Raw genomic sequence first — 57,671 nt, forward strand, 5'->3', positions numbered from 1 at the left:
AAAATGATCTTTTGCACAGTGTGGATAGATTCGCCGTCCCGACTGCCTCGGTCGTATAATCCGAGATGACATAGCACGCCCGCGAGAGCGTCCCGCGGGGTGCCGCGCTCTCGCGACGTGGTGGTCCGGATCGCGCGGCATCCCGCGGGACGGGATCGGACCACCACCATGCGCGCAAGGAAGAAGATGCCCTCGGCGTCCGCGACGCCGTGGGACGGCGTCCCCGAATCGGACGTCACGCCCGCCCAGGCGCTCGTCGCCCGGGCCCACCGCGAGGCCTACGCCGCCAGGCACGCCCCGACCGCCGGGGACGCGGAGTTCCTCAACGGGTACGAGCGGGCATCCTGCCCGCGGTGCGCGTCGCCCGACATCGTGCGCGACGGTTTCGACTCGCGCGGCGTCAGGCGCTGGGCCTGCCGGTCCTGCGGCAGGACGTTCACGCCCGCCACGGGGACCATCTTCGAGGGGCGCAAGGTGCCGGTCTCGGATTGGTGCGAGTTCGTCATCCAGCTGCTCTCCTTCGACAGCGTCCGCGAGATAGCCCGCTCGAACCGCAGGTCGCCGACCACCCCGCCCTGGTGGCTCGCCAAGCTCTTCCTCGTGCTCGACGGGATCCAGGACGGCACCGTCCTCTCCGGGCGCGTCCAGATTGACGAGACGTACTACCCGGTCCCCGCGGCGGAGGCCGAGCGCAACGCCGACGGCTCCCTCAAGCGGGGCCTGTCGCGCAACAAGCTGTGCATCGCGGTCGCGACCGACGGCCGGGGCCGGTCCGCCTTCGAGCCGTGCGGACGGGGCAAGCCGAGCGCGCGGAGGGCGCTCGCGGCCTACTCGGGCCACGTCGCGCGGGGCTCGACGCTCCTGCACGACAAGGAGAAGTCCCACCGCGCCCTGGTCCGCGAGCTCGGGCTCGCCAGCGTCGAGTACGACTCGAGGCGGCTGAAGAGCCTGCCCGACCGGGAGAACCCGCTGGCGGACGTGAACCGGCTGCACTTCCTGCTGAAGTCGTTCCTGGACGCCCACAAGGGCTTCGACCGCGCCGACCTGAAGGGATGGCTCGACCTGTTCAGCGTCATCGCCAACCCGCCGTCAGGCGCCATGGAGAAGGCCGCGATGGTGCTCGGTCGCGCCATGGAGTGCCCCGGTACGCTGAGGTACCGGGACTTCTATGGAGGAGGCCGCAGCTAGGCGGCATATATGGAGTCAAATCTATCCACACTGTGCAAAAGAGCATTGATTGAATAAACCCGGCCTTAAGAAGCCCTTACGTTCTTGTCATGGTTTATTGCCCTGAGATTGCGCGTACCCCCCCCCTGCTAGACTTTCCGAGACTTACGGAGGACCGATTTTGCTGAGGAGAGGTATGGAACGTCAGCTTGCGAGCAAGCGCGACACCAGGCGCACCCTATGCGCATGCCTGCTCGGTCTACTCTGCGCCCTGCTCGTCTCCGTCGACCTCGCCCCGGTGCCCACGAAGGCGGTCGAGGCGCTGTGGCCCCATGCCACGGGCGCCGTCTATATCGCACTCGAGGTGCTCTGCTCGCTTCCCGGACGCGAGGACAGCCTGCTTGTCGTGGCGTTCGGCCTGCTGCTCGCCCGGCCGGCGGCGACCGTCTATCTCGATCGCGACGCGGACCGTCCCCGCATGCGGGGCGCGTCCACCTGGGTCGTGCCCGCCCTGTTCGCGCTCGCCATGGTGTTCGGGCGCAGCTTCGATGTCGCCGGTTCAGCCGAGCTCGTCTGCGGCGGCATATCCGAGGGGATCAAGGCCGCGCTCAGCTTCATCGGATGGCTGCTGCTCGCCCGCATCGGCATCGTCCACCTCTTCCGGCTGCTCGACCGCGCCCGAGCGGCAGCCGATGCCGAGCCGACCGGGTGCGGCACGAGACCCAGCTCCGCATCCCGCGCCGGCCGCGCCGCCGCGTTCGTCTTCGACAGCCACCCCTTCGCGCTTCCCGCCGCCCTGCTCGCCCTCGCCTGGCTGCCCTGCCTGATCGGCTACGCCCCGGGCCTTTTCATGTGGGACACGGGAACGCAGATCCTCCAGTGGTTCGGCTACCCCAACAACGCAAGCTCCTACCTCAACCTGATCGACCCGGGTACGACCATCCTCACGCAGCACCACCCACCGCTCACCACGGCGCTCATCGGCTTATGCGTCCAGCTCGGCATGGCGCTTTGGGGCAGCGAGAACGCCGGCGCGTTCCTGTTCAACTGCCTGCAGTTCACCGCCGTCATCTGCTCGTATGCCCACGCCCATGCCGCGCTCGCACGGATCGGCTGCCCGCGGGCGGCGCGCATGGCGGCCTTCGCCTTCGTGCTCGTCGTGCCGGTCTATTCGAACTACGCCGTCCTCATCACCAAAGACGTCCTGTTCGCGGCGGCGCTGCTCCTGTTCGTCACGCAGCTCGTCCTGCTCGTTCGCGCCCAGTGCACCGAGGGCGCGGCGTTCGGCGGCCGCGACATCGCCCTGCTCGCCGCAAGCGCCCTCGGCATCACCCTCACGCGCAACGGCGCGCTCGCCATCGCCGCCGCGGGAATCGTCCCCGCGGCGATCGCCTGCCTGCACGGCCGCCGGCGCGGCGAATCCTGCGCCGGTGCGCGTCGTGGGCTTCGCATCGCGCTCGGGACGCTCGGCGCGGTCGTCGCCGTCAACGTCGCGCTCACCGGCATCGTCTACCCCGCCCTCGGCATCACGCCCGGCAGCCGTCGCGAGGTCCTGTCCATCCCCTTCCAGCAGACGGCGCGCTACGCGCGGGAGCACGAAGGGGAGCTGAGCCAGGAGGAACGCGACGCCATCGGGGCCGTGCTCGACATCGATGCCATCGGAGATGCGTACAACCCGAACAAGTCGGATGCCGTGAAGAACACCTTCAACGAGGACGCGACCGCCGAGGACCTTGCGGCCTACTTCCGCGTCTGGGCGAGCGAGTTTGCGCGCGACCCCGTCTGCTATCTCGAGGCGACCGCCGCCAACTACTATGCCTACTTCTATGCGGGCCATGCATCCGGCTGGTCGTACACCTCGGATTTCAGCCGCGAGGTCATGAACTGGGAGATGCTCACGCCCTATTTCTCGTTCTCCGCACCGGACCATCCGGTCGTGCGCGCGTTGGACGGCCTGTGCACGCTTTGGCGCACCGCGTTCCAAAAGCTGCCGCTCACCACGCTGACCATGCAGGCGGCCCTGTACTGCTGGAGCCTGATCGCGCTGACCGCCTACGCCGCGCGCACGCGACAGGGCCGGATGGCCGTGGTGCTCGCCCCCATGTGGGCGGTCCTCCTCATCACCCTCATCGGCCCCTGCAACGCCGCCACGTACTTCCGCTACGCCTACCCGCTCGCCGTCCTCGCGCCCTTCGCGTTCGCGTATGCCGTGAGCGGCGCGTGCGCGCCGGGGATGGCACCGACCGATCGCCTGTGCACGCAGGGCCCGCAGGTTCCCGGCGCGACGGCGCCGGGTTCGGCGTGAATCGGCGATGCTTCTTAAGAGAGGTGACCCGCAATGAACCGTCTTGACCGTCCATCCAATGCGCCGCAGCCGCCTGAGGCCAGCGCGGTCGCCCCGCGCATCGCCGTGCTGATTCCCTGCTACAACGAGGAGCTGACGATCGGCACCGTCGTCGATGATTTCAGGCGCGCCCTGCCCGAGGCCGACATCTTCGTCTACGACAACAATTCGTCCGACCGCACCTCCGAGATCGCGCAGGAGCACGGCGCTATCGTCCGCTTCGAGCCGCGCCAGGGCAAGGGCGTGACCGTCCGGCAGATGTTTCGCGATATCGAGGCCGACTGCTACGTGCTCGTCGACGGCGACGACACCTATCCCGCCGAGGCCGCCCGCGCCCTGATCGAACCGATACTCAGCGGCGAGGCGGACATGACGGTGGGAGACCGCCTGACGAACGGCACCTACGAGCACGAGAACACGCGTGCCTTCCACGCCTTCGGCAACAACCTCGTGCGCTGGCTCATCCACTGGATCTACGGATACAGCTTCCACGACGTCATGACCGGGTACCGCGCGTTTTCCCGCCTGTTCGTCAAGACGATGCCCGTGCTCTCGGTCGGGTTCCAGATCGAATGCGAGATGTCGATCCAGGCCGTCGACAAGCACTGGCGCATCCTCGAGATCCCCATCGTCTATCGCGACCGTCCGGCCGGCAGTTTCTCGAAGCTCTCGACGGTCTCGGACGGCATACGCGTGCTCGTGGCCATCGGTTCGCTCTTCAAGGATTACCGGCCGCTGAAGTTCTTCACGCTCGCAGCCCTGCTCTTCGCCGTATGCGGCCTGGTGGCGGGCGTGCCGGTCATCCTCGAATACCTTGCGACGGCCTATGTGAGCCGCGTGCCCTCGGCCATACTCGCCACCGCGCTCATGTTCTGCGCCGCCCTGTCGCTCAGCACGGGCGCCATCTTGGACACCGTCGCCAAGGGCGAGCGCAAGCGCTGGGAGCTTGCCGTCTACGAGGTGCAGGAGCGCGCGAAGCGGCGCGAGAACGGGCGAGCGCGGTAGGCCCCAACGCTGCGCACGATCACGGGAAGACAGCCCGGGCGCACGCCGAAGGTGTGTCCCCGATTTGCAAAAGTGCAAATTTCAGGTACGTCCCCGATTTGAATGACCCCCTGCTCGGGCGGCGCTGTGAAAAAGTGGGCCGCCCCGTGGGGAGCGGCCCTTATGCAAGCTGTCGTGTCGGATAGGTCGTTACTTGCCGAGGCCCTTGCCCAGGCGGTCGGCCACGGCGGCCACGGCATCCTCGGATACCGCACCGCACGCGCGGCAGGAGTCGCCGCGATCGTCGAGCGGGTTGCGCGTGTCGTCGTCCTCGGCGTGGTGCGGGCGGAACTTGGAGTCGACGGCGTCCATCTCCAGCGGCTTGATGTGCTCGAGTGTGAAGCCCTTGCCGGCGCGCATGTTCTCCTTGGCGACCGAGATCATGAGCTTGATGCGGTTGAGCTGGTTGACCTCGGAAGCGCCCGGATCGTAGTCCACGGCGACGATGTTGCTCTCGGGATGGCGGCGGCGCAGCTCCTTGATGACCGACTTGCCCACGACGTGGTTCGGCAGGCAAGCGAACGGCTGGGTGCAGATGATGTTCGGCGCGCCGTGATCGATCAGGTCGAGCATCTCCGCCGTGAGCAGCCAGCCCTCGCCCATCGTGTTGCACAGGGAGAGCACCTGGCTCGCCTTGGCGGCAAGCGCGCTGATGGGCTCGGGGCGCTCGAAGCGCTGCGACTTCTCGAGGATCTCGTCGGCGGGCCCGCGCATCCAGTCGATCAACTTGATGAGGGCGGCCATGGCCGTGCGCTGCGTACCGGAGCTGCCGAGCTCGCCCTTATCGTTCTCGGCGCCGCTCATCGCGAACAGGAAGAAGTCGAGCAGGCCCGGGACCACGGCCTCGCAGCCCTCGTGCTCGATGACGTCGACCACGTGGTTGTTGGCGGTGGGATGGAACTTCACGAGGATCTCGCCCACCACGCCCACGCGCGGCTTGGTTCCCTCGCCCTTGAGCGGCATGGTGTCGAACGCCCGCACGCTCTCGCGCACGAGCTTGGTGTAGCTGTGGCGCGTGAAGGTCGGCGCCATCTCGCGCGCCTTGGCCATGTACTTCTCGTACAGCGCGTTGGCCGCGCCCGGCTCGACCTCGTAGGGGCGGCAGCGGTAGAGCATCTGCATCATGACGTCGCCGTAGAGCACCGCGTAGACAGCGGCCTTCAGGATCTGCGGCGTCACCTTGAAGCCGGGGTTGTCCTCGTCGAGCTTCACGGCGGAGATGGAGATGACCGGGATCTCGGGGTGGCCGGAATCCTTCAGCGCCTTGCGGATGAGCGCGATGTAGTTCGTCGCACGGCAGCCGCCGCCGGTCTGCGAGATAATGACGGCGGTGCGCGACAGGTCGTAGCGGCCGGACTCGATGGCCTCCATGATCTGGCCCGTGACGAGAATCGACGGGTAGCAGATGTCGTTGTTCACGTACTTCAGGCCCGCCTCGACCGCGCCGCGGTCGGTGGAGGGCAGAAGCTCCAGGTTGTAGCCGTTCTTGCGGAAGACCTCCTTCACCAGGTCGAAGTGGATCGGCGCCATCTGCGGGCACAGGATCGTGTAGCCGTCACGGCGCATCTGCTCGGTGAACTTGACCTTGGGAAACGCTGCGGAGGCGGCGCGGCGCTGCGCGGACAGGGCGTACTTGTGCGTGGCGAACACCGGAGCCTCGTCGCTCGGGGCGACCGGCGCAGCATCGCCCTGCTCGTAGGCCTCGCCGGCGGCAGCGGCCTCGGCCGCGCGCTCGGCCTCCTGGTCCTTCAAGGCGGCCATGAGCGAGCGGATGCGGATGCGCGCCGCGCCGAGGTTCGACACCTCGTCGATCTTGAGCACGGTGTAGATCTTGCCGGAGCCCTCGAGGATCTCCTGCACCTGGTCGGTGGTCAGCGCGTCCAGGCCGCAGCCGAAGGAGTTCAGCTGGATGAGATCGAGGTCGTTGCGCAGCGTCACGAGCTTGGCCGCGCGATACAGGCGGCTGTGGTACATCCACTGGTCCACGACACGGATGGGACGGTCGGGCTTGACGAGGTGCGCCACGGAGTCTTCCGTGAGCACGGCGAAGCCGAAGCTCGCGATGAGCTCGGGCAGCGCGTGGTTGATCTCGGGGTCGTTGTGGTAGGGGCGACCGGCCAGCACGATGCCGTGGCCGCCGTGCTCCTCGATCCAGTGGATGGCCTCCTCGCCCATCGTCTGGATCTGCTCATGGAAGGCGGTGTCCACCTCGTAGGCGTAGTTGACGGCGTCGTCGACCTCGCGGCGCGTCAGCTTGGGCCCGCGCACGCGGCCGCGGCCGGCCTCGGCGTCGGACACGCGCTGCTCGGCGAGCACCTCGTACAGGCGGCGCTTGAGCGCCACGCGGTCGTTATACGGCACGAACGGGTACATGAACTCGATGTTCTTCTCGGCGAGCTCGTCGATGTTCAAGCCGAGCGCCGTGGGGTAGCTCATGACGATCGGGCAGTTGTAGCAGTTGCCCGCGGCCTCGTCCTCCTTGCGCTCCTTGCGGATGCAGGGCATCCAGATGAAGTCCGGATCCTTGTCGATGAGGTTCATGATGTGGCCGTGGGAGAGCTTGGCCGGATAGCACACGGACTCCGACGGCATGGACTCGATGCCCGCCTCGTAGGTCTTCTTGGTAGAGTCGTCCGACAGCACGACCGAGAAGCCGAGCTTGGTGAAGAACGCGTGCCAGAACGGGTAGTCCTCGTACATGTTGAGCGCGCGCGGGATGCCCACCGTGCCGCGCGGGGCCTCGTCGGCGTCCAGGCACTCACGGTCGAACAGCAGCTCGTTTTTCTTCTTGAACAGGTTCGGGGCCTCGGTCTTGCTCTTCTTGTGCCCCGCGCCCTTCTCGCAGCGGTTGCCCGTGATGAAGCGGCGACCGCCGCCGAAGTCGTTGATGGTGAGCTGGCAGTTGTTGGAGCAGCGGCCGCAGCGCGCGTGCTTCTGCGTGACGGTGAGGTCGGCGATCTCGCCGGCGGTCAGGATGGTCGAGACGCCGGCGGCGCCGGCGCGGTCGCGCGCGAGCAGGGCGGCGCCGTAGGCTCCCATGCAGCCGGCGATGTCGGGACGCACAGCGTCAAGGCCGGTGAGCAGCTCGAAGGCGCGCAGGGTCGCGTCGGACATGAAGGTGCCGCCCTGGACGATGACCTGGTCGCCGATCTCGGACGGGTCGCGCAGCTTGATGACCTTGAACAGGGCGTTTTTGATGACGGAGTAGGACAGGCCCGCGGCGATGTCGCCCACCGTGGCGCCCTCCTTCTGCGCCTGCTTGACGCGGGAGTTCATGAAGACGGTGCAGCGGCTGCCCAGGTCGACCGGGTTCTTGGCGCCGATGGCCTCCTTCGCGAACTGCACGACGTCCATGTTCATGGACACCGCGAAGCTCTCGATGAAGCTGCCGCAACCCGACGAGCAGGCCTCGTTCAGCATGATGTGCTCGATGACGCCGTCGCGCACGCGCAGGCACTTCATGTCCTGGCCGCCGATGTCCAGGATGAACTGGACGCCGGGGAGGAACGCGCGGGCGCCGCGCAGGTGGGCCACGGTCTCGATCTCACCGGAGTCGGCCTTGAGCGCCTCGATGAGCAGCGCCTCGCCGTAGCCGGTCGTGGTCACGTGCCCGATGGTGCAGCCGGCAGGGATATGCGCGTAGAAGTCGGCCATGATGGTCTTGGCCGTGCCGAGGATGTCGCCGTTGTTGTTGCCGTACCACGTGTGCAGCAGCTGGCCGTCCTCGCCCACCATGGCGGCCTTCATCGTGGTGGAGCCGGCGTCGATGCCGATGAACACGCGGGCGCCCGTATAGGTCGCTAGGTCGCCCTTGGGCACGACCTCGCGGTCGTGGCGCTCCTTGAACGCGCGGTACGCCTCCTCGTCGGCGAACAGCGCGTCGAGGCGCGCGACCTCGGAGCCCTGCGTGTCGCCGAGCGCGTCGATGGCCTCGATGAGCTCGGGGAACGTTGCGAGCTTGTTGGACTCGTGCGCCATGGCGGCGCCGCTCGCCACGAACAGGTGCGCGTTCTCGGGCACGATGCGGTGCTCCTCATCGAGCTCGAGCGTGATGTAGAACCGCTTACGCAGCTCGGAGAGGTACTGCAGCGGGCCGCCGAGGAACGCGACGTTGCCGCGGATGGGGCGGCCGCACGCGAGGCCCGAGATGGTCTGCGTGACGACGGCCTGGAAGATGGAGGCGGCGACGTCTGCGGGCGCCGCGCCCTCGTTCAGCAGGGGCTGAACGTCGGTCTTGGCGAACACGCCGCAGCGGGAGGCGATCGGGTAGATGGTCGTCGCCTCGCGGGCGAGCTCGTTCAGGCCGGACGCGTCGGTGTGCAGCAGCGTGGCCATCTGGTCGATGAACGCGCCCGTGCCGCCGGCGCAGGTGCCGTTCATGCGCTGCTCGATGCCCTGGTCGAAGTAGATGATCTTGGCGTCCTCGCCGCCGAGCTCGATGGCGACATCGGTCGCGGGGATCAGGGTCTCCACGGCGCGCTTGCTCGCGATGACCTCTTGCACGAACTCCAGGCCGAGCCACTGGCTGAGCAGAAGACCGCCCGAGCCGGTGATGGCGCAGGTCATGGGCGTGCGCTCGAGCAGGCCGGCCGCGCCCACGAACAGGTCGCGCGCGCAGGCGCGCACGTCGGTGTGGTGGCGCTGGTACTTGGCGTAGACGATCTGGTTGTCGTCGTTCAGGACCGCGAGCTTGACCGTGGTGGAGCCCACATCGATACCCAGGTGGAGCGTACCGTAGGCGGCCTCGGGATTCCAGATGCTGCCCTCGGGGACAACACCGATCTTGATCTCGTCGCTCATTTAGTTCCCCTCGTTCTCGAGTTGCAGGTTGAGAAGCTTCATGCCGTATTCCGGCACGTTGATGTCGATGGGCATGCCGTACAGGTCGCCGGGGCGCACGAAGGCGATGACCGTCATGATGCGCGCCATGGTCTCGGGGCTCTCCTTGAGGCCGGTCTCGAACCAGCGCTGGATCACGCCGACCTCGGCGGTGACGACATAGCTGAGGTAGTAGTCGAAAAAGGCGCCCAGCGCACCGGGGAAGATGCCGGTCTGCATGCGGTCGGCGACCGCCGCGCGCGCCAGGTCGATGAGCTTCTTGATGAACGCCGGGTCTCCGCCGGGGCCAAGAAGCGATCCGATGAGCTCGCAGTGCTTGCGCAGGTAGTCGAGCAGCTCGACGGAGCCGGGGGCGGGAGCCAGCTCATCGATGTTGCGATAGAGCTCCGGCAGCGTCGAGGCGCCGATGCGCGCCACGAGCTCTCCGATGTCTTCGAGTAGGACGGACTCCACCTGCTCGACGAAATCGGGAATGTCCTTGTAATGGGAGTAGAACGTGCGCCGCGTCAGGCCCGCGCACTCGGTGAGCGACGCCACCGTGATGCGCGACAGGTCCTCGCCCGCGCTGAGCTGCCGGACGAGCGCGCCGAGCAGCGCGTGCTGCGAACGCAGCGACCGGCGGTCGCACTTGAAATCGGTTTGTGGCATGCAGTCCTTTCGGTTGCAATTTCACTCCGTGTGCATTATTGCACAGCGTGTGCACGAATATACCTGCCTGGCCGCGCCGCACGGTCTCTGCACAAGTGTCAAGGCACGGTTAAGGAAAACACCAATCGACTAAGTTTGCACCAGCCGCTACCGGGGCATGCCCCATCTACCGCGCGCTCCGGGCAACGCTCGAATCGACGGTACGTATAGGTAACACCGCCCCATCGACGGTACGGTATGGGAACGTTTTTGGGTGAAAAACGTTCCCATACCGTACACTCGATTGCCCGACCGCGTCCCCGATTTGTGCCGGTTGGATCAGCGTTTTCCTTGATCTGCGGCTCCTCACATGCGACCAGTGAAATCGCGGCATCAAAAGATGCCCTCACAAAAATGGGCACACTAGAAGGTAGTCACCTAGCGAGGAGATGGTCTTATGTCGATATGCGCCGCATTCGCCGTTCCGCATCCACCGCTGATCGTTCCCGGAGTCGGGCATGGGCGCGAGGCGGGCATCCAGGCCACCGTCGACGCCTATCGCGAGGTGGCGCGGCGCGTCGCCGAGATCGCGCCCGACACCATCGTGCTCTCGAGCCCGCACTCGACGTCGTACCTCGACTACCTGCACATCTCGGGTGGCAGCGGTGCGGCCGGAACGTTCGCCCAGTTCGGGGATCGCGCCGACGGGAGCCGGGTCGCCTACGACCGGGAACTCGTCGACGCGCTGTGCGAGGCGGCAGACGCCTGCGGCCTTGCCGCCGGCACCGCCGGCGAGCGGGACCCCGAGCTCGACTGGGGCGTGCTCGTGCCGCTCCACTTCATCCAAGAGGAGTGCGCGCGCCGCCGCGATGCGGGCGACGACCTGCCGACGTACCGGCTGGTCCGCATCGGGCTGTCCGGGCTCTCGCCGCTCGACCACTACCGCTTGGGCCAGCTCGTCCAGCGCGTGTCCGATACGCTGGGGCGGTGCTGCGTCTACGTCGCGTCGGGCGACCTGTCGCACAAGCTTTCCGAGGACGGGCCCTACGGATACGCCCCCGACGGCCCCGCCTTCGACGAGCTCGTCTGCCATGCGTTCGAGGAGGGCGACTTCCTGGCGCTGATGACCGCGGACCGCGGCATGTGCGAACGCGCCGCCGAATGCGGGCTGCGCTCGTTCCAGATCATGGCGGGCGCGCTCGACCGCACGCCCATCCGATCCGAGCTGCTTTCCTATGAGGGGCCCTTCGGCGTGGGATACGGCATCGCCGCGTTCACCCCCACTGGGGCGGACGGCTCGGATGTCTCGCGCGCCATCGGCGACCGGTACGAGGCGTGGCATGCGGCGGACATGGACCGGCGCCGCCGCGCCGAGAGCCCGTGGGTGCGGCTCGCGCGCTACTCGCTCGAATCCTACGTCCGCGACGGGCGGCGCATCGATCCCAACCGGGACCTGCCGGCAGATCTCGCCGGGGCGCTTCCCGGCGAGCTGTTCTCGACGCGCGCCGGCGCCTTCGTCTCGCTCAAGATGAACGGGCAACTGCGCGGCTGCATCGGGACCATCCTGCCCGTGCGCGACAGCCTTGCCGAGGAGATCTGCGCGAACGCGATCTCGGCCGGATGCCGCGACCCGCGCTTCTCCCCCGTAGAAGAAGACGAGCTCGCGGAGCTGGTCTACGATGTCGACGTGCTATCGGAACCCGAGGCTATCGCAGGGCCCGACGAGCTCGACCCCGCCCGCTACGGCGTCATCGTGAGCGCGAGCCGAGGGCGGCGCGGACTGCTGCTGCCGGACCTCGACGGCATCGACACGGTCGCGAAGCAGATCGGCATCGCCGCGCGCAAGGGCGGCATCGACCCGGACGACCCGAGCATCACGCTCGAGCGGTTCACCGTCACGCGCCACGTATAGGGGGCGCGGGCGCGCCTCGAGGCGCCCGTCGAAGGAGGAGACCATGGAAGCAGCCGCGTACGCAACCTGCGGCACCTGCCCGCGCCGCTGCCGCTTGGCGCTGGGACGCCTTGGGGCGTGCCGAGCCCGACGCAACGTCGGCGGCGCGGTGGTGCCCGCAAACTACGGGCGCGTCACCTCGCTGGCGCTCGACCCCATCGAGAAGAAGCCGCTCGCGCGCTATAGGCCCGGCACCTTCGTGGTCTCGGCCGGAAGCTTTGGCTGCAACCTGCGATGCCCGTTTTGCCAAAACGCGGAGATCTCGCAAGCTGACGATGTGGGCGTCCCCTGGCGCGAAATCGCTCCCGAAGAGCTCGTCGCCATCACCCGCGACGCACGCGACCGCGATGGCCGCGTGATCGGAATCGCCTACACCTACAACGAGCCGCTCGTGGGATGGGAGTACATGCGCGACTGCGCGCGACTGGCACACGAGGCGGGGCTTGTGAACGTCTTGGTGTCGAACGGATGCGTCGAGCCGAGCGTGCTCGACGAACTCGCGGGGCTCATCGACGCGGCGAATATCGATCTCAAGGGGTTTACCGACGGGTTCTACGACGCCTGCGGCGCGCCCGCACACGCGCTCTCCCGCGTGAAGGGCACCATCGCGCGCCTCGCGGCCGATCCCGCCTGCCATCTCGAGGTCACGACGCTCGTCGTCCCCGACATGAACGACACCGAGGAGGAGATCGATGCGATGGCCCGCTGGCTCGCATCGCTTGATGAGGGACGCGGGCGTAACACCGTCACCTACCACGTCACGCGCTTCTTCCCGCGCTGGCGCCTCACCGATCGCGGGCCGACGCCCGTGGATGCGGTCTACCGTCTCGCCGACGTGGCGCGCCGGCACCTCGAGCACGTCTACACCGGCAACTGCTAGAAACGCTGACTAAAGCATTCCGCTCACAGCAGCGGTGACGGGCAATCGTCTGAATCGACAGTACGCTATGGGAACGCGGGCCTGCCGAGAGTACGGTATAGGAACGTTTTCGGGCAAAAAACGTTCCTATACCGTACTCTCGGCAAGGCGATGTTCCCATAGCGTACCGTCGATTGCTCGCTCACACCGCCCGACCGCGGCCGGCTACAGCCTGTCGAAACCGTTCCAGCCCGCCGGCGGCGTCCAGCGGCTCTCGCCCGGATGCACGTTGTCGCGGAACTTGCCCACCATGGACTCGACCTTGAGGCGCCACACGGTCGTAGCCGGCACGAGCTTCGTGCTCCACGGGAAATCCTCCGCATGGTAATGGCGCATGAGGATCTTGAGGCCGTCGACCTTGCGCTCGTCGGACAGGATCTCCACGGTGCCCCGTCCAATGACGCTGCGGTACCCCATGGTGCGGGTCATGCGCTCATCGTAGAAGATGAAATTGTGGTCACAATCCATCTCGAACGCCGCGCGCGCATCGCGAGCCATAAGGTCGAGCTTATGGCCTCGGTTCGCACTATGGAAATACAGATATACCTGACCGTCCTCGATATCGACACCGAAATTGAGCGGAACGATGTACGGATAGCCGTCATCCCCGTTGAGCGCCACACGGCACACGTCGCAGGCGTCGATGATGGCGAGCTGCTCGGCGCGGTCGGTGATCTCGCGGTCTGTGCGGATCATGCTGTCTCCATCTTGTTCGCACAAGTATGCCACCGTCAAGTATAGCAGAGCGGAGGCGATGGCCGGCACGTCCGCCACATGTACTCGTCCCCCATGGCGGGAGAAAGCGCCAGACCTATTCGATACGCGTGTAGCCGCTGCGGAGCTGCTGCGCCCGCACCGTGTCGACCATGTGGCGCGGCACCGCGTGGAAGGCGCAGCGACCGATCACGTTGCCCGCGGCACGCTTGGCGGCATCGCTGCCGTTGGCGGTCGCGTATGCGTGCTCGAAGCGCGAGAGCATGGCGATGTCGTTGCCGCCGTCGCCGTACACCGCGACCTCGTCATCCGTGTAGCCGAAGTGGTTCGCGAGCCACGCGACCGCAGCCCCCTTGTTGACCGCGGGGTCGGTCAACTCGAACATCACGGGCGAAAACGGCGCGTTGACCACCAAGTCGGAATGCTCGGCGATGAACGCCTTGAGCTCATCGGAGCGCGCAGGGTCGCCGACACGGCAGTTGACCTTGCAGATCTCATGCTTGAGGATCTCCGAGAGCGGGGTCATGAAGTGGATGCTTCTCTGCATCGCCTGGCGCATGCCGCGCATGGCGATACGGCGCCACCACGGGTCGGTCGCGAACCCCGCATCGCGCACCTCGGCGGATGCGGTCGCGAACGTGCCGCCAAGCGAGATGCAGTCGAAGCAGATGTCAGGAAACGCGGGGATGAGCAGCTCGAGCAGCTCGGGATTGACCGGGAACGTCTTGAGCACGCCCTCGCGGCCCACGACGATCGAGCCGTTGGCGCCGCACATCTCGACGGGAAGGCCGTCGAAGCCGTGGTCGCGGTTGGACAGCATGGTGCGGCCGGTGGCGATGACGACGTGCGCGCCGGCATCGGTCACCGTGCGGATCGCGTCGGCGATAGTCCGGTCAACGTTATGGAACGCATTCAGCAGCGTCCCGTCCAAGTCAGTCGCAAACAGCTTGATCATACGCTCGTCCTCACATCTCTCGGTGCCCGCACGTAATGGTACCCCACTGCCCGGGAAACGCAGGCCGATTCATGTCGCGCAAGGCACCCGGCGCGGAATGAATCGACCGGCGCTTCCCCTGAGGAACCGCCGATCAAAGGGCTTCGAGCCCCGCGGCGCGGGCGTTCGAACGTACGCTATAGGCACGCTCTCCCATCGGCGGTACGCTATGGTCACGCTTTCGGGCGAAAAACGTGCCTATAGCGTACTCTCGCCCGGGCGACGTGCCTATAGCGTACTCTCGATTCGGACGGCTCCGCAGAGCACGTGGAAAGCGCCCGGGACCGGGCCGGTACCGGCCATCAATCAGCGCCCTCTAGCCCAGCGCCACGTCGAGCACCATCATCACCACGAAGCCCACGATGACGCCGAAGGTTCCCACGTTGGAGTGCTCTCCCAGATGGGCCTCGGGGATGAGCTCCTCGACCACGACGTACACCATGGCGCCCGCGGCAAACGAGAGCAGCCAGGGCATGAACGGCTGGATCCATCCGGACACCAGCACCACGAGGATGCCGAAGATGGGCTCGACGATGCCCGACAGGCTGCCCATGGCAAAGGCGCGCCGCCGCGATAACCCCTCGCGCACCAGGGGCAGCGAGATCGCCGCGCCCTCGGGGAAGTTCTGCAGGCCGATACCCGCGGCCAGCGCAAGCGCCATGCCCAGATACGCCTCGCCGGCGGCACCCGCCTGCTGGGCCGCCATGGCGAACAGCAGGCCGACGCTCATGCCCTCGGGAATGTTGTGCAAGGTCACCGCCGACACGAGCAGGGTCGTGCGCTTCCAGCTGCTCTTAATGCCCTCGGGCTCGTCTGCACTCATATGCAGGTGGGGCAGCAGGGAGTCCAGCGCGACCAGGAACGCCACGCCGAGCAAGAAGCCGCCCGCCGCGGGAATCCAGCCGATCTGCCCGAGCTCCTCCGCCTGCTCGATGGCGGGGTTGAGCAGCGACCAGACGCTCGCCGCGATCATCACCCCCGCCGCGAAACCCAGGAAGATGTGGTGCATGAGCTTGCGCTCGCTGCGAAAGAAGAAGACGACCGCCGAGCCCGCCGTCGTCATCAGCCAGGTGAATCCGCATCCCAAAGCCGCCCACGTGAGCGCCTGCACCAAATTCGCCGGAATCATGAGGCCACCTTTCCGCATTTCGTCTTGTTCGTTACGTACCCGCAACCTGCTCGGAGCAGGGGCGGGGACACGGTGATTAACCTAGGCTAACCAATGTGTCCCCGCATCATACCCGCTTTTTACCGGCGGCGCACGTGCGAAAACGCCCTCAACGTCCCTCTACAATTAGTTTAGGGAGGCCTGAATGGCTAGCCGTCCACCCACATTTCAGCATATTGTTAGCCCGTACGAGAGCATTGTCAAAGGCGACTTTGACCCGTTGTATGAAACAAGGGCTATGGACATCAGGCAAATCAGGTATTTCGTTCACGCCGTGGAAGGCAAGTCCCTTTCCGCTGCAGCGAAGCGCCAGTTTGTCACCGTCCAGGCTGTTTCCAAAGCCATCTCGGAGCTGGAGCATGAGCTCGGCATCCAGCTGCTCACCCGCGGCAACCACGGCGTCAAGCCCACTGCCGTAGGCGTCGCGTTCTACGAACGCGCGCGCAAGACGCTGGCGAACTTCGACGAACTCGACGACTTCACCAAGCACTTCCCCACCTCGCGGGACAACGAGCACATGTCGATCGCGCTGTGCTCGCCCTCGTTCGCCAACGCGGAAGGGGTCATGGCGAGCCTCTCGAAATTCATCGGCAAGCGCCTCGGGCTCGACCTCGAGATCTTCATCGCCCCCGGCAGGGAATCCATCGAGGCGCTGCACGCCGGCGTCATCGACGCGGCCTGCACGCTCGGCGAGTACGCGAGCCCCGGTACCGACTGCGTCTCGGTCGGCAGCCTCCCGACCGGCGTAGCGCTCGCGCGCACCCATCCGCTCGCGCACAACCGAACCATCACGCTGAGCGAGATGGCGCCCTACCCTGTCGTCTGGTCCGAAACGTTCGACGACTTCAACCACTCGATCCACGCCATGTATCGCGAGCGCGGGCTCGCCTCGGAAGCGGTCCGTTTCCCCTCCAACGCGACCGATGAGCAGGTCAGCGCGTTTTTCAGCGAGCAAAACGGCATGGCGTTCGGCGCCGTGCTGCCGTTCAACCAGACGAGTGGGAACCTGCTGACGCTCCTTCCCGTCGACCAGTGCGATCAGGTGCGCGTGCCGCTCTGCCTCATCTCACTCAAGTCGCAAAAGACCGACGCCTACCGCGCCTTCGAGCACTCGGCGGCGACCATCTTCCGCGGCGGCCAGATTCTGGGGGACTCGTGATTGGGCGCTTTCGCGCCGCCCGCCACAGAGGCGCCGGGCGCGGAATGAATTGATCGGCGTTTCCTTAAGCGTTCTCCATCTGCTCAAGGCTTCCCGGGGCGCGGAGCAACATGGACCAAAGATAGGCCGTCATGGCCTCCGGTTCCCTTGAGTCCTTCTGGGCGCGACGCGTATTGGCGGTCGTCGATGTGCCCGTCGACGCGGCGGGACGCTGGACGTAGGGTGCGTGTGATGCTGCAGACTTCATCGTTCACTCGATTCTTCCGACGGGACATCTTGGGCAGCGCTGACCGATCGCTTTCGCGGGGCCTGGCACGGGGTCGACCGGCGCGGGATGAATTGGTCGGCGTTTTCCTCACAATCGTCTGCGAACTGTTCGCACGCTCAGGATAAAACGTTACATCACGGGAAACACCTGAGGAACACTGTTCGTTTCGAAATCGAGACACGCCCGAAACCATTCCGAAACGTACGGACAGGAGGACGCCCGCGACTCCAGCGCCCCTCGCGACGCCCCCGCCGCCCAGGCCGCGATTCGCGCCGCTCATGCATTTCCACTTTGGCGCACCATGTCTTTTCAAGACAGCGATTGCACCGTTCACCTGCTGTCTTGTTGCTAATCAACCCCGCGCTCGAACAACGCTCGCACTCCCGCCACACATTGCGCGGGGATTTGTGAGATAGTGGATAAGTTACTGCGGTGCCTGAGGGGGCACGCCGCTCGATGCATGCGGAGGGAGGGTCGCGCGGCATGATCATTTCGCATATCGCGTCGCCTGCTGACGTGAAGGCACTCGATCGCAGCGAGCTTCCGACCCTTTGCCAGGAGATTCGCCAGGCGATACTCGCGAGCTCTGCGGCGGTGGGCGGCCATGTGGCCCCCAACCTCGGCGCCATCGAGCTTGAATGCGCACTGCACCGCGTGTTCTCGTCCCCGCACGACAAGATCATCTTCGACGTCTCGCATCAGACCTATGCGCACAAGATGCTCACGGGGCGCGCCGACGCGTTTTGCGACCCCGCGCACTACCTCGAAGTGTCCGGGTTCTCGAACCCGCTCGAGTCGGAGCACGACCTGTTCGCCATGGGTCACACCTCGACCTCTATCGGGCTGGCGCTCGGCATGGCCTATGCGCGCGATTTGGCGCACGAGACCCACGACGTCATCGCGGTCATCGGAGACGGCTCGCTATCGGGCGGCCTTGCGTTCGAGGGCCTCGACAACGCGGCCGACCTCGCGAGCGGCCTGATCATCATCGTGAACGACAACGATCATTCCATCGCGGAGAACCACGGCGGACTCTACCGCAACCTGGCGCTGCTTCGCGAGAGCAAGGGGCGGGCGCAGGACAACTATTTCCGCACGCTCGGCCTGGACTACCGCTACCTCGACGACGGAAACGACGTGCTGGCGCTCGTCGACGCGCTGGAGGAGCTTCGCGGCATCGACCACCCCGTCGTGCTGCACGTTCGCACGGTCAAGGGCATGGGCTATGCCCCCGCCGAGGCCGATCCAGAAGGCTGGCACCATGTCGGCCCGTTCGACCTTGCGACCGGCGCGCGCGAGCCGCGCAAACCGGCGGCTCCCCATGCGAATTACGCCGAGCTCACGGCATCATGCCTCGTCTCCGCCATGGAGCGCGATCCGCGCGTGGTCGCCGTCTCCGCCGCGACCCCCTACATCATGGGCTTCACGCCCGAGCGCCGCGCGCAGGCGGGACGGCAGTTCCTCGACGTCGGCATCGCCGAAGAGCACGCCGTGACACTCGTCACCGCGCTCGCCGCAGGCGGGGCGAAGCCGGTGCTCGGCATCTACGGCACCTTCCTGCAGCGCGCCTACGACGAGCTGTGGCACGACCTGTGCCTGAACGCCGCCCCTGCGACCATCTTGGTCTACGGCTCGTCGGTGTTCGGAACGACCGACCAGACCCATCTCGGCTACTTCGATATCGCCATGCTGGGCGATATGCCCGGCCTGCGCTACCTCGCCCCGACCAATCCCGAGGAATACGCCGCCATGCTGTCCTGGTCGCTCGAGCAGCGCGAGATGCCGGTGGCCATCCGGGTGCCCGTCGTCAGCGCGCCGGCGCCGGCAGACGGCCCGGCGTGCGATGATGCAGCCTTCGACACCCCTGCCTACCAGGTCGTGCGCTCGGGCTCGAAGGTCGCCGTGCTTGCGCTGGGCGACTTCTTCGACCTCGGCGCGCAGGTCGCCGACGAGATCGAGCGCCGCAGCGGCGAGCGCGCGACGCTCGTGAACCCGCGCTTCATCACCGGGCTCGACCATGCCTGCCTGCAGCGCCTGTCGCGCACGCACGACCTGATCGTGACCATCGAGGACGGTGTGCTCGAGGGCGGCTGGGGCGAGAAGGTCGCGCGCTATCTGGGCCCGCTCGGCACCCGCGTGCGCTGCTTCGGCGTGCACGCCGGCTTCCCCGACCGCTATGACCCCCAAGAGCTGCTGGCGCACGCCGGCATGACCGTCGACGCCATGGCGACCGAAGCGCTCCGCCTGTGCGAGGGCAGTGCTTCGTAGCAGGGGTTGTTTGGGGACAGGTTCGTTCCAACCCATGCTTGGCGAAGTGACGGTTTCTGCGGGAAGTTCGAACGAAATATGCATATCGATTCGAGCTTGATATAGGACCACAAGGTAAACAGGCATATCGTTTTGGCCGTTATGCAAAACATCCCTGCTGTTCCCGCAGAAACCGTCACTTCGTTTTCTGCGGGAAGGCGCCGCGGCGGCCCGTGCCGGCGGGATGGGTTGAACCGAACCCGTCCCCAACCAACCCACTGCAGCCCCGCTTCTGCGCGCACTCTACGGTGCGTAGGTGGTCTGTGCGCGCCCGCTTTTCCATAATGGGTGGGCGCGCAGAAGAATCCACCGAACGAGAAGGAGTTTTCTCCATGGGAAGATATGTGACCGCAGAAATCATCAAGAGCCTGCGTGAGGGCAAGCGCCTCACGCAGCGTGAGCTCGCCTCGGCCGTCGGCGTGACGGACAAGGCCGTATCCAAATGGGAGTCCGGACGCGGCCTGCCCGACATCTCGCTCATCGACGCGTTGGCCCAGGCGCTGGGCGTGTCGGTGGCGGAGCTCCTGACCGGCGACGTGCGCGAGAACGCCAACCGCGCCGGCAACATGATGCGCTCGAAGTTCTACGTCTGCCCCATCTGCGGCAACGTGGTGCACGCCATGGGCGAGGGGTCGTTCTCGTGCTGCGGAGTGCAGCTGATGCCGCAGGAGGCCGAGGACGCCGACGAAGACGACGCCCACCGCGTGCGCGTCGAGCGCATCGAGAACGACTGGTACCTCACGCTCGACCACCCCATGACCAAGCAGCACTACCTGAGCTTTGCCGCCTATGTGACCAGCGACACGGTCAGCCTGAAAAAGCTCTATCCCGAACAGAGCCCCGAGGTGCGCTTCCCCATGCGCGGCAGCGGCCTGCTGTACGTGTTCTGCAACCAGCACGGCCTGTTCCGGCTGAAGACACCGCGCATCCAGCGCACGCGATAGCGCGGGAACGGAGCGGGACGAGGGCGGGCACGCGGACACGCAGACGCACGGGCGCGGCAGGCGCTTTGGTACGCAGCCCATGCGCCGGGACAACCCATGGCGATATACTGGGGGCACGTGAATCGACGCCACCTCCCCGAACCAAAAGGAGTGCCCATGAACGTCCTCGTCCTGCTCCCCTTCAACGATGCGCAGCGCGCCGTCCTCGAGGCGGGCGCCCCCGACGCCGACTTCCGATACACCACCAAGGCCGCGGTCACCGATGAGGAGATCGAGGCTGCCGACGCCATCATCGGCAGCCTCGCCGTCGACCGCCTGCCGGCCGCGCGCAACCTGCGGATGCTGCAGCTCAACTCGGCGGGCTACGACAACTACGTAAACCCCGCGGGCACCGTGCCCGCATCGGTCAAGCTCGCCTGCGCGGTCGGCGCCTACGGGCAGGCGGTGTCCGAGCACATGTTCGCCATGGTGCTCGCCCTCATGAAGCACCTCGACACCTACCGCGACGACCAGCGCTCCCATGCGTGGACCGACCGGGGCGCGGTCACCACGCTCGCCGGGGCGCAGGTGCTCGTGATGGGCGCCGGCGACATCGGCACGCATTTCGCCCAGCTCTGCCGTGCCATGGGCGCGCGCGTGACCGGCGTGCGCCGGCGCGTGGGCGTGGTGCCGGAGGGCTTCGACGCCGTGTGCGCCATGGACGATATCGAGACCGTCCTGCCCGACGCCGACGTCATCGTCTCGTTCTTGCCGAGCTCCGGCAAGACGCGTGGCCTGGTGGACGCGCGATTCCTGTCGAGGTGCAAGCGCGGCGCCTACTTTGCCAACGGAGGCCGCGGCGACCTCGTGGTGCAGCCCGACCTGATCGCGGCGCTCGAATCGGGGCAGCTTGCCGGCGCCGCGCTCGACGTGACCACGCCTGAGCCCCTGCCCGCCGACGATCCGCTCTGGGATGCGCCCAACCTGTTCATCACCCCGCACGTCGCGGGACAGTTCCACCTGTACACCGTGCTCGACAACATCGCGCGCATCGCCGCGGAGAACCTGCAGCATCTCGCGGCGGGCGAGCCGCTGCGCAATGAAGTCGAGCACTAGGGACCGCCGGTCGTTCCATACCGTGCTGCTTTTGGGGACAGTCCCTTTTGGACCGCGATGGCGCATGTGCGCCATCGCGGTCCAAAAGGGACTGTCCCCAAAAGCAGCACAAAAGCAGCAGAGCCGATATGCAAAAATGCATGAGAAAGGTACGTCCCCCATTTGCATGAGGAGGAGTTGGCATGAAGGTCATGTTGGTCAACGGCAGTCCGCACAAGACGGGCTGCACCAATCGCGCCCTCGAGGAGATCGCGCGCACGCTCGAAGACGCCGGCGTCGAGGCCGAGATCTTCTGGATCGGGGCGAAGCCCGTGGGCGGGTGCGTCTCCTGCGGCGGCTGCAACACGCGCGGCGCCTGCGTTTTCAACGACACGGTGAACGAGTTTCGCGCCAAGGCCGCCGAGGCAGACGGCTTCGTGTTCGGCGCGCCCGTGCACTACGCGCATGCGGCGGGCTCTCTGCTCGGGTTCATGGACAGGCTCTTCTACGCCAACGGGCGTGCCGGGCAGCCGAACGTCTTCGCCCACAAGCCTGCGGCAGCCGTGGCGAGCGCGCGCCGCGCGGGCACCACGGCGGCACTCGACGACATCCAGAAGTTCTTCACCATCTCGCAGATGCCCATCGTGAGCTCGCGGTACTGGAACAACGTGCACGGTAACTCCGTCGAGGAGGTCGAGCAGGACAAAGAGGGCCTGTGGACCATGCGCCAGCTCGGCCGCAACATGGCCTGGATGCTCAAATGCATCGAGGCGGGCCGCGCTGCAGGCATCGAGCCGCCCGCCCAGGAAGCCGGCACCTGGACCAACTTCATCCGCTAGCTCGGCAGCACCATTGGAATGCAAATAGGGGGACGTACCTTGTTCGTGCAAAAATGCACGAATAAGGTACGTCCCCCTATTTGCACGTCCCCCTATTTGCACAGGGGCGGGGTCGCTCAGGCAACAGTCGCTGCGTCCGCTCCCTCGATGCGGATGTCGGCGTCATAAAACGCCGTCAGCGCGTCGATGACATGCACCACGTCGCGCGCACCCGCCGTCTCGTAGCTCGAGTGCATGGCGAGCTGCGGACATCCCACATCGATGGCGTGCATGCTCACGTGCGCGTTCGAGATGTTGCCGAGCGTGGAGCCGCCGGCCATGTCGCTGCGGTTCGCGAACGTCTGGTACGGGATTCCCGCGTCGTCCATGATCGCGGAGAACACGGCGCGCGAGAACGCGTCGGTGCAGTAGTGCTGGTTCGCCGCCTCCTTGATCACGATGCCGCGGTTCAGGCGCGGATCGTTCGCCTCGTCGGCCTTCTCGGGATGATTGGGGTGGACGGCATGCGCGTTATCGCAGCTCACCAGCATGGAGCCGGCCAGCGCACGCACGAGGCTCTCCGGCGTGCGACCGATACGGGCATTCACGCGCTCGAGCGTGTCGCGCAGAAGCGTCGACGCCGCGCCCTGCTTGGTGTGCGAGCCGACCTCCTCGTTATCGAAGCACACGTACACCGACACGTCGCGCTCGTTCTTGGAGGCCAAAAACGCCTCGAGCGCGGTGTAGGCGCACATGAGGTCGTCGAGCTTGGGCGCCGAGACGAACTCGTCGACAGCTCCCCATACGCGCGGCGCCTGGCGGTTCACCAGGAACAGATCGCGCGCCAAGATCCGATCGGGCGTGATGCCGAGCTCCTCGGCCACCAGCGCATCGACCGCCCCGCTCGTCAGCTCGCCGGCGGAGAACAGCGGATACAGGTCGACGGCCCGGTTGGGCGAGAAGCTGCTGTTGACGCTGCGGTCCAGGTGGATGGCGAGGCTCGGGATGAGCGCCACGTCGCGATCGAGCGAAAACAGGCGGCTCACCACGCGCGCCCCGTCGCGCACGAGCACGCGACCGGCGAGCGACAACGGACGATCGAACCAGGTGTAGTCGATCGTGCCTCCGTACGGCTCGATATCGAGACGCAGGTAGTTCGCCGGGCCGTCGAGCTCGGACACCGCCTTGAGCTTGAAGGTGGGCGAGTCCGCGTGCGATGCGGCGATCTGGAAGTGAAACCCGTCCTGCGGCAGGTCGCGGCCGACATGCCAGGCGATGATGCTCGAGCCGTTGCGTATCGTGTAGTAGCTTCCGCCCGGCTCCATGAACCACGGCGCCCCCTCGGGCAGATAGGTGAAGCCCGCGGCGTCCAGGCGCGCCCGGATGGTCGCCGCCGTATGAAACATGCTGGGACTCTTTGAAATGAAATCACAAAGGTCGAGCGCCGCATTGAGATCGCAGCGAATCTCCTGTGCCGAGGTTTCAGCCATGGCCGTACCTTCCTTGTCGGAAATCTATCGGCCCACAGTCTAGCGCTCCGATGGGCAACAGAGATGAGCTTCACGAGCTTTCAAGAACCACAGGGCGCGGCCGGCTCCTTTGAACCCTACCGTTATGCGGATCTGACCGCTATCTCCAGCTCTTCAAACAGCGCGCGTCTTGTGTCAACATATCGTCGCTCCGCTCGCTCGTCTGCCACGATGTGCGCAAGCCCTGCAGCCTCCTCGACGGTGACGAAATCCGTCCGCGATTGGAGCACGGCGACAGGCAACCCGTCCGAAACGGGCAGGCGCGCATACGGGCTGCGCACAAGCACATAGCGTGCATCTCGAACCGATTCGCCCGTCACATCGTCATGCCCTTCCTGCTCGTTCAAGAACAGCACGTATTCACAACCGTCCAAGAAAGGAACCATGCCATCGCGAAACGGCGTCTCAGATGGCTCGACTACAAGAGGGGCACCATCCGAATCGCCGCATCCCAGATATTCGAGAAACGCAGCGTATCCTTCCGGATCGTATATCTCCCACGACTCCGCACCTTTCATAGGACCTACCGACATCTGCTCGTACACCGCTACGCGCTCCCCCTCTGCGATGTCGATACCCTTGATCACATCCGTCACGGTCAATTCGACCGCGCAGGTCTCGTATCCAAACGATCGATTCCCATCGAACCGACCGATGACGATGGCATCGCTTGTGTCCACTAACGTCGATGGAGGCACCAGACCGGCGCTCTCCACCTCGTGTTCCTGGTCGGACAGCGTTTCCTGAGAGGCTGCGCTGTACAGATAGGGCATGGTTTTGATGCGATCGGGATTCTCGCCGTAGTCGCTCAGCCCCCGTTCGGTCCAAACCCCGAACACGGCGGATCCGCCAACAAGTAGTGCACAAAAAAGGCAACTTAACAGAGCCCATCGACGTGCGAAGCGCATTCGAGACATCATTCGGTCACCTCCGCAAGCGCCCCGTGGTCCATGCTGAACCGTCTGTCGCACAGCGCCCCGATTTCCGGCACGTTATGAGCGCACACCACGATGGTGCCACCACGTGCCTTGTGCTCCTGCATGATCTCGACAACCATCCGCAAGCCCGATGCATCGAGCGCATTGGTCGGCTCATCCAGCACAAGAAGCCGCGGGTACTCCATGATCGCCTGGGCGAGCTCCAGACGCTGCCTCATACCCAGGCTGTAGGTGCGAACAGGGGCGTCGCTTCCGGGATCAAGCCCCACGCGATCGAGTGCCTCCCGCACGCCCTCGTCACCCACGCGCCCGCGGATCGATGCCAAGGCACGTAGATTGTCGAATCCTGACCAATCATCCCAAAAGCCCGACCCTATCACCGCACCCGTATCCCGAGGAAACGACTGGGTGTCGCCGAGCTCGTCGCCGAACACGCGAACCGATCCTGCTGAGAGGCGGATCAATCCCAAAACCGCCCTGAGCAGCATTGTTTTCCCCGATCCGTTCGGACCGAACAAACCGTATATTCTTCCCTCCGGCAAGGAAACGCTGATATCCGAGAGAATCGTTCGTCCCTTGATAACTTTCGTCGCGTTGCTCACTTCCACGCACATCGGAGTGCTCGACATGGAATCATCCCCTTTCGTTCACGGGATCGGAGTTCCCTAAGCTCCCCGGTCGCCCTCGGAGAAGCGCACGAGGTCCGTCCGGCGCACAAGCAGGATAAAGACCGCCAGCAACGCGCACAGAGCAGCCAGAAACACCATGAGTTGCATGGCGGCGCTGGTCGGTACCACGGGATACGCGATCTCCGTGAGACCCCACCCCGTCGAAGGGGCGCTACCCGCCAAACCCGGCACCATGCGCACGATGAAATCGATGAGCGCACAGAGGCACGCAAGGGCAAAGGCGAGCTGCACCCTCTTGAACATAAGGTACGCGCAGGCCATGAGCAGGGACACCGCACAACCGTAGCAGGCAACAAGCACCGTGTGCACGCATGCAAATGCAGCCAAGGACAGCATGCGAACGTCCAGCCCCTCCGCCGCGCACAGGCATACCATCGCGCTGGATGTGAAGACAGCAGCAAGGAGCGCGGAACGCACAAGCATGAGACCGAATACCGAGGCCGCCGCCCGGTCCCGGCTGCCCATGCGCATACAATACGTCTCGATCTCTAGCACCTTGAGCGCGCAGGCGGCATTCAGCAGAATCAAGGGAGTGAGCACGAATACACCGTACCCTATGCCGGTCATATCCGAATACTGCGCAAAGGGCTCCCAGCCGCCAGGCCCTCCCCCATGGGAACCATGGACGGCGAGCTGCATGCACCGCACAAAGATTAGGGCGAAGGCACCGAGGGCGAGCGTCTTGTCGAACAGCCGAAGGCGCATATCGGCGCGTCTCATATCGCCACATCCTCACATCGAGCACAGCGTACGAGAAACACGATGCACGCACCCAGCACGAAGAGCGGCGCGATGACGAAGAACAGGACTGAAAGCCCCGAAACCAAAACGCATGGGTAAAGATAAAACGACAGGTTCAGCTGGCGCGGCAGCAAGAAGAGCGAGATCAGGTAGAAAAGGGTCGAGAACCCCAGAACGGCAAGTCGATTCCGCCTGATGATAAACGAGGCCGAAAACGACACCAGCGCCATGATGCCGCCCCAAAGAGAGGCGTACACGATAAACATCATGTTGTACAGATACGGATAATCGACCATCATCTCGGGAATCAGTGCATTCGCAACCTGCGCGCGAGCGTCGGCAAGATTCGAAGCGGGAGTCCCAAACCAACTGGAAAACGCATAGGGACCGCTCTCTATCGGAAACAAGGTGAACGCCAGAAGCTGCGACAGCAGCAGAGGGACGAGCAGCACAAGCATCCCGCCGATACCGGTGCACACCGCACACGATGCGATATAGGGGCCCTGCCCGCACCGCGCGATGAGATGGCTCGATATGCCCGATTTGCGCGCCACGTAATGGCAATCCGCGAACACAGAGCTCGATATAAGGAAAAAGAGCAGGTAGATCCCCACACCGAACGACCTGATCTGTAGCGGTTCAAAATGCCCGATCCAACCCCGCGCAGCCGACGGCAAAGCCGCGCGATCAAAACCTGGAAAGTGGAGGCAACCTTCAACGAACGAAACACATACGAGCGCCGTCATGCACACAAGGCAGATCCACGGTTCCTTCCTGCCCACGAGGCGCCGAGCCTGAAGCCGCATCATTGTCCAAAACATGTCCGCCCCCTCCCGCGCGCCTAGCGGGGGCGCAACCATCCGCGCCCCCGCCGCACGTCGATGCGCATCAAATCTTAAGGTCACCCAAAGTCAACAGCTCCCCAAACATGTTGATTGCCCGCAAGGTTCCAGCCAATCTGACAACCACGAAGCTGCACTGAAGCAGTCCAGGTATGAGGGGCGTAATAGTTCAAATAGCGCGTATCCCCCGCATTCACCGTTACAGAATCCGTCACCCTATTGCCGGTATCGCGGTCAACCCAGAATATCCCACCGAATGATGAATCCGACCAGAGCTGCACTGACGCTCGCGTCGATGAGGTGAAACTCTTTGTACCCGTCACAACGGTGACATTTTCCTGTCTGGGTGGAAGAGAGAGATCGATTGCGCCAGATCCCGCATAAGCGGGAACGGCAGCTAAGCCAAGCGCCATCGCAAGCAACATAACTGGCAAGAAACGTCTCGCTCCATTGCTTTTCTTCATCATGCGCTCCTTTCCATTTACCTCAAGTTCTTTCTTATTCTCTTGGTATTCGCCGCGAAGGGCCCTGAATCTATCCACCTCCCCGAAAGAAGCCCCCGCATCAGCCAGTTCAAGCCACCACTTCCTTGTTGGGCAGTGACCGTTATGTCATCGTTACCAGCTGTACATCTTGACATCAGAAGACCGGACGACCGCACTATCCGTTCCCTGCCGAGAAATGACAAAACGATATATGCCGGGATCATTCGATTGCCAAGTTGCTTTAGTAAAACCCTGATAACTAAATGATCTAGTCCCCAGCGATGAACCTCCCGAATAGCCGCTATGGCAGGAAACGAGCAATCGCCCAGAAACCGCAGCAGAGCAGGTCATTTCAATTCCTATGTTATTGCCATCAAAGTACTGAGCAGGAGTAGTTATCGACTTACCTGTAAGGGTAAATGACCATCCATACCAGCTTCTTGGAACAATTAGTGCCATCGCGGTTGATGGGACAGGCACCAGCCCTAACGCGCTGAGAACTAATATCTTGAGCGCCCTTCTCCTGTCAATCATCTTCGCTCCTCCATCCCTATCGGTCTAGAACGAGCATCAGACTAGAAGGAGAGCCCGGCTATGTATGCCGTCACATCGTATGAAAACGTCGGCTCACACGTGATGGCATCGCTATTCAGCACGCGATACTTGATCGACAAGTTCGACAAGCTGACGCTTGGAATGGACGCCGAGTTTTCGATATCCATTTCTTCTAGCGGAATTAACTGAACCTGCCGAACAGTGGAGTGCTTTCGCGATCTCGGGGCCGCTAAGCCCCCGAACGATTTCCAGCAAAACCGATATCTCGGTTTCGGACAATCCATGGGCTCGAAACAGGAGAGTCACGGCATCCGGGGCTTTGATGAATGAGATATTCCGACTCTCACCGCGCACAACGCTCGCGATTGCGATCGCCGCGCAAGCTGTCGCGGTAAGAAACAGGGCAGAAAAGAGAACCATCCGACAAGCCGCATACACCATGTAATCGTACGTCGAAGACAGGACCATAAGGGTCCCTTGAGCCTCTGCATCCACAATCGAAAGGGATGCACACCACTGCCCGAACACCAAGCCACCGGCAACAGCAGACATGATGTCCCGCCATGCCGCTCGATTGGTCCCGAAACCGAGCAGGTGCCGCGACATCAAGAAGATGAAGATCGCCGACAGCAGCCCGCTTGAAGACCGATACAAATACGGATAGACCGTGTCTGCCGCAGCGGCGCACATCCCAACGATCAGCGCGAGCAACAGGCAAGCCACGAATTGCCTGCATCTCGAACTCCTCTGAGCGGCCACCGCGACGAGAAGGAAAACGGTGGCGAAGAACACTACGGGAAGCACCGGAGCGAGATAGCCCACGAACCCCTGCCATGTTTCAACCCAGCCGGCCCCCATGCCAAACGCCACAACGAGCACTGCTGCGTTCCTCTTTGATATCTCTTGATTCGATTCTTGTACATACGGCTGTGAAAAAACGAACCCGAAACGTGAGAACAACGCGAGCATACTTGCCGCCCCGACAATCCATGCCAAGACGGCAACAAGCGCCCATAGAGCGTACGACCAAGAGGAGCACGCGCACATTAACGCGGCAACGGCGCATATGCGCAAGCGCGAGCAACGCGTCGAGCCACCGCATGAGACACCTGCGGCAACAAGCCCGCAAAGCGCTCTGGCAAGACTGGGGGCAAAGCACCCGAAACACAGGTAGGTGGCGAAAGCCCATGCGTGAGGATAGATAAGCGGATCATGATAGGGATCGATCACGGCGAAACCGATGCGATACAGCATAGCACCAGCTAACAGGAGCGTAATCGCAGTCCCCACACACAGCTTTCGACCCTCCAGTACAACGCGAGGAAAAACCGCTCGGGAAAGCACACCGAGTACGAAACCGCAGCACGCGTGGAGCATGGGCCCTGGTGAGCAGGTAAGTGGAGAGAAGCACAGCAGGTACACGAGGACCATGACGCTGCATGCGGCAGCGGGAACGGCAATCGCGAAGACTCGCGACTCCTTAGTTTTACCGATGAGGCACGATGACCCCGATTCTCCAGGAATCTCGACACTGAGATCTCGACCAGCCTCGCCAGAGCCGGCACCGCGGATCAAGGCTTTAAGCTCCCGGAGCGACGATACGCCTATCTTTCGATATGCGCGCTGCATGTACGAGCGCGCGGTCGACGGACGGATCCCCAACTCCGCAGCCGCCTCAGTCGATGTCTTTCCAATCAGGCAAGCGGTCACGACGGCGCGCTCGCTCTCCGCAAGGTCGAACCCCAAGAGAAACGACTGAAGCTGAGTATCAATCTGCATGTCGACGTCATCTTGAACCGTTGCGTCCTTCTGGCAATACGGAGATCGTATGCGTATCCATACGATCCGAGCGCACGCAACGATCCCCCAAAGCAGGGGAAGTGCCCACGAACATATGATTACGGAATCGAGGGAAAAGTTTCGCATTTCGAGAAGCCCGACAGACATGACCGACCCGAACAGTACTGCCCTCGCGTCATGGCGCAAGCCGTCAATATCGTCGCCGCAACGCACCCTTTCGCGCCGCAACGCAAGAATCATCAAACCGGACGCGATTGCAGGCAGGATGGCGGGCGGAATGAAGGGCCAACCGAATATCCAGCCGCTCATGGAGCAAATGGTCCACCATACAACACAACACATAATCGAAAACACGAGAAACAGATCGGAACGGAACAGGGAATCCAGAAACGACCATGCGGCGGCGCAAGACATATGCATAAGACCGCCTCGCGTATCGCTAAGCAGCAGGAAGGTCGATGCCATAGTCCCCAAGAAACAGACAAACGGAACTGCCGTCGGGTATGCTGCCCACACAACGCCTTCCACGGCAATCGCACCGAATCCCACCAGATATTCCAGAGCCAATGCAATTGCGGCAAAAGCACTGATAACGGGGGCGACAACGTAGGCAAACGGCTTCGATCCGAATAGCGGCAAGGCTTTATATGAACTCATAGCGAAAGCGGCGGATATCCCTAGAAAGGGCACAGACCCCAAGGTGGAAATCCTTAACAACGCAACGAACGGATCGAGATGTCGCATCCAGACATGATGGGGCATTCCTACAATAAGGACGAAGGAGATCGCCGCCGCTGCGGAACGCATTCGGAGCTTCGGTCGACGGTCATCCATCTCTACCCACCTTCCGATAGTGCCAAGGTATGTCCACTATAAGTCAGCGCTGAAAACAACCCCCTGACGTTCCACCCGAACGAAAGGAAATCGTGCCTCGAAGGAACATATTCGCCATCCCGCCACAACTCTTGACTTGGAGCCAACTCAAAGAGGTACGCTGATATAAGAAGGAAAGGAGCTCCATGAGGATCGCCGAGGTTTCCCAGAAATACGATATCTCCGCCGATACGCTGAGGTACTACGAACGCATCGGGCTGCTGCCGCACATCCGCCGCACCTCGAGCGGCGTGCGCGACTACGGGCAGGCCGACCTCGCGCGCGTGGAGTTCATCAAATGCATGCGCTCGGCGAACGTCTCCATCGAAGCGCTCACCGAATACATGCAGCTCTTCGAGCGGGGCGACAAGACGCTGGCGCTTCGCAAGCAGCTGCTCGAGAACCAGCGCGACGTCCTGCGCGACCGCATCGCCGAGATGGAGGAGGGTCTCAAGCTCCTCGATTACAAAATCGCCCATTACGACGATCTGATCGTCGCGGCCGAGCGAAACATGCAACAATAAGACGAGCGTTCCAACCTCATCAACGCCATCTCACCCATGATCGGAGGCGGCCATGAGCGAATCGACGCATAGGCATACCGGGTCACCCGCAACGCCGAAACCAGACGACGCCGAGCGGCGCGCCGCCGCGGCGCGCATCGTCGGCGCGCTGATCGACGCCCTCGACGCGACGCTTTCCTGCAGGCGATCGGCACTCGAGCTGTCCGTCCTGACGCTCGCCTCCGGCGGGCACCTGCTACTCGAAGACGTTCCAGGTATCGGCAAGACCACGCTCGCCCGCGCGCTCGCCCGCGCCATCCGCGGCAGCGTGGCGCGCATCCAGTTCACGCCCGACATGCTCCCCTCCGATGTCACGGGCGTCTCCATCTTCAACCAGCAGCTGCAGGAATTCACGTTCCACCGAGGACCGCTGTTCGCCCAGATCGTGCTCGCCGACGAGATCAACCGCGCGAACCCCAAGACGCAGGCGGCCATGCTCGAGGCCATGGAGGAGCGCCGAGTCACCGTCGACGGCACGACCTATGAGCTGCCGCGGCCCTTCATCGTCATCGCCACGCAGAACCCCATCGAGATGGAGGGCACCTACCCGCTGCCCGAGGCCCAGCTCGACCGCTTCATGTGCCGGCTCTCCCTCGGCTATCCGGACCAGCAGACGGAGGCGCGCATGCTCATGGCGCCGAGCGGACGCGATCCCCTCGCCTCCCTCAAGCCCGTCTGCAGCGCGCGCGACCTCGCCGCCATCACCGCCACCGCGGCCCGCATCCACGTGGCGCCGGCCGTCGCGTCGTACGCGGTCGCGCTGCTCAACGCGACGAGGACGAGCACCCGCACCAGGCTCGGCGCCTCTCCGCGCGCCGGCCTCGCCCTGCTGGCCATGAGCCGCATGCGCGCGCTCGTCAACGGGCAGGCCGCCGTCTACGCGGGCGACGTGCGCGCGATGGCGCCGCATGTGTTGACGCACCGCGTCGTGTTCAGCGACCCCTCGGTGGCGTCCGGCCCGCTCGAGCGGCAGCAGGAGACCCTCGAGCTCATCCTGTCCGACGTGCCCGCGCCGCACCGCGCATAGGCCCCGAGCGACCGGAGGGCCCCATGTCGCGCCGCGCCACGAAACCCGATGCACCGGCTCGCGGGACCGTTGCGGGCAACGTGCGGCGCTCGCGACGCAGGCTCGCAGCGCGCCCCCTTCCTCTGCGGCCCACCGTCGCCGCCGTCATCGCGTTCGAGATCGCCGCGGTCCTGCTCGTCCTGAGTGCGGGGACGGCGTCGATCGCCCTGATGGCGGGATGCGTCGCGCTGGCCTGCGCGCTCGCGTGGGGATTGGCCAGCGCGATCCTCGGCTGGGCGCTCAGCCCCACGTGGTGCGAGGGGAACCGGGACAGCACCCGTGGATCCGCGGGCGGGCGCGCCCTTCGCGCGATCGCGGCGCGACCGGTCAGCATCCAGACGACGTGGCTCAGGCTCGACCAGCGCGGACGCGTCATCGATCAGGTCGCAGGCGACGCGGAGCCCGAGAATCGCGGCCTGTACTGCACCGGCGGAAGCGTGGTGCGCACGCGCGACCTGTTCGGATTCTGGATCACGCGGAGGACCGTCGCGTCCACCCGCGAGATGTGGATTCCCCCGCGCGCCCACGACCTGCCCGTACCCGAGATCGACCGGCTCGCCGGCCGTGCGCCCGCGCTTGCGCCCGCAGATGTCCGCGAGCGCTCATCCGCCCTGGTCCGGCCCTACGAGAAGGGCGACCCGCTGCGCGCGATCTCATGGCGCCAGAGCGCGCACCACGGCCAGCTGATGTCCTTCGAGCTCGAGCGGGAGCACAACGTCTATCCCGTCGTTGTCGTCGATACGCTCGAGGTCGACGATATCGAATCGCTCGCCGCGGAGGCGTACACCGCCTCTGTCCGTCTCGCCGCGCAGCGAGGGGCGCGCGACGAGGTGCTCGTGACCGACGGGCGCGCACGCGCGGTCGGCATGCACCGGGTCGGCAGGCTCCTCGCCGCCCTGCAGCCCGATGCGCCGCAGGGCGGGGAGGCCCGTCGCCGTGAGGCCGCCCGTCGCAGCGCCCAGATCGCGCGCGCGACCCCCTCGGCGCGCTGGCGTCCCTGCGGCCGACCACGCTCGCCTCCTGCGCGGCGGCGACCATCGTCGCATGCCTGCTCGCGCCGCAAGCCGCAGCCGACGCGCAGCGGCTTCCCCTCGACACGGGCCTTCAATCGAACGTGCTCGCCTCGAACACGGTGAGTCCTATCATGGACCTCAAGCGCGACCTCACGCGACCGCAGGAGACCATCGCCCTCACCTACACCACCACCTCGCGCCAGCCGCTCTACCTGCGCCTGACCACGCTCGGAGACTTCTCGGGCGACGTCTGGCGCATCGACGCGGCCCCCTCCGCGGGCTCCGGCGGCCTGCTCGAGCAGCTCTTCTCCCCTGCGGACCCCACCGAGGACATGCCCCAGGCGCTGCCCGGCTCGTGGACGAGCCCCGATGCCGCCATCGAGACGGTGCGCAACACGAACGCGACCTCGGTCGGCAGCATCCGCAGCATCAGCGCGCACATCAGCATCGATGCGCTCTCCTCGCGGTTCGCGCCCCTTCCCATCGGCGCGTACGACACGCAGACGGCAGATGACCAGTCGCAGGGCGACTGGCGCTGGAGCCCCGACGGGGCGGTATTCGGCACGCAGGCCATCACGAACCGCAGCCAGGTCTATGCCGTCGACGCGGCCTACATCTCCCCGATCACCGACAGCAGCTCGCTGAGCGGCATCGGCGGGACGCTGATCGGCTCGCTCCGGTCGAGAATCTGGTCCGCGAGCCCCGGCGACACCACAAGCGATTGGCAGGCTCGACGCGACTCCTGGCAGGAGCTTTTGGACCAGGAACGCGCAGAAGTCGATGAAGCCTACCTCGCGCTTCCCGACGAGCTGCCGGACCAGATAGCACGCGTCATCGACCTGGCGTCCCAAATCGCTCCGCGCGATGAATACGACGAGCTCACGGGTGAGCTCACGTCGCTGGAGTTTCTGCTCGAATACTTCAACGACCCGCGCTTCACGTACTCCCTCGATGCCCCGGACGGAGACGGTCAAAACAACCTGCAGGTCATCGCGTCGTTTTTGGATTCCGGAGAGGGGTACTGCCTGCACTACGCCTCGGCGTTCGCGGTGCTGGGCCGCGCCCTCGGCGTGCCCACGCGTATCGCGCTCGGATACCGCACGTCCGATGGGCAGGCAGGAGATACCTATGTGGTCACCAACCGCGACCTGCACGCATGGACCGAAGCCTATCTGTACGGGGTCGGCTGGGTCCCCTTCGACGTGACGCCCGGACAAGGGGAGCTTCCCGAGGCGTCGATTGGGCGAACGCTCATCGAACAGGACGAGCCCGACTCCACGCAGCAAGATGCGACCACGCCCGCATCCCCCCTTACGCCGAACACGCCCGTCCAGCCCGACACCCCGATGCAGCAGGCCGACAGCGGCGGCGACGGCGGGCGCAGCGATGCGACCGATCCCGTTCAGCACGCGCTCGCCCAGGTCGTCGCGGTCGCACGGCAGGCGGCGCCGTTTGCAGGCGCGGGCGCGATCATTGCGGCGATCCTTCTCGGCCCCCGTGCGATACGGCGTGCTCGCCACGCGTGGCGCATGCGCGCCGTGGCCGGCGCTGCTCGCAGACGCCGTCTGCCGCGCCCGCTACGACCAGCCGGGCAACTTCATCAAGGACGCGGAGGCGCTCCAGCGCGCCCTGAGCGACCTGCGCGCGGCACTCGAGGAGCAGCCGGGCACCCAGGATGGCGCAAATTGATCCATTCGGCACCCTCGAAATGTCGCCGTTGCGCGAAAATGTCACGCTCGGAGGCACAAGAGGGAGGGGATCAATGACACAGAATGGGCAAAATGTCACGCTAAGAGCGTTTATTAACCCCTTTTAGCGTGCCAAATCGCCCATTCTGTGTCATTGACCCCCTCCCTCTGATTGCGCACCCCACACCGGCGCCGCTCGGGCGCAGCAGCCGCGCGCCTACGCCCGAGCGACGCTCTCGCGCGGAATCGCGGCCGCGACCAGCAGCTCGATCAGACGATTGATGGGCATGCGGTGCTCAGACGACATCCACTGCGTGATGGCCCCCAGCAGCCCGGACAGATAGAACTCGCGCAGCACGCCCTGCTCCGCCTCGCTCAGGCCGCATTCCGGCAGGATGAAGCGGTCGAGCAGCGGCGCAATGATCTCCTTGAGGCGGTCGCCGAAGCTCGGGTCGCCGTTCATGAGCCGCGGCAGGTATCCGTCAAAACGCTGGGCGAGCTCCAGAATCATGCCCATATGATGGCTGAAGTCGAGCGTATCCCCTGCGAGCAGGCGGTCCTGAACCAGCGTACGGACCTGATCGAGAATGTCGTCCTCGATCTGCTCGAACAGGTCGTAGACGTCGCGATAGTACAGGTAGAACGTCGCGCGGTTATAGCCCGCATGGTCGGTTATCTCTCGAATGGTGATCTTCTCGATGGGCTTCACCATGTACAGGTCCCAAAACGCCTTGGTCATGTTGGCACGCGTGAGCTCCGCTGCCTGCGACGGTTTTCTCATCGATCTTCCTTAATGCCGCTTATTTCCATGCATCCCTTATTACCACCACCCTACCGTATCACTGTAAACGGAGTGTTTCGCCACGTTGACTATCGGGCAACGGTTCGGCGACTCGACAATCCCTGCCGGAATGTCGAGCAGCTCTCCCCTCCGCCTTTCTCCTCTTCTATACTAGATGCAAGTGATGTTTAGACAACACGCTGTCGAGTAATCTGAGGAGCTGAAACGCTCATGGCATACATCGAGTTCACCGACGTGCACAAGGTTTACGGGCAGGGCGAGGCAGAGATCCACGCGCTCGACGGCGCCACGTTCACCGTCGAGAAGGGGGAGCTCGCGGTCATCCTGGGCGCCTCCGGCGCCGGCAAGACCACCGCGCTGAACATCCTGGGCGGCATGGACACGGCCACGTCGGGCACCGTGCGCGTGGACGGCCGCGACATCTCCGGCGCGAGCAACGCCGAGCTGGTCGAGTACCGGCGCGCGGACGTGGGCTTCGTGTTCCAGTTCTACAATCTGGTGCCCAACCTCACGGCCCTGGAGAACGTCGAGCTCGCGGCGCAGATCTGCCCCGATTCGCTCGATGCGGCCGACACCCTCGCCAAAGTCGGGCTCGCCGAGCGCATGAACAACTTCCCCGCCCAGCTCTCCGGCGGCGAGCAGCAGCGCGTGGCCATCGCGCGCGCACTCGCCAAGAACCCCAAGCTGCTGCTGTGCGACGAGCCCACCGGCGCGCTCGACTACCAGACCGGCAAGCAGATCCTCCAGCTTCTGCAGGACACCTGTCGCCACGACGGCATCACCGTCGTCATCATCACGCACAACTCGGCGCTCGCCCCCATGGCCGACCGCCTCATCCGGTTCAAGAGCGGCCAGGTGACGGAAATGACCACCAATCCCGCACCCACCCCCATCGCCGATATCGAGTGGTAGGCAGGTGACATGATGGCCACAGCCGCCCGCAAGGATACTGCCCGAACGATACGCAACAACCTCAAGCGCTTCGTCTCCATCGCGGTGATCTGCGCCCTCGGTGTGGCCATGTTCTGCGGCCTGCGCGCATCGTGCTCCGATCTGCGCGAAGCGGCCGACCGCTTCTTCGATGAGCAGAACCTCTTCGACGTGCAGGTGCTCTCGACCCTCGGCCTCGATGACGACGATCTCGCGGCGCTCGCGGATGTCGAGGGCGTCGCCGGCGTCGAGGGCGGCTGGAGCGAGACCGCCTACACGACCGTGGACGGCTCCCATGCGTCGATCGAGGTCAAGACGCTGTCGGAATCGGGCCTGAACGTCCCCCATGTGGTCGAGGGCGCGCTGCCCCAGCGTGCCGACGAGGTCGCCGTCACGCAGAAGTTCATCGACGCGAGCGGGCTGGACATCGGGGACACCGTCGAGATCGACGAGGCGGAGAACGCGGACGAGGCGATCTTCGCGCGCCACCCCTACACCATCTGCGGCATCGTGATCGACGCGTCCGACGTCAACAACCCCGAGCTGTCGTTCCGCTCGAGCTCCACGTCCGACTACACGTTCATCGTGGCCCCAGGCGCCGTCGAGAACACCGACTCCTACACGGTCGCCTACCTCACGCTTGAGGGCACCGAGGGCATGGCGTGCTTCTCGGACGAGTACACATCGGCGGTCCGCGCCGTCACCGACCGCATCGAGGACACCATCCGCGACGACCGCGAGGCCGCGCGCACGGCGCGCGTCAAGGGCGATGCCCAGGCAGAGCTCGACGACGCGCGCGCCGAGTACGAGCAGGAGCGTGCCGACGCCGAGGCGGAGCTGGCAGACGGCAAGGCGGAGCTGGACGACGCGGCGGCGCAGCTCGCAGACGCCGCGGCCGAGCTGGCCGACGGACAGGCGCAGCTCGATGATGGCTGGGCGCAGATCGCCTCGAGCGAGCAGGAGCTTGCAGACGGCCGCGCCCAGCTCGCCGACGGCGAGGCCACGGGCCGCGCCCAAGTGGAAGCCGAGCTCGCCCAGGCCCGCGAGGATGCCCAGAAGACGCTCAACGAGCAGATCGAGGCCGGCCGCGAGAGCGGGCTCATCGAGCTGAACCGCCAGTTCGACGAGGCGCGCCAGGAGGCCCAAGACCAGCTTGACGCAGGCATCGAGGAGGGTTATCAGACCGGGCTCGCGCAGCTCGACGAGCAGTTCGGCGCGGCGCGGCAGGAAGCCCAAGACCAGCTCGACGCCCAGATCGAGGCGGGGTACCAGCAGGGCCTCGAAGAGCTCGACAGCCAATTCGACACAGCGCGCCAGGAGGCCCAGGCCGAGCTCGACGCCCAGATCGAGGCGGGATACGAGCAGGGCAAGGCCACCATCGACGAGAAGTTCGACGCCGCGCGCGCCGACGCCATCGCCCAGCTCGATGAGAAGCTCCAGCCCGCCCGCGACCAAGCCGAAGCGGAGCTGGAAGAGAAGCTCGCTCCCGCCTACAACATCCTGCAGTCTTTTACCACGCAGCTCGAGCAGATCCAGGCGGCCATCGAGCAGACCAGCGGGAACATCGCCTCCTACCAAGAGGCGCTCGCCGGCATCGAGAGCATCGACGCCCAGCTTGCGGCCCTCGACCCCAACGATGAGGGCTACGAGGCGACGAAGGCGGAACTCGAAGAGCAGCGCGCCGCGTACCAGCTTACGCTCAACATCCTCGATTCGCAGGTCGGAGGGCTCGACGCCCTCAACAGCATGCTGGCGAGCGAGCAGAAGCAGGCCGCCACGATCCAGGCGAGCATCGATGGCGTCAACGCCGAAATCGAATCCGCCAAGCAGAAGGCATACGCCCCCATCGAGGCCGCCCGCAAACAGGGCATCAAGGAGATCGAAGAGCGCATCGCCCCTGAATACCAAGCGGCCTTGGACCAGCTGAACCAGACGATCGAAGCGCAGCGCGAGGCCGCGCAGGCCGAACTCGACGCACGCATGGAGGAAGAGTACGGAAGCGCGCTCGACACGCTCAAGCAGACGATCGAGGAGCAGCGCGAAGCCGCGCAGGCCGAGCTGGATTCCAAGCTCGATGCAGAGTACGCCTCCGCCCTCGAGACCTTGAAGCAGCAGATCGAGGAGCAGCGCGCGGCCGCGCAGGCGGAGCTCGATGCCCGCATGGAGGCCGAGTACGCCTCCGCTCTCGCCACGCTCGACCAGACCATCGCCGATCAGCGGGCGGCTGCGCAACAGACCTTGGAGCAGCAGCTCGCGGAAGGGCGCGCCACGGCATATGCGCAGCTTGAGGCGAGGCTTGCGTCGGCACGCGCCGAGCTCGAGGAGGGCGCCGCGCAGCTCGCTGACGCCCGCGCCGAGCTCGTCGATGCCCAGGCCGAGCTCGATCAGGGCCGGGCAGACTACGAGGACGGCCTCGCCGAGTACCAAGACGGCCTCGCCGAATGGCAGGACGGCCGCGCCGAGGCGGACGAGCAGTTCGCCGACGCCGAAGCCGAGCTCGCCGACGCGCAGGCGGATATCGACGCCATCGACGCGGCGACCTGGTACGTCCAGCCGCGCTCATCGCTGTCGAGCTATTCCTCCATATCGAGCGACGCCGATTCCATCGAGGCCATCGGCACCCTGTTCCCCATCGTGTTCCTGATCGTCGCGGTGCTTGTGTCGCTGACCACCATCACGCGCCTCGTCGAGGAGGAGCGCGGCCTTATCGGTACCTACAAGGCGCTGGGCTACCGCAACGGCGAGATCTTCGCCAAGTACCTGACCTACGCGCTCGCCGCGTGCGCCGCCGGCTGCATCGTCGGCCTGTTCTTGGGCTTCATCGCACTGCCCGCCTTCATCTTCTGGGTATTCGACATCATGTACCTGCTGCCGAGCTACCCGTTCCTGTTCGACCCGCTCTACGGGTTCGGCGGCTCGCTCATCTTCATCGTCGCCATCGCCGGCACCGCTTACCTCGCCTGCCGCTCCGAGGTGCGCCGCACCCCCGCCGCGCTCATGCGCCCCAAGGCGCCGCGCTCCGGCTCGCGCATCCTTCTCGAGCGCATCCCCTTCATCTGGAGCCGCCTGTCGTTTTTGAACAAGGTCACGGCGCGCAACCTCTTCCGCTATAAGCGCCGCTTCCTCATGACCGTTGCCGGTATCATGGGCTGCACGGCGCTGATCGTCTGCGGCTTCGCCATCAAAGATTCGGTCGCCGAGCTCGTTCCCGAGCAGTACGAGCGCATCGCGCACTACGACCTCATGGCGGTCACCGAATCCGGCGATCACGACGCCGTCGCCGCCGAGGTGGCCGACGACTCCCGCGTGGACAGCATGGTCCGTATCTATCTCGACTCGACGACGCTCAAATACGGCGAGGACGAGGAGACCGTGCAGCTCATCGTCGTGCCCGACGACTACGCCACCTCCGACAAGCTCTCCGAATTCATGGGCGTGACCTCGCGCGACACCTCGGCGAGCATCGACCTTCCCGACGAGGGCGCCGTCATCACGCAAAACGCCTCCGAGGTGCTCGGGTTCGCCGTCGGCGACACGCTGTCGCTGCAGGATTCCCAGCTCAACCAAGCCGACATCGAGGCCGCCGCCATCGCCCGCAACTACCTGGGCAACTACGTCTACATGAGCGCGACCGCCTATCGCGCGGCGTTCGGCGACGACGCCCCCGCCCTCGCCTCGGACGGGAGCTTCGCCCCCAACGGCATGCTCGTGATCTGCAGCAGCGCCGATGACGCAGCAAGCCTCTATGACGAGATGAGCGACGATTCCCGCTACCTCTCGGTCACGAGCACCGACGAGCTCGCCGACGACTTCAGCCAGTCGTTCATGCTTATCAACGCCGTGGTCGCCATCGTCCTCGGCATGGCCGCGGCCCTCGCCTTCGCCGTGCTGTTCACGCTGTCCACCACGAACATCTCCGAGCGCGAGCGCGAGCTGGCGACCATCAAGGTCCTTGGATTCCGTCCGCGCGAGGTGCACCACTACGTGAACAAGGAGACCATCATCCTCACGTGCATCGGCATCGTATGCGGCCTGCCGCTCGGCTATGTCCTGGGCGATGCGCTGCTCCACGTGCTGCGCATGCCCTCGATCAGCTTCCTGACCGTGGTGACGCCCGTAAGCTACGTGATAGCCGCCGTGCTGCCGCTCGTGTTCGCGCTCGTGGTGAACCTCATCACCAACCGCACCCTCAACCGCATCGACATGATCGAGGCGCTGAAGAGCGTCGAGTAGCGCGACGAGGGCGTTTGCGTGACAGACCCCGCGGCACCTCTTGGTGCCGCGGGGCTGTTTGCGGGATGAGAATTCGGGGTGCCCCCGAAAAACGTGTATATCGAGTTTGGTGCGATTTTTCGGTGGCTTTTGCCCACATGCGCCACACCCCTCAGCATTTGCCCAGTTGTTTCCTGCGGAAATGCTGAGGGGTGGGGCGCATGTGGGGAAAGCTGTCTCAAAAATCGCACCAAACTCAACCTACTTCCTCTATGGGTTTTGCCCAAAACGGATTTTTATGCAGTTTCGTGATGGGAATATACAATTTGAGGCCGCCTGAGCAGTCGACCCACTGAAAGCGAAGGGCCCTTGATCAAGGCTGTGCGTTTGCAAGACCAACGAAGCATCACCTTTACGGTACGCCTCGCTGCCCGCAGCCATCGTGCGGGCACCTACAGCACGACAAGGCTCACGGCGAGCAGTGCGGGCATGACGACGAGCGACATGAGCGTGGACACCGAGACCAAGCCGGCGCCGAAGCGGTAGTCGCCGCCGAACATCTGCGGGAACATCGCCGACACCGTGCCGCACGGCGCAGACAGCGCGATGACCACCACGAGCTTCACCGTGATATCCAGCGGCACGAACAGCAGAAGCGCGATGACGAGGGCCGGCACCACCAGCAGGCGCAGGATGCACGCGGCATAGAGGTTTCGGTTCCTCGCCAGGCTGCGCAGGTCGGTCTGCGCGAGGTAGGTGCCCATCACGAGCATCGCGAGACCCGTGTTGAGGTTGCCCATGTCGGCCACGGCGACCTTGATGACGCCCCCGAGGTCGACCGAGCTCAAAAACAGGACGACGCCGATCGCCACCGCGATCACCGAGGGGTTCGTGATGATCTTTTTGGGCGAGATGGTCGCCCTATCCTGCGAGGCGAGCCAGACGCCATAGGTCCACATGAGCGGCACCTGAGCGGCGATGCACGCGGAGATGTAGAACACGTACTGCTCGCCCAGGACGTTCTGCACGAGCGGGATGCCCATGAAGCCCATGTTGGAGATCATGATGCCGATCTGAGCGGCGCGCATGCGATCGCGGAAGAACAGCCACGCCACGAAAGCGGAGAGCGCCGTGAACAGGAACGACAGCACGAAGCAGGCGGCGCCCGCCGCAAGCTTGTCGGGGTCGAAGCTCGTGGCGAGCGACTGCAGGATCACGGCGGGCGTGGCGACGTAGAGGGCGATGCTCGCCAGCTGCGCCGAGCCCGTGTTGTCGACGAGCTTGGCGCGATACAGGATCGCCCCGATCAGCATCATGATGAACATGGCGACCACCTGCGTGATCATGATAGGCATCGTCGCTGCAACCGACATCGTCTTCGCTCCCCCGCGCATCTACACAAACGCGATTATTGTGGCACAGAGCCCCGAGAAGGGCGGCGAACAATTTGCGGGCTGCTGCCGCAGGGGGCACGGCCATCTCCGAGGTGCGTTCGACCCGCGATTCGATTCCCTCGCCACGTGCGGGTTCTTGGTGCAACCATCAACGTATCACCCGGCCGGAATGCACGGAATTGCCTGCGATTCCGTGCATTCCGGCCGGGTGATACCAGCAATGTTGCATCACGGCGGCCCGCTTCCCGATGTACGTGCGCATCCCAGATGGCGCACGGGAGGGGACGGGCCGGAGCGGCTATCGATCAGCGCTCGGGCAGCGGGCGGATCAAGATGAACGGCGTGAGCTCGCGCGACTGGCCTGCGGGGTTGTCGGCAATGAGGGCCTTGAGCGTATCCTCGTCGAGGTCGACGGACGATGCGTGCCCCAAGATCTCGACGTTGAGGTCGTTGGCGTCGACGATCATCATCTGCACGCCGGTTTCGGCCTCGACCTCGTCGCACACGCGGTCGGGCTCCGCAGGGATGCGGATGCCGTATTCGCCGTACTCCTCGAACTCATGGTCGTAGAGCCCGTCGAGACCGGATACCTCCTGGCCGACCATCTCGTAGAACACGCCCCGGTGCCCGAGCAGCTTGCCCACGCCCGCGCAGACCGCCGCCCAGATCACGCGCGCCGCGCCGACCTCGTTGATGGCGAACTGCATCTTATAGGGGCTGTTCACGCCGATACCGGCCGTCGAGGACGAGGCGAAGCGGGAGAGGAAGCGCGCCAGGCTCCCGACCGGCATGTCCTTTTTGTACACGACGCGCTTCTGGCACAAGGCGATAATCTTCTCGCTTGAGCTCAGCAGGTCGCCCGGCTGCCACAGGGGCAGCACGTAGCGCTTGACCAAGTCGATATAGCTTTCACCGATCTGCACGAAATGCGTCTTGATGGCGCAGCGCGCATATCGCCTGCCCGCGACCTCGATCTCCACGGGCTTATTCTCATTCATCCAGAAATCCATAGAGCTTCTTTCTGTATCAGGGGGAAGAGGGCTCGCGGTCGATGCGGCGTTGAGTGTTGGGATGACATCGACACGGCGGGTCGTGAACCGTCACGCGTGAGCCTGCAATGCAGCGTGCGCGAGCCTCTGGTCCTATTGTTTCTGAATGTCCGGTACTACATGCACGCGAACGCGCAACTTTAAGTTGAGAAAAGGTAGCGCAGGGGTTGATTGGGGACGGGTTCGTTCCAACCCATGGGCGGCCGCGCAGGCCGCCCATGGGTTGGAACGAACCCGTCCCCAATCAACCCCTGCGCTACAGACGCATGCTGAACGTCAAGATGCCCTTGTTGTATGACACGCTCGCCCTGCCGCCGTGCGCCTCGGCGATGGCCCGCACGATGGACAGTCCGATGCCCGAACCGCCCGTCGACGAGCTGCGCGACGAATCGGGGCGGTAGAAGCGCTCGAACAGACGGTTGAGGTCGCCCTCGGGCGCCTCGTCGACCGGATTGGAGACGCTCAGCACGATGCCGCGCACGCCGCCCTCCGCCACGAGCTCGATGGTCGACCCCTCGCTCGCGTAACGGGTCGCGTTGTCGAGCAGAAGGCCCAACGCGCGCGCGACGGCCTCAGGATCCGCGCGATAGTCGAGATGCCCCGGCGTGCGCACCTCCAGGCGCTTGCCGCGCGCGCCCGCCAGCGTCTCGAACGGCGCCGCCGCCTCGCGCACGACCTTTGCGATATCGACCTGGCGCACGTTCAGACGGCTTCCCCCTTCGTCCATACGGCTCAGCATCACGAGCTGCTCGCACAGACCGGAGAGGCACTCGACCTGCTCATGGATGCTGTCGGTCCATTCGTCCTCGCCGTGCTCGATCTTAAGGACCTCGTTTGCCGCATCGATCACCGCAAGCGGCGTCTTGATCTCGCGGCTCGCATCGGTCACGAACCGCCGCTGCTTCTCATAGCTCTCCACCACCGGCTTGAGCACGATATGGGAGAACATGATGACCAGCAGCAAGACCAGCAGCAGGCCCGCCGCGCCGACCACCAGGCTCATCGCGAAGGTTCCCCAGAACTTTGAAAGGTCGCGCCCGCAATCCAGCAGGATGTACATGCGTCCGCCGCCGTCGCCGGATGTCGACGGCGCATCGACCACACAGAACCGGTACGCATCGGAAAAGCCACTGGTGCGCCCCTGCTGCGCGAGCGTCTGCACCAGCTGACGGGCCTCGTCCTCGTCCACCGTGGCGATGCGGTCGGTATAGGCCTCGCCCATCGAGCCGTCCGCGTTGACGACGACCGTGAAATAGCGGAGCTCAAACATCATCTCGACGCTCAGCCCGTACTTGGCGAGATCGCTTTTCAGCTCGCGCTCGCGGTCCTTGCCGGGCTTTTCTCCCGACGCATAGGGCACGAGCCCCTCGCAGCTGGCGATGTAGGCGAGGCACCCGTCGGCCTGCTGGCACACCGACAGGTAGCTCGCGACGTTGATGGCGGCGATGATGGCGGCAAGCACCAGCGTGACGGCCGCCATCGCGCCCACGATGAATCGGCGCCTCAGGCGCTGGATGAATCCGCTGCGCTTCCCCCGGCCGATCACGAGCGCACGCCGTCTTCCGGCTCTAGCGAATAGCCCTGGTTGCGCGCGGCGCGTATGCACTGGTCGGCGCCGACGGCAGCCAAGCGCTTCCGCAGGTGGGAGATGTGCACCCACACCACGCTCAGCTCCTCGGGCGCATCGTCGCCCCACACGTCCGCCCACAGGCGCTCGGTGGGAAACCGGCGGGAGGGGTGCGCCATGAGCACGCGCATGAGCTGGAACTCCCGGTTGGGAAGATGCTCCTGGCCGGCCGGACCCGCAAGCATGCACGAGGCGAGGTCGAGCCTGATGTTGCCCACCGCGAGCGTCTGCGCGTCGAGCGCCGTCGACGCGCGCGTGAGCACGCGGATGCGGGCGAGCAGCTCCTTTGCGGCAAACGGCTTGGTGAGGTAGTCGTTGGCACCGGAGTCCAGCCCGAGCACCTTGTCGGAGATCTCGCTTTTCGCCGTCAGCATGATGATGGGCGTGCGGACGCCGCGCGCACGGGAACGGCTCAGCACGTCGATGCCGTCCATCCGGGGCATCATGATGTCGAGAATCGCCGCATCGAACGATTCTTGGACCAGCGCCTGCAGCGCCTCCTAGCCGTCGAATACCGGCTGCACCTCATAGCCATCGTGCTCGAGAATCGCTGTAAGGGCGCGGGACAGACTGCGTTCATCCTCCGCGAGCAACAACCTCGTAGCCATACGCCGACCCCATCCCAACGCAGTATGAAAACTCAGCAACCGATAATGATAGCGCCCGTACTTTAACCGAACCTAAACGGGGCGAACTTTTGGGGACAGTCCCTTTTTGCTCACGACGGCGCATGTGCGCCGTCGTGAGCAAAAAGGGACTGTCCCCAAAAGTTCGCCCCGTTATTGGGTGCGGCTACTTGGTCAGCAGCTTGGCGATCTGGACGGCGTTGGTGGCAGCGCCCTTGCGGATCTGGTCGCCGCAGCACCAGAACGTGATGCCGCGCGCCGTGTTCGGATTGGAGATGTCGCGACGCAGGCGGCCGACCCAGATCAGATCCTGATCGGACGTGTCGATCGGCATGGGATAGCGGTCGTGCGCGCTCGCCGCCTCGCGGTCGTCGACGAGCTTCACGCCCGGGGCGGCAGCCAAGGCCTCGCGCGCCTCTTCGAGCGTGATGTCGCGCTCGAACTCGAGCGTGACGCTCTCGGAGTGCGAACGCAGCACCGGAACGCGCACGCAGGTGCAGTTCACGCGCAGCTCAGGCAGGTGCATGATCTTGCGGCCCTCGTTTTGCAGCTTCATCTCCTCGGAGGTGTAGCCCTCTTCCTTGAAGCCGCCGATCTGCGGGATGAGGTTGCTCACGAGCTGGGCCGCGAACGCACGCGGCTCGGGGATGGCCTCGCCGCGACCCATGGCGGCGATCTGCGCCTCGAGCTCGGCCATGCCCGGCGCGCCGGCGCCGCTGGCGGCCTGATAGGTCGACACGATCATGCGCGTCACGCCCGCGACCTTGTGCAGCGGCCAGGTGGGCACCAGGCCGATGATCGTCGCGCAGTTGGGGTTGGCGATGATGCCATGATGCCAGGAGATGTCCTCGGCGTTGATCTCGGGAACGACCAGGGGCACATCCGGATCCAGGCGGAACGCGTGGCTGTTGTCGACCACGACCGCACCGGCCTCGACGGCCTTCGGCAGCATCTCGCGCGCGATGTCGTCATCGACGGCACCCAGCACGATATCGCAGCCCTCGAACGCCTCGGGGCGGGCCTCCTCGATCTCGACCTCGCCGCCGGCGAAGGCGACCTTCTTGCCCGCGGAGCGCGCGCTGGCGAGCAGCTTGAGCTTGCCCACCGGGAAGTTCTGCTCCTCCAGGCACTGGACCATCTGCGTGCCCACGGCGCCCGTCGCGCCAAGAATCGCTACGGTGTACTGCTTCATGATGTCCCTCCCATATACCGGACCGGTGGTTTGCTGGGGAATCAGCGGCCAATTGATTCCCTAAAACGGCTGCGGGGTCGGCTCCAGATCCGACGTCTCGACGATGCCGTTCTCATCGGAGAACGCCTTGTAGATCGTGCGAATCGCCGTCTCGAAGTCCTTCTCCTCGACGCCGACGATGATGTTGATCTCGTCGCAGCCCTGCGTGATCATGCGCACGCTCACGCCCGCCTGGCCGAGCATGCCGAACAGGTGGCCCGCCACGCCGGCGCGGCCATGCAGGTTGCGGCCGACCGTGGCGATCAGCGCCAGGTCCTCCACGACCTCGATCTGGAGCGGCTGGACCTCCTCCTGGATGTCGGCGATGAGCGAGTAGAGCGAATCGTGCACGTCATCGGCCTGAACGACGGCTGCAAACTGGTCCACGCCCGTGGGCATGTGCTCGACGCTCACGTTATAGCGCTCGAACACCGACAGGGCGCGGCGCATGAAGCCGATACGGCTCGTCGTGCGGTCGCGCGCGACGTTGATGGCCAGAAAGCCCCGCTTGCCCGACACGCCGGTGATGATGGGCTCGCTCTCGCCCTCCTTGGCGTGCTCGGAGATGATCGTCCCGGGGTCGGACGGCGCGTTCGTGTTCTTGATCACGAGCGGGATGCCCGCCTCGCGCACCGGGAAGATGGCCTCCTCGTGCAGCACCGACGCGCCCATGTAGGAGAGCTCGCGCAGCTCCTCGTAGGTGATGCGGCCGATGGGCTGCGCCTCGGGCACGATGCGCGGATCCGCCGAATAGAAGCCGGACACGTCGGTCCAGTTCTCATACAGGTCGGCACCGAGGCACTTGGCGAGAATCGAGCCGGAGATGTCTCCGCCGCCGCGGTCGAGCAGGCAGATGCGGCCCTCGCGCGTGGCGCCGTAGAAGCCCGGCATCACGAAGCCGCCGCGCGGGGCGCGCTCGTCGAGCAGCTTGGCCGTGCGCGTCATGGACAGCGTGCCGTCGTGATGGAACGCCACGACGTCGGCGGCGTCCAAAAACGGCAGGTCGAGATACTCGGCCATCAGGCGCGCCGTGAAGTACTCGCCGCGGCTGACGAGCTCCTCGGTGCTGAACCCGCCGGTGCGGGCCTTGTCGCAAAACGCGGCCATCTCCTCGCGGATGGGATAGGAAAGACCCAGCTCGTCGGCGATATCGACATAGCGCTGCACGATGTCGTCAAGCAGGTCGTCGCACGACACGCTGTACTTGACGTGCGCGTTCACGAGATACAGCAGGTCGGTGACCTTGGCGTCCCCGCTGCGCCGGCGCCCGCACGCGGACACGACGACGAAACGGCGCGCGGGATCCGCATCGATGATCCCCTTGATCTTCCTGAAATGCTCGGCGTCCGCGACGGAGGAGCCGCCGAACTTGGCAACCTTGATCATGAACCGACTAACCTTCCCCGAAAATCCACCACCGGCCGCCCGAAGACCCACTGCGACGATGCAGCGCGGACGCGACAGATAGCAGGAGCCACTTTAGTAGGTGCAAGTGTACTAGCCGTTTCGTCGAGGGTCAAAACCGGCACGAAACGTCGTCCATTTGTTTCCAAACGGAAAACGTCCTGTGTTCAGCCGCTGGTATCGCAACCCGGATGCACCGCGAGAACCGCGCAGACCGCGACCGCTCTGCTACGATATCTCCACGATTCACTTTTGTTAGATAAAGGGGTGGTTCCCGATGGGTCTGTTCCACAGCACGCGCTCCCGTGAAGCCACGTGCACCGCCAAGCAAGCCATTCGCCGCGGCATCGCGCCCGATGGCGGCCTGTACGTCTCGGACGCGCTCGGCGAGACCACCATCGACGTCGCGACGCTCGCATCCAAGGGCTATTTCGAGCTCGCCCGCGAGGTGCTGGGCATCTTGCTTCCCGACTACACCGCCGACGAGATCGCGGCGTGCGTGGAGGAGGCGTACGGCGGCACGTTCGCGAGCGAGGAGGTCACCCCGCTCGTCCCGCTCAAGCAGGCGCCCAACGCCGACGGCGTCTCCACCTACGTGCTCGAGCTGTTCGGCGGCCCCACGAGCGCCTTCAAGGACGTGGCCCTGCAGATGCTGCCCCGCCTCATGGCGCGCACCGGCACGGGCGACAACGCGGGCGAGAAGATCATGATCGTGACCGCCACCTCCGGCGATACCGGCAAGGCGGCGCTCGCCGGATTCGCCGACGCGCCGGGCTGCGGCATCACCGTGTTCTACCCCGAGGGCAAGGTCAGCCGCGTGCAGGAGCTCCAAATGACCACGCAGAAGGGCGCGAACGTCTCCGTCTGCGGCGTCCGCGGCAACTTCGACGACGCCCAGAGCGCCGTGAAGCGCATCTTCGCCGACACGGAGCTGGCCGCGCGCCTGGCCGACGCGGGCGTCGTCCTCTCGAGCGCCAACTCCATCAACGTCGGCCGCCTCGTGCCCCAGGTCGTGTACTACTTCGCCGCCTACGCGCAGCTGCTGCGCGCCGGCGCGATCAAGGCGGGCGACGCCGTCGAGTTCTGCGTGCCCACGGGCAATTTCGGCGACATCCTCGCCGGCTACTATGCGCGCCGCATGGGCCTGCCCGTCAGCCGCCTCATCGTGGCGAGCGACAAGAACAACGTCCTGTTCGACTTCCTCACCACCGGCATCTACGACCGCAAGCGGCCGTTTTTCACCACCACCTCACCCTCCATGGACATCCTGATCTCGTCCAACCTGGAGCGCATGCTCTACTACGCGGCCGACGGCGACTGCGAGCTCGTGACGAACCTCATGGCCGGCCTCGCCGACGGCGGGTCCTACACCGTCCCCGCCGAGGTGCTCGCCCGCATCCAGGACGTCTTCGGGTGCGGCTGGGCCGACGAGGACCAGGTCGCCGCCGCCATCCGCGACTGCTGGGACGCCAACGCCTACGTCATCGACCCGCACACCGCCTGCGGCTACCACGTGCTCGAAGAGCTCCCCGCCTCCCCCGGCACCGCCGCGCGCGTGCTGCTGTCCACGGCAAGCCCCTACAAGTTCCCGCGCGCCGTCGCCAGCGCGCTCGGCCTGTTCTGCCCTCCGAGCGACTTCGCCTGCATGGACGTTCTCGCCAAGGCGACGGGCACCACGCCGCCCGTCCAGCTCGCGACGCTGCAGCAGAAGCCGACCCTCCACACCGACGTGGTCGACGTGGACGCCATGGGCGCCTTCGTGGAGCACGCGGCCCTGAACCTGTAACCGCCGGGCATCCGCGTCGCGTCTGCGCGCCGCGCGCGAAGGCGGCCTGCAGACGCGACGGACCCGGTCTGATTGGAGTTTGCATGATCAAGATCACCGTTCCGGCCACCAGCGCGAACCTGGGCATCGGCTACGACACGCTCGGCATGGCGGTGTCGCTCTACTCGCACTTCACCTTCGACCGCGCCGATCGCCTCACCATCACCGGGTGCCCCGAGGAGTTCCGAAACGAGGACAACCTCGTCTACGTCTCGTTCGTCGACGCGCTGCGCGAGTGGGACGAGGAGCCGTTCCCCGTATCCATCGACATCCAGACCGAGGTGCCCGTCGCCCGCGGCCTGGGCTCGAGCTCGACCTGCGTCGTCGCCGGCATCATGGCCGCGGCCGCGCTCACCGGCCACACGGTCGACCGCGCCGAGCTCGTCCGCATCGCCACCGCCGTCGAGGGCCATCCCGACAACGTCGCGCCCGCCATCCTCGGCGGCGCCGTCTGCTCGTTCACCCCCGAAGGGGACCTTCCCCGCTGCCTGCGCTACGAGGTATCCGACCGCCTGCGCTTCATCACCATCATCCCGCCCTACGAGGTCCATACGAGCGAGGCGCGCAAGGTCGTGCCCCAGCAGATCCCGCTGTCGAGCGCCGTATGGCAGATGGGCCGCATCGCCGGCATGACGCGCGGCCTGGAGACCGGCGACACCGACCTGATCGCCGCCGCCAACGACGATCGCCTGCAGGAGCCCTATCGCCGGCCGCTCATTCCCGACTACGACGCGATTCGCCGCACATGCCTTGCCGGCGGCGCCAAGACGCTGTGGATCTCCGGCTCGGGCTCCACGCTCATGGCCGTGACCGACGACACCATCGTCGCCAAGTTCCTGCAGGTGAGGCTGCAGGAGAGCTTCCCCGGCTGCGCGACGCATATCCTGACGTGCGACACGGAAGGCGCCCAGATCGAGTACCTGTGATAAACGGGCGGCGAGGCGGGATGCACATTCGATACAGGCCGTGACCGCATCGAACGGCTATGATTGATGGATTCAGACCCTGTTCACGAGGAGCCCATCATGGACGAACCCACCGCCAAGCCGCTTTCACCCGTCGTCACCGCCGCGTGCCTCCTGCTCGCCCTCTCCCCCGCCATCGCGCTGGCGGTCTCATGGGGCATGCTGCCCGATGTCGTCCCTGCGCACTGGGGCGCCGAGGGGATCGACCGCTGGGGATCCAAGGTCGAGATGGTCGCGGTGCCGGCGGTCACGCTCCTCGCAAGCGGCGGCCTTCTCTTTGGCGCACGGCGCACCACGGGCGACGAGCGCGTCTCGTTTCTGAACGGGTCGCTTGGCGAGCGCGCCGTCATGGTCGTGTCGAGCATCTGCGTCTCGCTCGTCGGGCTGGTCTCGCTTATCTGCTGGATCACGGGCGCCCTGGCACCCGAAGCCGCCGGCGGCGCCATCGAGACGGCGACGCTTTCCTGGCAGGTGCTCGGCGTGCCCGCGATCTTCCTGGTGGCGGGCATCCTGCTTGCGCTGCGCTCCCTCAACATGCCCGAGGGCGCAGAGATGCTGCTGGAAGAGCAGTACCATGCGCAGCGCATCGCCGGCGCCATCATGGTTGTCGCCGGCGCCGTCATGGCCGTGCTCTCCGCGCTCGTGCTCAGCGGCACCATGATCCAGGTCGGCCAGGCCGCGATCGCAGCCGTCGCCATGGTCTTCGTCTTCGTGCTGCTCAAGCGCTGGCTGTAACAGCCAGGGCATGGGTCATTTGGGGACGGGTTCATTTCAACCCATGGCTGCGTGCTGCGCAGCCATGGGTTGAAATGAACCCGTCCCCAAATGACCCATGCCCCGCAGTGGAGAATGCGCGATGTCCGCGGCCAGCTGATACCATAGGGAACCAGCAAGCAAGCGAGGACAGGAGATGCGCATGACCCCGACGATTGCCATCATCGGTGCACTGGAGAAGGAAGTCCGTCAGATCTATCAGGAGATCGAGCACGGCACCGTCGCCGAGGAGGCAGGCCTCACCATCGTGGGCGGCGAGTACCACGGGTTCAACCTTGTCGCCACCACGGCGGGCATGGGCACCGTCAACGCGGCGGCGGCATCCCAGCACCTTGTGACCCGCTACGGCGCCAACGCCCTCATCTTTTCCGGCATCGCCGGCGGCCTCAACCCCGCGCTGCACATCGGCGACGTCGTCATCGGCGAGCGCCTGCGCTACATCGACACCGACACCTCTCTGATCGCCGAGTCGGCACCCGGGCTGGAGGAGTTCACCTCCAGCGACTACCTCGTCGGCGTGGCAGAAGAGGTCCTGGTCGCCCACGGCTACATCGACGCCGCGCTCGACGAGCGGCTCACCGCGCCCGGAAGCGCCGCGCGCGAGATCGCGGACGCCTCCCCGTACCGCCGCAACAACACCGACGCCGAGCCGCAGCGCTACCTGCGCGGGACCATCGCGACCGGCAACCGCTTCATCACCGGAGACGAGCTGCGCCGCGCTGTCATCGAGGCGACGGGCGCCGATTGCGCCGAGATGGAAGGCGCCGCCGTCGCCCACGTCGCCGCCAAATGCGGCATCGACTGCCTGGTGCTGCGCGCCATCTCGGACAACTGCGATGAGGCGTACGACGCCTTCTGCGAGCGTACCTTCGACCTGGACGAGTACGCGCGCAGCGCGAGCGGCCTGACGCTCGCCATCATCCGCCGCCTGGCGGGCAAGCTCGGCCTGCGCGACCACGACGCCGAATAAGGCACCCCGCCGACTGAGAGCGACCACCGACCAAGGAGTTCCCTTATGACCGACGCCATCCGCTACCAGACCGCCAAGTTCGTCGCGAGCTACGGCAACGCTTCCAAGATCCCGCCCTCGACCTGCCCGGAGGTGTGCTTCGTCGGCCGCTCGAACGTGGGCAAGTCCTCCATCATGAACAAGCTGTTCAACCGCAAGAACCTCGTGAAGGTGTCGAGCACGCCGGGCAAGACGAGCAACGTCAACTTCTTCGTCGCCGACGGCGTGCACTTCGTCGACCTGCCCGGCTACGGCTTTGCGCAGCGCTCCAAATCCGAACGCGAGCGCTGGGCCGACCTCATCTTCGACTTCCTGGATATGGAGCGCAGCTTCAACCTGGTCGTCTCGCTGGTCGACATCCGGCACGATCCCAGCAAACTCGACCACCAGATGATCGAGTTTCTGCAGGAGGGCGGCTATCCGTTCGTCGTGGCGCTGACCAAGGCCGACAAGCTCTCGCGCAGCCAGCAGGGCCGCCAGCTCGCCACCATCCGCAAGCAGCTCAACGTGCCCGCCGAGGACATCATCGTGACCTCTTCGGCAACCGGCCAGGGCATCGACGAGCTCAAGCGCCGCATCGAGGCCGCCTGCCTCGACGAGGGCGAAAACGAGCCGACCGAGGAGTAGGCAGGACACCCATAGAGCCTCCGAACACGAAGGGCGGGGCGCCTCGCGGAAGAGGAATCATTTCCTGATCCGTGAGACGCCCCGCTTTTTGAGAAAAAATCACCTGTCCCTAAAAAATCGGCTAGTCGAGCTCTTTAAGGCCCTGGTACAGCTCCCAGTATTCGCCGTGCTGCGCGAGCAGCTGCTCATGGGTGCCGCGCTCGATGATCTTGCCGTGCTCGAGGACCATGATCGCATCGGCGTTGCGCACGGTCGACAGACGGTGCGCGATCATAAACGTCGTGCGGCCCTCCATGATGCGGTCCATGCCGCGCTCGATCAGCTTCTCGGTACGCGTGTCGATGCTCGATGTCGCCTCGTCCAAGATGAGCACCGGCGGATCGGCCACCGCGACGCGCGCGATGGCGAGCAGCTGCCGCTGCCCTTGCGACAGGTTCGCGCCGTCCGAGGTCACCATGGTGTCATAGCCCTGCGGCAGACGGCGGATGAACGAGTCCGCGCAGGCGGCCCGGGCGGCCTCGCGCACCTCCTCGTCGGTCGCATCGAGCTTGCCGAAGCGGATGTTGTCCGCGATCGTCCCCGTGAACAGGTGCGTGTCCTGCAAGACGATGCCCAGAGAGTGCCGCAGGTCGTCCTTGGCGATATGCTGCACGTTGATGCCGTCGAAGGTGATCTCGCCCCCGTTGATCTCGTAGAACCGGTTGATGAGGTTCGTGATCGTGGTCTTGCCTGCACCGGTCGAGCCCACGAAGGCGATCTTCTGCCCCGGCTTGGCGAACAGGTTGAGCTTCGTCAGGACCAGGCGACCCGGCACATAGCCGAAGTCCACGTCGTGGAAGCGCACGTCGCCGCGCAGCGGGATGCGCCCGCACGCGAGCACCGTGCCGTCCGCGCCGAGCGCGGTCTGCTGCGCGACCGCTCCCGACTGCACGGCCGCAAGCTCCCCCTTCTCGCTCGCGCCATCGGTCCCCGCCGCGTTGGCGGAGGCACCGTCGGCCAGCGGAACGAGCGCGCCGTACGCGCCCACGCCCACGCCGTCGGGAAGCTGCCACGCCCAGCTGTCCCCGCCCGTGCGCACGAGCCTGACCGCGCCCTCGTCGACCTCGGGCTCAAGCTCCATCGCGGCGAACAGGCGCTCGGCACCGGCAAGCGCGTTCAGCAGGAAGTTGCCTAGCTGCGTGAACTGGTTGATGGGCTGCGTCGCCTGGCGCACAAACACCAGGTAGCTCGCGAGCGCGCCCACGTCGGCCATGCCGTTGACGGCCAGGATCGCGCCCACGACGGCCACGATCGTGTAGTTGATGTAGCCCACGCACACCGTGGTGGGCACCATCGTGAAGGCGTAGTTCTGCGCCGAGGCGCCCGCGCGGCGCAGGTCGTCGTTGCGCTCGGCGAACTCCGCGACGTTCGCCGCCTCATGGTTGAACACCTTGACGACCTTCTGGCCTGCGACCATCTCCTCGATATAGCCGTCGAGCGAACCCAGCGCGTCCTGCTGGCGCGCGAAGAACGCCTTGCTGCGGCCGCCGGAAAAGCGCACGTACAGGGCGATGACCACGTTGCACGCGACCGTGATGAGCGTGAGCTGCCAGTTGAGCACGAACAGCACGGCGAGCGTTCCGACCATCTGGATGAACGCCTGGATCACGTTGGCGAAGCTGTTGTTCAGGGCCTCGGCCACCGTGTCGACGTCGTTGGTGAAGTAGCTCATCACGTCGCCGGTGCGCGTGCGGTCGAAATACGACAGCGGCAGCGTCTGGATATGCGCGAACAGGTCGCGACGGATGTCGAACACGACCTTCTGGGCCGCGCGCACCATCGTCTGCGTGTAGCCGAAGGCGGACACAACGCCGATCGCGTACACGCCCGCCGTCAGCATCACCAGACCCGGCAGCTCGTCGGCGCGCCCCTCGGACAGGGCGTTCACCACGGGGCGCACCATGTAGGTGCCGAACAGGTTGGCCAGCGCCGCCACGGATACGAGCACCGCCACCACCAGCAGCGAGAGCTTCGCATGGCCCATGTAGGCGAGCAGGCGGCCCACCGTGTGGCGCAGATCGTTCGGTCGCGCCTGCGCAGTCGTCCTAGCCACGGCGCTCACCCCCTTCCTCCACATCGACGGGCGACGCGGCGCGCTCATAGGCCGACGCAGCTGCGCCCGCGTGCGCGCCATCCTCCGCATGCTCCATCTGAGAGGCGTAGATCTCCTGGTAGATGCTATCGTTTGCGAGAAGCTCGGCGTGCGTGCCGTGCGCATGCACGCGTCCGTCGTCCAGCACGAAGATCTCGTCGGCGTCCATGACCGACGTGATGCGCTGGGCGATGATGATCGTCGTCACGCCCGGGATGCTCGCCAGATTGGCGCGGATCTTCGCCTCGGTCGCCATGTCCACCGCACTCGTCGAGTCATCGAAGATCAGGACGCGCGGGCGCTTGAGCAGCGTGCGGGCGATACACAGGCGCTGCTTCTGGCCGCCCGACACGCCGGCGCCGCCCTGGCCCAAGTCACCCGCCAGGCCGCCGATGCGGTCCAAAAACTCGTCGGCGCAGGCCAGGCGGCACGCCTCGAGCAGCTCCTCGTCGGTAGCGTCGGCGTCGCCCCAGCGCAGGTTCTCGGCCACCGTGCCGGTGAACAGCACGTTTTTCTGCAGCACGACGCCCACCGCATCGCGCAGGGACGCGAGGTCGTAGGCGCGCACGTCGTGGCCGCCCACCAGCACCGCACCGTCCGTCGCGTCATACAGGCGCGCGATCAGCTGCACGAGCGAGCTTTTGCCCGAACCCGTCGAGCCGAGCACGCCCACGGTCGCGCCGCTCGGCACGCGCAGGGACACGTGCTCCAGCACGTCCTCTTCCGCGGCCGCGCTGTACTTGAAGCTCACGTCGCGGAACTCGACGGATCCGTCGGGCACGTCGGTGAGCGCCTCCCCGTCTGCGGGGCTCGCGAGCTCAGGCACCTCGTCGAGCACGTCGCGCACGCGGCGGATGCTCGTCAGCGCGCGCGTGAGCAGCAAGAACACGTTGGAGATCATCATGAGCGAGTTCATGATCTGCAGCACATAGCTCATGAAGCCCGTGAGGGTGCCCACGCCGAGCGCCCCGGTCGCCACCATGTGCCCGCCGACCGCGAGCACCAGCACGGTCGTCGTGTACATGACCAGCTGGAATGCCGGAAGGTTGAGCACGGCCGTCGAGAACGTCTTGGTCGAGGTGCGCGCCAGCTCGCCGTTGACGCCCGCGAACACGTCGCACTCGTGCGGGCCGCGCACGTACGCCTTGACGGCGCGCACCGCGGTCACGTCCTCCTGCACCACGTTGTTGAGATGGTCCATCGACACCTGCAGGTCGCGGTAGAGCGGCGCCACGCGCCACGTGATGAGGCCGAGCAGGACGCCGAGCAGCGGCATCGTGCAGAAGAACACGACGGCGAGCTCGGCGCTCATGATGCTCGCGTACGCAAGCCCCATGATCAGCAGCACCGGGCCGCGCACCATGGGTCGAAAGCCGCTCGAGATCGCGTTTTGGATCACGGTGATGTCCGTCGTCATGCGCGTCACCAGACTGGAAGTCTGGTAGCGGTCGAGATTGCCGAACGCGAACGCTTGGATCTTTTCGTACTCCGCCTGGCGCAGGCGGGCGCCGAGCCCCGTGGCGAGACGGGAGGCGAACCGCGCATAGCCCAGGCCCAATACCAGCGAGAGCAGCGCGAGCGCGAGCATGATTGCGCCCTGGCGCATGATGACCGCCACGTCGCCCGACGCGATTCCCTCGTCGATGATGCTGGCCATGAGCATGGGGATCAGAAGCTCGAGCGAGGTCTCGAGCGCGACGAACAGCGCTCCGAGCGCCGCGTCGCGGCGATACGGCCCCACGTAGGAAAGCAGCAGGCGAATCTCAGACATGGCGAACCTCCGCGCTTTCGGACTCGGTTGACTCTTCGGGCTGCGGCTGCGTGCCTGCGGGCTCGGCGCCATCGGGCGCACGACCCGCGTCGGCGCGAGACAGATGCGCCCGCATGTTGGCCTGAACGCGGTCGAGCAGCCGTGCGAGCGCCGCGCGCTCATCGGGCGAAAAGCC

Annotated in this window: 44 protein-coding genes (1 of these 44 running past the window's edge); 21 read left to right on the forward strand and 23 right to left on the reverse strand. The window is 65.3% G+C overall.

All coding sequences use genetic code 11. The annotated features are described in order from the left end of the window. Window positions 1-186: 186 nt before the first annotated feature. The 3 genes from BN3789_RS00005 (at window position 187) to BN3789_RS00015 (ending at window position 4,516) form a co-directional block, all read left to right on the forward strand. Window positions 187-1,188: an IS1/IS1595 family N-terminal zinc-binding domain-containing protein gene (locus BN3789_RS00005; protein ID WP_066828416.1), complete on the forward strand. Its 1,002-nt coding sequence runs from the start codon at window positions 187-189 to the stop codon at window positions 1,186-1,188. Window positions 1,189-1,363: 175 nt separating this feature from the next. Further along, window positions 1,364-3,472 carry a DUF6020 family protein gene (locus tag BN3789_RS00010; RefSeq protein ID WP_066828419.1) on the forward strand — a complete coding sequence of 703 codons (2,109 nt, stop codon included), beginning with the start codon at window positions 1,364-1,366 and terminating at the stop codon, window positions 3,470-3,472. Window positions 3,473-3,505: 33 nt separating this feature from the next. After that, complete coding sequence (locus BN3789_RS00015; protein WP_066828421.1) at window positions 3,506-4,516, forward strand: glycosyltransferase family 2 protein; 1,011 nt, start codon at window positions 3,506-3,508, stop codon at window positions 4,514-4,516. A 189-nt stretch (window positions 4,517-4,705) separates the two neighbouring features. Here BN3789_RS00015 and BN3789_RS00020 read toward each other — a convergent pair whose 3' ends face one another. Next, window positions 4,706-9,355 carry a 2-hydroxyacyl-CoA dehydratase gene (locus BN3789_RS00020; protein ID WP_066828423.1) on the reverse strand — a complete coding sequence of 1,550 codons (4,650 nt, stop codon included), beginning with the start codon at window positions 9,353-9,355 and terminating at the stop codon, window positions 4,706-4,708. Continuing rightward, entirely contained in the window at window positions 9,356-10,042 is a 687-nt protein-coding gene (locus BN3789_RS00025) for a TetR/AcrR family transcriptional regulator (protein WP_066828425.1), read from the reverse strand. It abuts the gene before it with no gap. Window positions 10,043-10,478: 436 nt separating this feature from the next. Between BN3789_RS00025 and amrA the strand changes: the two genes are divergently transcribed. Continuing rightward, window positions 10,479-11,933, forward strand: coding sequence for an AmmeMemoRadiSam system protein A (gene amrA, locus BN3789_RS00030; protein WP_066828427.1), 1,455 nt, complete (start codon window positions 10,479-10,481; stop codon window positions 11,931-11,933). 43 nt (window positions 11,934-11,976) lie between these two features. Next, the gene (gene amrS / locus BN3789_RS00035; RefSeq protein ID WP_066828429.1) at window positions 11,977-12,852 is read left to right on the forward strand and encodes an AmmeMemoRadiSam system radical SAM enzyme; all 876 of its coding nucleotides are present in this window, start codon (window positions 11,977-11,979) and stop codon (window positions 12,850-12,852) included. 204 nt (window positions 12,853-13,056) lie between these two features. On the opposite strand, the gene BN3789_RS00040 is transcribed toward amrS, so the two are convergent. The 3 genes from BN3789_RS00040 to BN3789_RS00050 all read right to left on the reverse strand — a co-directional run bounded on the left by BN3789_RS00040 (window position 13,057) and on the right by BN3789_RS00050 (window position 15,728). Continuing rightward, complete coding sequence (locus BN3789_RS00040) at window positions 13,057-13,587, reverse strand: pyridoxamine 5'-phosphate oxidase family protein (protein WP_066828431.1); 531 nt, start codon at window positions 13,585-13,587, stop codon at window positions 13,057-13,059. A gap of 115 nt (window positions 13,588-13,702) precedes the next feature. Beyond that, complete coding sequence (locus BN3789_RS00045; RefSeq protein ID WP_066828433.1) at window positions 13,703-14,560, reverse strand: HAD hydrolase family protein; 858 nt, start codon at window positions 14,558-14,560, stop codon at window positions 13,703-13,705. 355 nt (window positions 14,561-14,915) lie between these two features. Further along, entirely contained in the window at window positions 14,916-15,728 is an 813-nt protein-coding gene (locus BN3789_RS00050; protein WP_066828435.1) for a ZIP family metal transporter, read from the reverse strand. 277 nt (window positions 15,729-16,005) lie between these two features. On the opposite strand from BN3789_RS00050, the gene BN3789_RS00055 reads away from it, so the two are divergent. The 5 genes from BN3789_RS00055 to BN3789_RS00080 all read left to right on the forward strand — a co-directional run bounded on the left by BN3789_RS00055 (window position 16,006) and on the right by BN3789_RS00080 (window position 22,358). Continuing rightward, on the forward strand, window positions 16,006-16,926 hold the full coding sequence (locus tag BN3789_RS00055; RefSeq protein ID WP_066828437.1) for a LysR family transcriptional regulator: 921 nt from the start codon (window positions 16,006-16,008) through the stop codon (window positions 16,924-16,926). A gap of 751 nt (window positions 16,927-17,677) precedes the next feature. Further along, window positions 17,678-19,462 carry a 1-deoxy-D-xylulose-5-phosphate synthase gene (locus BN3789_RS00065; protein WP_066828686.1) on the forward strand — a complete coding sequence of 595 codons (1,785 nt, stop codon included), beginning with the start codon at window positions 17,678-17,680 and terminating at the stop codon, window positions 19,460-19,462. 371 nt (window positions 19,463-19,833) lie between these two features. Beyond that, window positions 19,834-20,445, forward strand: coding sequence for a helix-turn-helix domain-containing protein (locus BN3789_RS00070; protein ID WP_066828439.1), 612 nt, complete (start codon window positions 19,834-19,836; stop codon window positions 20,443-20,445). A 156-nt stretch (window positions 20,446-20,601) separates the two neighbouring features. Beyond that, window positions 20,602-21,540 (forward strand): D-2-hydroxyacid dehydrogenase, encoded by a 939-nt coding sequence (locus BN3789_RS00075; protein WP_066828440.1) that lies wholly within the window; start codon window positions 20,602-20,604, stop codon window positions 21,538-21,540. Window positions 21,541-21,722: 182 nt separating this feature from the next. After that, window positions 21,723-22,358: a flavodoxin family protein gene (locus BN3789_RS00080; protein ID WP_066828441.1), complete on the forward strand. Its 636-nt coding sequence runs from the start codon at window positions 21,723-21,725 to the stop codon at window positions 22,356-22,358. A 116-nt stretch (window positions 22,359-22,474) separates the two neighbouring features. Here BN3789_RS00080 and BN3789_RS00085 read toward each other — a convergent pair whose 3' ends face one another. The 8 genes from BN3789_RS00085 to BN3789_RS00110 form a co-directional block, all read right to left on the reverse strand. Then, on the reverse strand, window positions 22,475-23,827 hold the full coding sequence (locus tag BN3789_RS00085) for a M18 family aminopeptidase (protein WP_066828442.1): 1,353 nt from the start codon (window positions 23,825-23,827) through the stop codon (window positions 22,475-22,477). Between the two features lie 122 nt (window positions 23,828-23,949). Further along, the gene (locus BN3789_RS00090; protein WP_147569441.1) at window positions 23,950-24,786 is read right to left on the reverse strand and encodes a hypothetical protein; all 837 of its coding nucleotides are present in this window, start codon (window positions 24,784-24,786) and stop codon (window positions 23,950-23,952) included. Continuing rightward, window positions 24,783-25,433, reverse strand: coding sequence for an ABC transporter ATP-binding protein (locus BN3789_RS00095; RefSeq protein ID WP_202615034.1), 651 nt, complete (start codon window positions 25,431-25,433; stop codon window positions 24,783-24,785). Before BN3789_RS00095 ends, BN3789_RS00090 begins: the two co-directional genes overlap by 4 nt. 36 nt (window positions 25,434-25,469) lie before the next feature. Further along, on the reverse strand, window positions 25,470-26,213 hold the full coding sequence (locus tag BN3789_RS00100; RefSeq protein WP_066828445.1) for a hypothetical protein: 744 nt from the start codon (window positions 26,211-26,213) through the stop codon (window positions 25,470-25,472). Next, window positions 26,210-26,980, reverse strand: coding sequence for a hypothetical protein (locus BN3789_RS00105; RefSeq protein ID WP_147569444.1), 771 nt, complete (start codon window positions 26,978-26,980; stop codon window positions 26,210-26,212). Before BN3789_RS00105 ends, BN3789_RS00100 begins: the two co-directional genes overlap by 4 nt. Before the next feature lie 155 nt (window positions 26,981-27,135). Then, entirely contained in the window at window positions 27,136-27,543 is a 408-nt protein-coding gene (locus BN3789_RS12530) for a hypothetical protein (RefSeq protein WP_147569447.1), read from the reverse strand. A 150-nt stretch (window positions 27,544-27,693) separates the two neighbouring features. Beyond that, window positions 27,694-28,095, reverse strand: coding sequence for a hypothetical protein (locus tag BN3789_RS12535; RefSeq protein WP_147569449.1), 402 nt, complete (start codon window positions 28,093-28,095; stop codon window positions 27,694-27,696). A gap of 111 nt (window positions 28,096-28,206) precedes the next feature. Further along, window positions 28,207-30,750 carry a helix-turn-helix transcriptional regulator gene (locus BN3789_RS00110; RefSeq protein WP_066828449.1) on the reverse strand — a complete coding sequence of 848 codons (2,544 nt, stop codon included), beginning with the start codon at window positions 30,748-30,750 and terminating at the stop codon, window positions 28,207-28,209. Window positions 30,751-30,935: 185 nt separating this feature from the next. On the opposite strand from BN3789_RS00110, the gene BN3789_RS00115 reads away from it, so the two are divergent. From BN3789_RS00115 to BN3789_RS13390, 4 genes are read left to right on the forward strand one after another with little or no spacing between them, the layout of a single operon-like run. Continuing rightward, a complete protein-coding gene (locus BN3789_RS00115; RefSeq protein WP_066828450.1) occupies window positions 30,936-31,313 on the forward strand; it encodes a MerR family transcriptional regulator in 378 nt (125 codons plus the stop codon). Between the two features lie 52 nt (window positions 31,314-31,365). After that, window positions 31,366-32,379 carry an AAA family ATPase gene (locus BN3789_RS00120; RefSeq protein ID WP_066828452.1) on the forward strand — a complete coding sequence of 338 codons (1,014 nt, stop codon included), beginning with the start codon at window positions 31,366-31,368 and terminating at the stop codon, window positions 32,377-32,379. A gap of 23 nt (window positions 32,380-32,402) precedes the next feature. Continuing rightward, the gene (locus tag BN3789_RS13385) at window positions 32,403-33,554 is read left to right on the forward strand and encodes a DUF58 domain-containing protein (protein WP_066828453.1); all 1,152 of its coding nucleotides are present in this window, start codon (window positions 32,403-32,405) and stop codon (window positions 33,552-33,554) included. Then, window positions 33,455-35,197: a transglutaminase TgpA family protein gene (locus tag BN3789_RS13390; protein ID WP_324608417.1), complete on the forward strand. Its 1,743-nt coding sequence runs from the start codon at window positions 33,455-33,457 to the stop codon at window positions 35,195-35,197. The genes BN3789_RS13385 and BN3789_RS13390 overlap by 100 nt, the downstream gene beginning before the upstream one ends. Window positions 35,198-35,336: 139 nt before the next feature. Here BN3789_RS13390 and BN3789_RS00135 read toward each other — a convergent pair whose 3' ends face one another. After that, window positions 35,337-35,900 (reverse strand): TetR/AcrR family transcriptional regulator, encoded by a 564-nt coding sequence (locus BN3789_RS00135; protein ID WP_066828456.1) that lies wholly within the window; start codon window positions 35,898-35,900, stop codon window positions 35,337-35,339. Window positions 35,901-36,131: 231 nt separating this feature from the next. Between BN3789_RS00135 and BN3789_RS00140 the strand changes: the two genes are divergently transcribed. Both BN3789_RS00140 and BN3789_RS00145 read left to right on the forward strand, forming a co-directional pair. Further along, window positions 36,132-36,833 (forward strand): ABC transporter ATP-binding protein, encoded by a 702-nt coding sequence (locus BN3789_RS00140; RefSeq protein WP_066828458.1) that lies wholly within the window; start codon window positions 36,132-36,134, stop codon window positions 36,831-36,833. Window positions 36,834-36,842: 9 nt separating this feature from the next. Beyond that, entirely contained in the window at window positions 36,843-41,084 is a 4,242-nt protein-coding gene (locus BN3789_RS00145; RefSeq protein ID WP_066828460.1) for an FtsX-like permease family protein, read from the forward strand. Window positions 41,085-41,515: 431 nt separating this feature from the next. Here the strand turns inward: BN3789_RS00145 and BN3789_RS00150 are convergent, their stop codons facing one another. The 6 genes from BN3789_RS00150 to BN3789_RS00175 form a co-directional block, all read right to left on the reverse strand. Further along, window positions 41,516-42,436, reverse strand: a complete 921-nt coding sequence (locus BN3789_RS00150; protein ID WP_066828462.1) for an AEC family transporter — start codon at window positions 42,434-42,436, stop codon at window positions 41,516-41,518. A 326-nt stretch (window positions 42,437-42,762) separates the two neighbouring features. Then, entirely contained in the window at window positions 42,763-43,455 is a 693-nt protein-coding gene (locus tag BN3789_RS00155) for a hypothetical protein (RefSeq protein WP_202615035.1), read from the reverse strand. Window positions 43,456-43,762: 307 nt separating this feature from the next. Beyond that, the gene (locus BN3789_RS00160) at window positions 43,763-45,052 is read right to left on the reverse strand and encodes a sensor histidine kinase (RefSeq protein ID WP_066828464.1); all 1,290 of its coding nucleotides are present in this window, start codon (window positions 45,050-45,052) and stop codon (window positions 43,763-43,765) included. Beyond that, window positions 45,049-45,627 carry a response regulator transcription factor gene (locus tag BN3789_RS00165; RefSeq protein WP_324608418.1) on the reverse strand — a complete coding sequence of 193 codons (579 nt, stop codon included), beginning with the start codon at window positions 45,625-45,627 and terminating at the stop codon, window positions 45,049-45,051. The genes BN3789_RS00160 and BN3789_RS00165 overlap by 4 nt, the downstream gene beginning before the upstream one ends. A 298-nt stretch (window positions 45,628-45,925) precedes the next feature. Then, window positions 45,926-46,951: an aspartate-semialdehyde dehydrogenase gene (locus BN3789_RS00170; RefSeq protein ID WP_066828465.1), complete on the reverse strand. Its 1,026-nt coding sequence runs from the start codon at window positions 46,949-46,951 to the stop codon at window positions 45,926-45,928. 60 nt (window positions 46,952-47,011) lie between these two features. Next, complete coding sequence (locus BN3789_RS00175) at window positions 47,012-48,376, reverse strand: aspartate kinase (RefSeq protein ID WP_066828466.1); 1,365 nt, start codon at window positions 48,374-48,376, stop codon at window positions 47,012-47,014. 295 nt (window positions 48,377-48,671) lie between these two features. Between BN3789_RS00175 and thrC the strand changes: the two genes are divergently transcribed. The 5 genes from thrC (at window position 48,672) to yihA (ending at window position 53,594) form a co-directional block, all read left to right on the forward strand. Beyond that, a complete protein-coding gene (gene thrC, locus BN3789_RS00180) occupies window positions 48,672-50,180 on the forward strand; it encodes a threonine synthase (protein ID WP_066828467.1) in 1,509 nt (502 codons plus the stop codon). A gap of 83 nt (window positions 50,181-50,263) precedes the next feature. After that, window positions 50,264-51,145 (forward strand): homoserine kinase, encoded by an 882-nt coding sequence (thrB, locus tag BN3789_RS00185; RefSeq protein WP_066828468.1) that lies wholly within the window; start codon window positions 50,264-50,266, stop codon window positions 51,143-51,145. Window positions 51,146-51,244: 99 nt separating this feature from the next. Next, complete coding sequence (locus tag BN3789_RS00190; protein WP_066828469.1) at window positions 51,245-51,919, forward strand: DUF1648 domain-containing protein; 675 nt, start codon at window positions 51,245-51,247, stop codon at window positions 51,917-51,919. A 181-nt stretch (window positions 51,920-52,100) separates the two neighbouring features. Further along, entirely contained in the window at window positions 52,101-52,928 is an 828-nt protein-coding gene (locus BN3789_RS00195) for a 5'-methylthioadenosine/S-adenosylhomocysteine nucleosidase (RefSeq protein WP_066828690.1), read from the forward strand. A gap of 45 nt (window positions 52,929-52,973) precedes the next feature. Beyond that, on the forward strand, window positions 52,974-53,594 hold the full coding sequence (yihA, locus tag BN3789_RS00200) for a ribosome biogenesis GTP-binding protein YihA/YsxC (protein WP_066828471.1): 621 nt from the start codon (window positions 52,974-52,976) through the stop codon (window positions 53,592-53,594). 121 nt (window positions 53,595-53,715) lie between these two features. Here the strand turns inward: yihA and BN3789_RS00205 are convergent, their stop codons facing one another. The 3 genes in view from BN3789_RS00205 to BN3789_RS00215 are tightly spaced (each overlapping or abutting the next) and all read right to left on the reverse strand, a layout consistent with a single transcriptional unit that may run on beyond the window. Then, window positions 53,716-55,686: an ABC transporter ATP-binding protein gene (locus BN3789_RS00205; RefSeq protein ID WP_079988986.1), complete on the reverse strand. Its 1,971-nt coding sequence runs from the start codon at window positions 55,684-55,686 to the stop codon at window positions 53,716-53,718. Then, window positions 55,679-57,496, reverse strand: coding sequence for an ABC transporter ATP-binding protein (locus BN3789_RS00210; protein ID WP_079988977.1), 1,818 nt, complete (start codon window positions 57,494-57,496; stop codon window positions 55,679-55,681). Before BN3789_RS00210 ends, BN3789_RS00205 begins: the two co-directional genes overlap by 8 nt. Further along, window positions 57,489-57,671 carry the final stretch of a MarR family winged helix-turn-helix transcriptional regulator gene (locus tag BN3789_RS00215; RefSeq protein ID WP_079988978.1) on the reverse strand. It continues 381 nt past the right edge of the window, so 183 of the gene's 564 nt are visible here — the last part of the coding sequence; its start codon lies off the right edge, out of view — the gene reads right to left on this strand; it ends in the stop codon at window positions 57,489-57,491. The genes BN3789_RS00210 and BN3789_RS00215 overlap by 8 nt, the downstream gene beginning before the upstream one ends.

The sequence above is a fragment of the Collinsella ihumii genome, assembly GCF_900046475.1.
Taxonomy (GTDB): domain Bacteria; phylum Actinomycetota; class Coriobacteriia; order Coriobacteriales; family Coriobacteriaceae; genus Collinsella; species Collinsella ihumii.

Bases quoted from the DNA above. Each gene is read 5' to 3' on its own strand.
- BN3789_RS00005 (WP_066828416.1), top strand. From the start codon at position 187: ATGCCCTCGGCGTCCGCGACGCCGTGGGACGGCGTCCCCGAATCGGAC.
- BN3789_RS00010 (WP_066828419.1), top strand. From the start codon at position 1,364: ATGGAACGTCAGCTTGCGAGCAAGCGCGACACCAGGCGCACCCTATGC.
- BN3789_RS00015 (WP_066828421.1), top strand. From the start codon at position 3,506: ATGAACCGTCTTGACCGTCCATCCAATGCGCCGCAGCCGCCTGAGGCC.
- BN3789_RS00020 (WP_066828423.1), bottom strand. From the start codon at position 9,355: ATGAGCGACGAGATCAAGATCGGTGTTGTCCCCGAGGGCAGCATCTGG.
- BN3789_RS00025 (WP_066828425.1), bottom strand. From the start codon at position 10,042: ATGCCACAAACCGATTTCAAGTGCGACCGCCGGTCGCTGCGTTCGCAG.
- amrA (WP_066828427.1), top strand. From the start codon at position 10,479: ATGTCGATATGCGCCGCATTCGCCGTTCCGCATCCACCGCTGATCGTT.
- amrS (WP_066828429.1), top strand. From the start codon at position 11,977: ATGGAAGCAGCCGCGTACGCAACCTGCGGCACCTGCCCGCGCCGCTGC.
- BN3789_RS00040 (WP_066828431.1), bottom strand. From the start codon at position 13,587: ATGATCCGCACAGACCGCGAGATCACCGACCGCGCCGAGCAGCTCGCC.
- BN3789_RS00045 (WP_066828433.1), bottom strand. From the start codon at position 14,560: ATGATCAAGCTGTTTGCGACTGACTTGGACGGGACGCTGCTGAATGCG.
- BN3789_RS00050 (WP_066828435.1), bottom strand. From the start codon at position 15,728: ATGATTCCGGCGAATTTGGTGCAGGCGCTCACGTGGGCGGCTTTGGGA.
- BN3789_RS00055 (WP_066828437.1), top strand. From the start codon at position 16,006: ATGGACATCAGGCAAATCAGGTATTTCGTTCACGCCGTGGAAGGCAAG.
- BN3789_RS00065 (WP_066828686.1), top strand. From the start codon at position 17,678: ATGATCATTTCGCATATCGCGTCGCCTGCTGACGTGAAGGCACTCGAT.
- BN3789_RS00070 (WP_066828439.1), top strand. From the start codon at position 19,834: ATGGGAAGATATGTGACCGCAGAAATCATCAAGAGCCTGCGTGAGGGC.
- BN3789_RS00075 (WP_066828440.1), top strand. From the start codon at position 20,602: ATGAACGTCCTCGTCCTGCTCCCCTTCAACGATGCGCAGCGCGCCGTC.
- BN3789_RS00080 (WP_066828441.1), top strand. From the start codon at position 21,723: ATGAAGGTCATGTTGGTCAACGGCAGTCCGCACAAGACGGGCTGCACC.
- BN3789_RS00085 (WP_066828442.1), bottom strand. From the start codon at position 23,827: ATGGCTGAAACCTCGGCACAGGAGATTCGCTGCGATCTCAATGCGGCG.
- BN3789_RS00090 (WP_147569441.1), bottom strand. From the start codon at position 24,786: ATGATGTCTCGAATGCGCTTCGCACGTCGATGGGCTCTGTTAAGTTGC.
- BN3789_RS00095 (WP_202615034.1), bottom strand. From the start codon at position 25,433: ATGTCGAGCACTCCGATGTGCGTGGAAGTGAGCAACGCGACGAAAGTT.
- BN3789_RS00100 (WP_066828445.1), bottom strand. From the start codon at position 26,213: ATGAGACGCGCCGATATGCGCCTTCGGCTGTTCGACAAGACGCTCGCC.
- BN3789_RS00105 (WP_147569444.1), bottom strand. From the start codon at position 26,980: ATGACGGCGCTCGTATGTGTTTCGTTCGTTGAAGGTTGCCTCCACTTT.
- BN3789_RS12530 (WP_147569447.1), bottom strand. From the start codon at position 27,543: ATGATGAAGAAAAGCAATGGAGCGAGACGTTTCTTGCCAGTTATGTTG.
- BN3789_RS12535 (WP_147569449.1), bottom strand. From the start codon at position 28,095: ATGATTGACAGGAGAAGGGCGCTCAAGATATTAGTTCTCAGCGCGTTA.
- BN3789_RS00110 (WP_066828449.1), bottom strand. From the start codon at position 30,750: ATGGATGACCGTCGACCGAAGCTCCGAATGCGTTCCGCAGCGGCGGCG.
- BN3789_RS00115 (WP_066828450.1), top strand. From the start codon at position 30,936: ATGAGGATCGCCGAGGTTTCCCAGAAATACGATATCTCCGCCGATACG.
- BN3789_RS00120 (WP_066828452.1), top strand. From the start codon at position 31,366: ATGAGCGAATCGACGCATAGGCATACCGGGTCACCCGCAACGCCGAAA.
- BN3789_RS13385 (WP_066828453.1), top strand. From the start codon at position 32,403: ATGTCGCGCCGCGCCACGAAACCCGATGCACCGGCTCGCGGGACCGTT.
- BN3789_RS00135 (WP_066828456.1), bottom strand. From the start codon at position 35,900: ATGAGAAAACCGTCGCAGGCAGCGGAGCTCACGCGTGCCAACATGACC.
- BN3789_RS00140 (WP_066828458.1), top strand. From the start codon at position 36,132: ATGGCATACATCGAGTTCACCGACGTGCACAAGGTTTACGGGCAGGGC.
- BN3789_RS00145 (WP_066828460.1), top strand. From the start codon at position 36,843: ATGATGGCCACAGCCGCCCGCAAGGATACTGCCCGAACGATACGCAAC.
- BN3789_RS00150 (WP_066828462.1), bottom strand. From the start codon at position 42,436: ATGTCGGTTGCAGCGACGATGCCTATCATGATCACGCAGGTGGTCGCC.
- BN3789_RS00155 (WP_202615035.1), bottom strand. From the start codon at position 43,455: ATGAATGAGAATAAGCCCGTGGAGATCGAGGTCGCGGGCAGGCGATAT.
- BN3789_RS00170 (WP_066828465.1), bottom strand. From the start codon at position 46,951: ATGAAGCAGTACACCGTAGCGATTCTTGGCGCGACGGGCGCCGTGGGC.
- BN3789_RS00175 (WP_066828466.1), bottom strand. From the start codon at position 48,376: ATGATCAAGGTTGCCAAGTTCGGCGGCTCCTCCGTCGCGGACGCCGAG.
- thrC (WP_066828467.1), top strand. From the start codon at position 48,672: ATGGGTCTGTTCCACAGCACGCGCTCCCGTGAAGCCACGTGCACCGCC.
- thrB (WP_066828468.1), top strand. From the start codon at position 50,264: ATGATCAAGATCACCGTTCCGGCCACCAGCGCGAACCTGGGCATCGGC.
- BN3789_RS00190 (WP_066828469.1), top strand. From the start codon at position 51,245: ATGGACGAACCCACCGCCAAGCCGCTTTCACCCGTCGTCACCGCCGCG.
- BN3789_RS00195 (WP_066828690.1), top strand. From the start codon at position 52,101: ATGACCCCGACGATTGCCATCATCGGTGCACTGGAGAAGGAAGTCCGT.
- yihA (WP_066828471.1), top strand. From the start codon at position 52,974: ATGACCGACGCCATCCGCTACCAGACCGCCAAGTTCGTCGCGAGCTAC.
- BN3789_RS00210 (WP_079988977.1), bottom strand. From the start codon at position 57,496: ATGTCTGAGATTCGCCTGCTGCTTTCCTACGTGGGGCCGTATCGCCGC.